Annotated in this window: 58 protein-coding genes and 2 pseudogenes (1 of these 60 running past the window's edge); 28 read left to right on the forward strand and 32 right to left on the reverse strand. The window is 69.0% G+C overall.

What is annotated here, in order from left to right; translation table 11 throughout:
• From ACFORO_RS25525 to ACFORO_RS25535, 3 genes and pseudogenes are all read right to left on the reverse strand, one after another.
• Positions 1-311, reverse strand: a pseudogene (locus tag ACFORO_RS25525) (IS5/IS1182 family transposase); the annotation flags it as partial.
• 210 nt (positions 312-521) lie between these two features.
• Positions 522-2,057, reverse strand: coding sequence for a glycerol-3-phosphate dehydrogenase/oxidase (locus tag ACFORO_RS25530; RefSeq protein WP_377868984.1), 1,536 nt, complete (start codon positions 2,055-2,057; stop codon positions 522-524).
• Complete coding sequence (locus tag ACFORO_RS25535) at positions 2,054-2,698, reverse strand: TetR/AcrR family transcriptional regulator (RefSeq protein WP_377868985.1); 645 nt, start codon at positions 2,696-2,698, stop codon at positions 2,054-2,056. Before ACFORO_RS25535 ends, ACFORO_RS25530 begins: the two co-directional genes overlap by 4 nt.
• A gap of 16 nt (positions 2,699-2,714) precedes the next feature.
• Between ACFORO_RS25535 and ACFORO_RS25540 the strand changes: the two genes are divergently transcribed.
• Positions 2,715-4,325, forward strand: coding sequence for an FAD-binding oxidoreductase (locus ACFORO_RS25540; RefSeq protein WP_377868986.1), 1,611 nt, complete (start codon positions 2,715-2,717; stop codon positions 4,323-4,325).
• 28 nt (positions 4,326-4,353) lie between these two features.
• Complete coding sequence (locus ACFORO_RS25545) at positions 4,354-5,085, forward strand: class I SAM-dependent methyltransferase (RefSeq protein ID WP_377868987.1); 732 nt, start codon at positions 4,354-4,356, stop codon at positions 5,083-5,085.
• A 27-nt stretch (positions 5,086-5,112) separates the two neighbouring features.
• Here the strand turns inward: ACFORO_RS25545 and ACFORO_RS25550 are convergent, their stop codons facing one another.
• The 7 genes from ACFORO_RS25550 to ACFORO_RS25580 form a co-directional block, all read right to left on the reverse strand.
• Positions 5,113-5,670: a gamma-glutamylcyclotransferase gene (locus tag ACFORO_RS25550; RefSeq protein ID WP_377896643.1), complete on the reverse strand. Its 558-nt coding sequence runs from the start codon at positions 5,668-5,670 to the stop codon at positions 5,113-5,115.
• Between the two features lie 65 nt (positions 5,671-5,735).
• The gene (locus tag ACFORO_RS25555) at positions 5,736-6,833 is read right to left on the reverse strand and encodes an S-(hydroxymethyl)mycothiol dehydrogenase (protein ID WP_377868989.1); all 1,098 of its coding nucleotides are present in this window, start codon (positions 6,831-6,833) and stop codon (positions 5,736-5,738) included.
• A 77-nt stretch (positions 6,834-6,910) separates the two neighbouring features.
• Positions 6,911-7,417 carry a DinB family protein gene (locus tag ACFORO_RS25560; RefSeq protein WP_377868990.1) on the reverse strand — a complete coding sequence of 169 codons (507 nt, stop codon included), beginning with the start codon at positions 7,415-7,417 and terminating at the stop codon, positions 6,911-6,913.
• A 44-nt stretch (positions 7,418-7,461) separates the two neighbouring features.
• Positions 7,462-8,721, reverse strand: coding sequence for a peptidase C39 family protein (locus tag ACFORO_RS25565; protein ID WP_377868991.1), 1,260 nt, complete (start codon positions 8,719-8,721; stop codon positions 7,462-7,464).
• A gap of 74 nt (positions 8,722-8,795) precedes the next feature.
• The gene (locus ACFORO_RS25570; protein ID WP_377868992.1) at positions 8,796-9,197 is read right to left on the reverse strand and encodes a PaaI family thioesterase; all 402 of its coding nucleotides are present in this window, start codon (positions 9,195-9,197) and stop codon (positions 8,796-8,798) included.
• A gap of 52 nt (positions 9,198-9,249) precedes the next feature.
• Complete coding sequence (locus ACFORO_RS25575; protein WP_377868993.1) at positions 9,250-10,965, reverse strand: TIGR03767 family metallophosphoesterase; 1,716 nt, start codon at positions 10,963-10,965, stop codon at positions 9,250-9,252.
• A gap of 232 nt (positions 10,966-11,197) precedes the next feature.
• Entirely contained in the window at positions 11,198-11,491 is a 294-nt protein-coding gene (locus ACFORO_RS25580) for a DUF1330 domain-containing protein (RefSeq protein WP_377869296.1), read from the reverse strand.
• Between the two features lie 51 nt (positions 11,492-11,542).
• Between ACFORO_RS25580 and ACFORO_RS25585 the strand changes: the two genes are divergently transcribed.
• Positions 11,543-12,004 carry a MarR family winged helix-turn-helix transcriptional regulator gene (locus ACFORO_RS25585; RefSeq protein ID WP_377868994.1) on the forward strand — a complete coding sequence of 154 codons (462 nt, stop codon included), beginning with the start codon at positions 11,543-11,545 and terminating at the stop codon, positions 12,002-12,004.
• Here the strand turns inward: ACFORO_RS25585 and ACFORO_RS25590 are convergent.
• The 5 genes from ACFORO_RS25590 to ACFORO_RS25610 form a co-directional block, all read right to left on the reverse strand.
• Positions 11,995-12,465: a DUF4190 domain-containing protein gene (locus ACFORO_RS25590; protein WP_377868995.1), complete on the reverse strand. Its 471-nt coding sequence runs from the start codon at positions 12,463-12,465 to the stop codon at positions 11,995-11,997. The two genes, ACFORO_RS25585 and ACFORO_RS25590, sit on opposite strands and share 10 nt — an antisense overlap.
• A 91-nt stretch (positions 12,466-12,556) precedes the next feature.
• The gene (locus ACFORO_RS25595) at positions 12,557-13,375 is read right to left on the reverse strand and encodes a carbohydrate ABC transporter permease (RefSeq protein ID WP_377868996.1); all 819 of its coding nucleotides are present in this window, start codon (positions 13,373-13,375) and stop codon (positions 12,557-12,559) included.
• The gene (locus ACFORO_RS25600) at positions 13,372-14,283 is read right to left on the reverse strand and encodes a carbohydrate ABC transporter permease (RefSeq protein WP_354743134.1); all 912 of its coding nucleotides are present in this window, start codon (positions 14,281-14,283) and stop codon (positions 13,372-13,374) included. Before ACFORO_RS25600 ends, ACFORO_RS25595 begins: the two co-directional genes overlap by 4 nt.
• The gene (locus ACFORO_RS25605; RefSeq protein WP_377868997.1) at positions 14,280-15,584 is read right to left on the reverse strand and encodes an ABC transporter substrate-binding protein; all 1,305 of its coding nucleotides are present in this window, start codon (positions 15,582-15,584) and stop codon (positions 14,280-14,282) included. Before ACFORO_RS25605 ends, ACFORO_RS25600 begins: the two co-directional genes overlap by 4 nt.
• A gap of 99 nt (positions 15,585-15,683) precedes the next feature.
• Complete coding sequence (locus tag ACFORO_RS25610) at positions 15,684-17,312, reverse strand: long-chain fatty acid--CoA ligase (protein ID WP_377868998.1); 1,629 nt, start codon at positions 17,310-17,312, stop codon at positions 15,684-15,686.
• A gap of 462 nt (positions 17,313-17,774) precedes the next feature.
• On the opposite strand from ACFORO_RS25610, the gene mihF reads away from it, so the two are divergent.
• Entirely contained in the window at positions 17,775-18,086 is a 312-nt protein-coding gene (gene mihF, locus ACFORO_RS25615; RefSeq protein WP_020664542.1) for an integration host factor, actinobacterial type, read from the forward strand.
• A gap of 94 nt (positions 18,087-18,180) precedes the next feature.
• The gene (locus ACFORO_RS25620; protein ID WP_377868999.1) at positions 18,181-19,347 is read left to right on the forward strand and encodes an isochorismate synthase; all 1,167 of its coding nucleotides are present in this window, start codon (positions 18,181-18,183) and stop codon (positions 19,345-19,347) included.
• A 396-nt stretch (positions 19,348-19,743) separates the two neighbouring features.
• Here ACFORO_RS25620 and ACFORO_RS25625 read toward each other — a convergent pair whose 3' ends face one another.
• The 5 genes from ACFORO_RS25625 to ACFORO_RS25645 all read right to left on the reverse strand — a co-directional run bounded on the left by ACFORO_RS25625 (position 19,744) and on the right by ACFORO_RS25645 (position 23,855).
• A complete protein-coding gene (locus ACFORO_RS25625; protein ID WP_377869000.1) occupies positions 19,744-20,433 on the reverse strand; it encodes a 4'-phosphopantetheinyl transferase family protein in 690 nt (229 codons plus the stop codon).
• 129 nt (positions 20,434-20,562) lie between these two features.
• Complete coding sequence (locus ACFORO_RS25630; protein WP_037810987.1) at positions 20,563-20,889, reverse strand: hypothetical protein; 327 nt, start codon at positions 20,887-20,889, stop codon at positions 20,563-20,565.
• A gap of 46 nt (positions 20,890-20,935) precedes the next feature.
• The gene (locus ACFORO_RS25635) at positions 20,936-21,583 is read right to left on the reverse strand and encodes a TetR/AcrR family transcriptional regulator (RefSeq protein ID WP_377869001.1); all 648 of its coding nucleotides are present in this window, start codon (positions 21,581-21,583) and stop codon (positions 20,936-20,938) included.
• Entirely contained in the window at positions 21,580-23,115 is a 1,536-nt protein-coding gene (locus ACFORO_RS25640) for an ATP-dependent acyl-CoA ligase (RefSeq protein ID WP_377869002.1), read from the reverse strand. Before ACFORO_RS25640 ends, ACFORO_RS25635 begins: the two co-directional genes overlap by 4 nt.
• Positions 23,112-23,855, reverse strand: a complete 744-nt coding sequence (locus tag ACFORO_RS25645; RefSeq protein ID WP_377869004.1) for an enoyl-CoA hydratase/isomerase family protein — start codon at positions 23,853-23,855, stop codon at positions 23,112-23,114. Before ACFORO_RS25645 ends, ACFORO_RS25640 begins: the two co-directional genes overlap by 4 nt.
• 47 nt (positions 23,856-23,902) lie before the next feature.
• Here ACFORO_RS25645 and ACFORO_RS25650 point away from each other — a divergent pair, with 47 nt between their 5' ends.
• A complete protein-coding gene (locus ACFORO_RS25650; RefSeq protein WP_377869005.1) occupies positions 23,903-25,480 on the forward strand; it encodes an amidohydrolase in 1,578 nt (525 codons plus the stop codon).
• A gap of 7 nt (positions 25,481-25,487) precedes the next feature.
• Here the strand turns inward: ACFORO_RS25650 and ACFORO_RS25655 are convergent, their stop codons facing one another.
• A complete protein-coding gene (locus ACFORO_RS25655) occupies positions 25,488-25,802 on the reverse strand; it encodes a hypothetical protein (protein ID WP_377869006.1) in 315 nt (104 codons plus the stop codon).
• 57 nt (positions 25,803-25,859) lie between these two features.
• Between ACFORO_RS25655 and ACFORO_RS25660 the strand changes: the two genes are divergently transcribed.
• The 6 genes from ACFORO_RS25660 (at position 25,860) to ACFORO_RS25685 (ending at position 30,550) form a co-directional block, all read left to right on the forward strand.
• Positions 25,860-26,300, forward strand: a complete 441-nt coding sequence (locus ACFORO_RS25660) for a GNAT family N-acetyltransferase (RefSeq protein WP_354743155.1) — start codon at positions 25,860-25,862, stop codon at positions 26,298-26,300.
• A 103-nt stretch (positions 26,301-26,403) separates the two neighbouring features.
• Positions 26,404-27,087 carry a metal-dependent transcriptional regulator gene (locus tag ACFORO_RS25665; RefSeq protein ID WP_101437417.1) on the forward strand — a complete coding sequence of 228 codons (684 nt, stop codon included), beginning with the start codon at positions 26,404-26,406 and terminating at the stop codon, positions 27,085-27,087.
• A gap of 83 nt (positions 27,088-27,170) precedes the next feature.
• A complete protein-coding gene (locus ACFORO_RS25670) occupies positions 27,171-27,989 on the forward strand; it encodes an LLM class flavin-dependent oxidoreductase (RefSeq protein WP_377869007.1) in 819 nt (272 codons plus the stop codon).
• 72 nt (positions 27,990-28,061) lie between these two features.
• Entirely contained in the window at positions 28,062-28,412 is a 351-nt protein-coding gene (locus ACFORO_RS25675; RefSeq protein ID WP_116201118.1) for a transcriptional regulator, read from the forward strand.
• A gap of 282 nt (positions 28,413-28,694) precedes the next feature.
• Positions 28,695-29,750 carry an alcohol dehydrogenase catalytic domain-containing protein gene (locus tag ACFORO_RS25680; RefSeq protein WP_377869008.1) on the forward strand — a complete coding sequence of 352 codons (1,056 nt, stop codon included), beginning with the start codon at positions 28,695-28,697 and terminating at the stop codon, positions 29,748-29,750.
• 173 nt (positions 29,751-29,923) lie between these two features.
• Complete coding sequence (locus tag ACFORO_RS25685) at positions 29,924-30,550, forward strand: alpha-ketoglutarate-dependent dioxygenase AlkB family protein (protein WP_446681586.1); 627 nt, start codon at positions 29,924-29,926, stop codon at positions 30,548-30,550.
• On the opposite strand, the gene ACFORO_RS25690 is transcribed toward ACFORO_RS25685, so the two are convergent.
• The 5 genes from ACFORO_RS25690 to ACFORO_RS25710 are packed head-to-tail and all read right to left on the reverse strand — an operon-like array spanning position 30,519 to position 34,794.
• On the reverse strand, positions 30,519-31,394 hold the full coding sequence (locus ACFORO_RS25690; protein ID WP_354743163.1) for a 5-oxoprolinase subunit C family protein: 876 nt from the start codon (positions 31,392-31,394) through the stop codon (positions 30,519-30,521). The genes ACFORO_RS25685 and ACFORO_RS25690 overlap by 32 nt on opposite strands.
• Positions 31,391-31,996: a 5-oxoprolinase subunit B family protein gene (locus ACFORO_RS25695; protein ID WP_354743165.1), complete on the reverse strand. Its 606-nt coding sequence runs from the start codon at positions 31,994-31,996 to the stop codon at positions 31,391-31,393. The genes ACFORO_RS25690 and ACFORO_RS25695 overlap by 4 nt, the downstream gene beginning before the upstream one ends.
• A complete protein-coding gene (locus ACFORO_RS25700; protein ID WP_354743167.1) occupies positions 31,993-32,742 on the reverse strand; it encodes a LamB/YcsF family protein in 750 nt (249 codons plus the stop codon). The genes ACFORO_RS25695 and ACFORO_RS25700 overlap by 4 nt, the downstream gene beginning before the upstream one ends.
• Position 32,743: 1 nt before the next feature.
• The gene (locus ACFORO_RS25705; RefSeq protein ID WP_377869010.1) at positions 32,744-33,538 is read right to left on the reverse strand and encodes a putative hydro-lyase; all 795 of its coding nucleotides are present in this window, start codon (positions 33,536-33,538) and stop codon (positions 32,744-32,746) included.
• Entirely contained in the window at positions 33,535-34,794 is a 1,260-nt protein-coding gene (locus ACFORO_RS25710; protein WP_377869011.1) for an MFS transporter, read from the reverse strand. The genes ACFORO_RS25705 and ACFORO_RS25710 overlap by 4 nt, the downstream gene beginning before the upstream one ends.
• Positions 34,795-34,942: 148 nt before the next feature.
• Here ACFORO_RS25710 and ACFORO_RS25715 point away from each other — a divergent pair, with 148 nt between their 5' ends.
• A complete protein-coding gene (locus ACFORO_RS25715; protein ID WP_354743250.1) occupies positions 34,943-35,620 on the forward strand; it encodes a GntR family transcriptional regulator in 678 nt (225 codons plus the stop codon).
• Positions 35,621-35,908: 288 nt separating this feature from the next.
• Here ACFORO_RS25715 and ACFORO_RS25720 read toward each other — a convergent pair whose 3' ends face one another.
• Positions 35,909-37,126, reverse strand: a complete 1,218-nt coding sequence (locus tag ACFORO_RS25720; protein ID WP_377869012.1) for a family 16 glycosylhydrolase — start codon at positions 37,124-37,126, stop codon at positions 35,909-35,911.
• 387 nt (positions 37,127-37,513) lie between these two features.
• Here ACFORO_RS25720 and ACFORO_RS25725 point away from each other — a divergent pair, with 387 nt between their 5' ends.
• A complete protein-coding gene (locus ACFORO_RS25725; protein WP_377869297.1) occupies positions 37,514-38,143 on the forward strand; it encodes a DUF2306 domain-containing protein in 630 nt (209 codons plus the stop codon).
• A gap of 97 nt (positions 38,144-38,240) precedes the next feature.
• On the opposite strand, the gene ACFORO_RS25730 is transcribed toward ACFORO_RS25725, so the two are convergent.
• Positions 38,241-39,386 (reverse strand): acyl-CoA dehydrogenase family protein, encoded by a 1,146-nt coding sequence (locus ACFORO_RS25730; RefSeq protein ID WP_377869013.1) that lies wholly within the window; start codon positions 39,384-39,386, stop codon positions 38,241-38,243.
• The gene (locus ACFORO_RS25735) at positions 39,383-41,734 is read right to left on the reverse strand and encodes a bifunctional salicylyl-CoA 5-hydroxylase/oxidoreductase (protein WP_377869014.1); all 2,352 of its coding nucleotides are present in this window, start codon (positions 41,732-41,734) and stop codon (positions 39,383-39,385) included. The genes ACFORO_RS25730 and ACFORO_RS25735 overlap by 4 nt, the downstream gene beginning before the upstream one ends.
• A 67-nt stretch (positions 41,735-41,801) precedes the next feature.
• On the opposite strand from ACFORO_RS25735, the gene ACFORO_RS25740 reads away from it, so the two are divergent.
• Positions 41,802-42,194 carry a RidA family protein gene (locus tag ACFORO_RS25740; protein ID WP_354743178.1) on the forward strand — a complete coding sequence of 131 codons (393 nt, stop codon included), beginning with the start codon at positions 41,802-41,804 and terminating at the stop codon, positions 42,192-42,194.
• Here ACFORO_RS25740 and ACFORO_RS25745 read toward each other — a convergent pair.
• Positions 42,173-43,021 (reverse strand): PaaX family transcriptional regulator, encoded by an 849-nt coding sequence (locus ACFORO_RS25745; protein ID WP_377869015.1) that lies wholly within the window; start codon positions 43,019-43,021, stop codon positions 42,173-42,175. The two genes, ACFORO_RS25740 and ACFORO_RS25745, sit on opposite strands and share 22 nt — an antisense overlap.
• Positions 43,022-43,137: 116 nt before the next feature.
• Here ACFORO_RS25745 and ACFORO_RS25750 point away from each other — a divergent pair, with 116 nt between their 5' ends.
• Positions 43,138-43,809, forward strand: coding sequence for a GNAT family N-acetyltransferase (locus ACFORO_RS25750; protein WP_377869016.1), 672 nt, complete (start codon positions 43,138-43,140; stop codon positions 43,807-43,809).
• Between the two features lie 284 nt (positions 43,810-44,093).
• On the opposite strand, the gene ACFORO_RS25755 is transcribed toward ACFORO_RS25750, so the two are convergent.
• Complete coding sequence (locus tag ACFORO_RS25755) at positions 44,094-44,543, reverse strand: MarR family winged helix-turn-helix transcriptional regulator (protein ID WP_377869017.1); 450 nt, start codon at positions 44,541-44,543, stop codon at positions 44,094-44,096.
• 86 nt (positions 44,544-44,629) lie between these two features.
• Here ACFORO_RS25755 and ACFORO_RS25760 point away from each other — a divergent pair, with 86 nt between their 5' ends.
• Positions 44,630-45,034, forward strand: a complete 405-nt coding sequence (locus ACFORO_RS25760) for a nitroreductase family deazaflavin-dependent oxidoreductase (protein ID WP_354743186.1) — start codon at positions 44,630-44,632, stop codon at positions 45,032-45,034.
• A gap of 1 nt (position 45,035) precedes the next feature.
• Here the strand turns inward: ACFORO_RS25760 and ACFORO_RS25765 are convergent, their stop codons facing one another.
• A complete protein-coding gene (locus tag ACFORO_RS25765; RefSeq protein ID WP_377869018.1) occupies positions 45,036-46,178 on the reverse strand; it encodes an FAD-binding oxidoreductase in 1,143 nt (380 codons plus the stop codon).
• A 70-nt stretch (positions 46,179-46,248) separates the two neighbouring features.
• Between ACFORO_RS25765 and ACFORO_RS25770 the strand changes: the two genes are divergently transcribed.
• From ACFORO_RS25770 to ACFORO_RS25820, 11 genes and pseudogenes are all read left to right on the forward strand, one after another.
• Entirely contained in the window at positions 46,249-47,124 is an 876-nt protein-coding gene (locus ACFORO_RS25770; RefSeq protein WP_377869019.1) for a LysR family transcriptional regulator, read from the forward strand.
• A gap of 203 nt (positions 47,125-47,327) precedes the next feature.
• Positions 47,328-47,405: a tryptorubin family RiPP precursor gene (locus ACFORO_RS25775; RefSeq protein WP_350539724.1), complete on the forward strand. Its 78-nt coding sequence runs from the start codon at positions 47,328-47,330 to the stop codon at positions 47,403-47,405.
• A gap of 78 nt (positions 47,406-47,483) precedes the next feature.
• Entirely contained in the window at positions 47,484-48,527 is a 1,044-nt protein-coding gene (locus ACFORO_RS25780; protein ID WP_377869020.1) for a cytochrome P450, read from the forward strand.
• Positions 48,528-48,569: 42 nt separating this feature from the next.
• Positions 48,570-49,349 carry an oxygenase MpaB family protein gene (locus tag ACFORO_RS25785; RefSeq protein ID WP_377869021.1) on the forward strand — a complete coding sequence of 260 codons (780 nt, stop codon included), beginning with the start codon at positions 48,570-48,572 and terminating at the stop codon, positions 49,347-49,349.
• Between the two features lie 39 nt (positions 49,350-49,388).
• A pseudogene (gene ligD / locus ACFORO_RS25790) lies at positions 49,389-49,892 on the forward strand (non-homologous end-joining DNA ligase LigD); the annotation flags it as partial.
• Between the two features lie 334 nt (positions 49,893-50,226).
• Positions 50,227-50,385 (forward strand): hypothetical protein, encoded by a 159-nt coding sequence (locus ACFORO_RS25795; RefSeq protein ID WP_377869022.1) that lies wholly within the window; start codon positions 50,227-50,229, stop codon positions 50,383-50,385.
• 320 nt (positions 50,386-50,705) lie between these two features.
• Positions 50,706-50,867, forward strand: a complete 162-nt coding sequence (locus ACFORO_RS25800; RefSeq protein ID WP_377869023.1) for a hypothetical protein — start codon at positions 50,706-50,708, stop codon at positions 50,865-50,867.
• Positions 50,864-51,082, forward strand: a complete 219-nt coding sequence (locus tag ACFORO_RS25805; RefSeq protein WP_377869024.1) for a hypothetical protein — start codon at positions 50,864-50,866, stop codon at positions 51,080-51,082. Before ACFORO_RS25800 ends, ACFORO_RS25805 begins: the two co-directional genes overlap by 4 nt.
• 111 nt (positions 51,083-51,193) lie before the next feature.
• Positions 51,194-53,221, forward strand: a complete 2,028-nt coding sequence (locus tag ACFORO_RS25810) for an AAA family ATPase (protein WP_377869026.1) — start codon at positions 51,194-51,196, stop codon at positions 53,219-53,221.
• A 163-nt stretch (positions 53,222-53,384) separates the two neighbouring features.
• Entirely contained in the window at positions 53,385-53,591 is a 207-nt protein-coding gene (locus ACFORO_RS25815; protein ID WP_377869027.1) for a hypothetical protein, read from the forward strand.
• 84 nt (positions 53,592-53,675) lie between these two features.
• Positions 53,676-54,341, forward strand: partial view of a hypothetical protein gene (locus ACFORO_RS25820; protein ID WP_377869028.1) — the 5' portion only. It continues 141 nt past the right edge of the window; only the first 666 of its 807 coding nucleotides appear in the window; the start codon lies at positions 53,676-53,678; its stop codon lies beyond the right edge, outside the window.

A 54,341-nucleotide genomic window follows, 5' to 3' on the forward strand; every position in this document is an offset into this window, starting at 1 on the left:
ACGTGCGCGTCCCCCGCGGCCCGGCGCTGCTCCAGGACGTCGTGCAGGTCGGGGGCCTGGGCGGCGAGGGCGGTGATGGCTTCGTGCAGGTACCGGTAGGCCGTGGCGACGCCGATGCGGTGGTCGGCGGCCAGCCGGTGCACCGGGACGGCGTCGCGGAACCAGGCCAGCACCAGCACCGCCTGGCGATACGGGGTCAGCGCGCGTCGGCCGCGGCGGGTGCCGCGGGCGCGGCGTTCGGCGTGCAGGACGCGCGCGACGAACAGGGCAAGCTCGCGCGCCACGTCGAGCGTGGCACCATAGGCAATCACGTGGGGCCCCTGGGTTTTCTCGGACTTGATCTTCGCAAATCCAGTCCTACCAGCGGCCCCACGCCTCATCCCCCGGCGACACGCACCCCGCCCAGCCCTACTGAGAAAACCTCAATGTGGCATTGGGTGCATCTGACGCACCCAATGTGGCGTTCGGTGCATCTGACGCACCCAATGCCACATTGGGGCTGTACGGCCGGAAGGCAAGTTTCAGGACAGTCCGGCCAGCGTTTTCTCCACCAGTTCGGCTACCCGATCCCGGGCGGCTTCGGCGTCGGCGGGTACCAGGGACAGCCGGGTGCGGCGTTCGAGGACGTCCTCGGCAGTCGTCGCGCCCTCGTGCCGGACTGCCCACACCACCTCGGCCGCGGTGATTTCCGTCGACGCGCACAGCGGTTCCGCGAATTCCGGCTCCAGTTCGCCGAGCGCCGCCACACGGGGTGCTTCGGTGCCGTACTTGGCCACCAAGCGCGCCGGTGCGTCCACAAGCGACAGTCGGGAGCGCGGCGCGGCGCCGATCAGCGGCAGCTTCGACGTACGGGAAGGGCCAGCGGGCAATCCGGCGTGCGTCAAGGCGGCATCGACGGCGTCCTCGGCCATGCGGCGATACGTCGTCAGCTTCCCGCCGACCACGGTGAGCACGCCATCGGAACCGGTGATCACCGCGTGTTTCCGAGACAGATCGGCACTGCGCCCAGCGGAACCGGAGACGAGCGGGCGCAATCCGGCGTAAGAGCCGATCACATCGGCGGCGGTCAATGGGCGGTTCAGGACGGAAGAAGCTGTCGAAAGCAGGAAGTCCACATCGGACTCGGGCACGGAAGGGACATCGGGCACGCCGCCGGACACCGGCTCATCGGTGAGTCCTAAGTAGACCCGGCCGTCGAGTTGCGGAAGCAGGAAGACGAACCGGTTGGTCTCGCCGGGAACCGGAATGTTGACCGACGTGGCCCCGACCCGCACGGTGTCCGGTGCGAGCACCAGATGGGACCCGCGCGAAGGGCGCAGCTGCACGGAGTCAGTCAGCGTATCCGCCCAGACTCCGGTCGCGTTGATGACCTGGCGCGCGCGAAGCGTGTACGAAGTGGTCCCATCACTTACCCGCGCTTCGTTGCCGGACAAGGAAACCGCCGACAAACGCGTGAGAATCCGAGCCCCGAGCAATGCTGCGGTACGGGCGATGCTGACCACCAAACGCGCATCGTCAACCAAGGCACCGTCGTACGCCAGCAGGGCACCACGCAGCCCGTTAACAGCGAGTCCAGGGGACAATGCCAGCGCCTCAGCAGCGGGAATCCGGCGCGGTCCAGGAAGCACCGACGACGGCGTACGCGCGGCCCGTCGCAACCCGTCACCCGCCCGCAGGCCAGTGGCGATCAACGCCTGCTGCGCGGCGGAAGTACCGGGATAGAGCGGAAAAAGCTGCGGCATCGCGCGCGTGAGGTGCGGCGCGGTGCGGGTCATGAGAATCCCGCGCTCCACCGCACTCTCATGCGCGAGCCCGAGTTCGCCCTTGGCCAGGTACCGCAATCCGCCGTGCACGAGCTTGCTCGACCAGCGCGAAGTGCCGAACGCGAGATCGTGCGCCTCCACCAACGCGACGGAAAGCCCCCGCGCGGCCGCGTCGAGCGCGATGCCCGCGCCGGTGACGCCGCCGCCGACCACGAGCACATCGACTTGTTCGCCGTCGACCAAGCGGGACAGTTCGCGTTCGCGGCGGCGCGCGTTGAGGGATCCGGTGCTCATGGTTTCAACCCCGCTTCGATCAGGTGCCGGAATTCGGCGAGCAGCGCGTCCTCGCCCACGTCGGCGGTGGCCGGGCGCAGCGAGAACGCGAGCGACTGCACGACCAGCAGCACCGAGCGCGCCTGCGCGGCCACCTCGGCGGTACGCACCGATCCGTCTCGGTGCCCCTCCTCGAGCAGGCTTCGGAGCACGTGCTCGGCGAAGTGCTGCGTCGCGCCGAGCCGTTCCACGATGTACGGCAGCACCAGTTCGGCGTCGACGTCCAGCAGCGTCCGGAACAGCGGATCGGCCGACAGCGCGCCGACACTGGCCGCCGCCAGGTGCACGATGCGGTCGCGCGCGTGCGCCGTGTGGTCGCCGGACTCGTTCACCCGCTGCAGCAGACCGCTGAACTCGCGGGTCATCAGCGCGGCGAGGACACTGCGCACATCGGGGAACCGCCGGTACACCGTCATGCGGCTGACCTGCGCGGTTCGGGCGATCTCGGCGAGCGTCGTGCGCCGGACGCCGACTGCGAGCACGCACTGGCGCGCGGCGTCGAGGAGCTCGTCGTCGGCGACGCGAGCCGAGGTCGGGCGGCTGCGAGCGTCCGCGAGTGCGGAGGGGGTCGCTCCCGGTCGGGAGTGACGTTTGACGTCCATGTGTCACACTGTAGTCGTGAGCGATCTCATCAACCACCGCATCCGGCGTTCGTGGACCGAAGAGGGCTCGGCCTCGGCCGGTCTGCCCGATCGCGCGGTCCGGTGGCTTGGCCAGCGTATCGGCCAGGTCGGCCCGGATCGAGGCGGGAAAACCGGCGCGGTCAGCCCGGTCTCCGAGTCCGCGCTGACTGTGCCCGTCCGTACCGAATTCGAGGAACTTCTCGGCGCGGACCACGTGCTCCTCGATCCGCGGGAGCGCCTCGGCCGCGCTGGTGGTCTGTCCTATCTGGACCTCCTGCACGCCAGGGCGGGCGACGAGGTGCCGGTGCCGGACGCGGTGCTGCTGCCCGCGGACCCGGACCAGGTGCAGGCCGTGCTGGACATCTGCGTGCGGCACGACATCGGCGTGGTCCCGTTCGGCGGCGGCACGTCGGTGGTCGGCGGGGTCGCGGCGCTGCGCGGCGACAAGACCGCGGTGGTCGTGCTGGACCTGGTGCGGCTCGACGAACTGGTGTCGGTGGACCCGACGTCGCGGATCGCCGTGCTGCAGGCCGGCGTGCGCGGTCCGGAGGCGGAACGGCTGCTCGCGGCGCACGGGTACACGCTCGGTCACGTGCCGCAGTCGTTCGAGCGCGCCACCATCGGCGGGTTCGCGGCTACCCGGTCGGCTGGGCAGGCGTCGTCCGGTTACGGCCGGTTCGAGGACATGGTCGCCGGGGTCCGGCTGGCCACGCCCAAGGGCGAGTGGCGGCTGGGTGTCGCGCCGGCGTCCGCGGCGGGTCCGGATCTGCGGCAGCTCGCGGTCGGCAGCGAGGGCACGCTCGGCGTGATCACCGAGGTCGCGCTGCGGGTGCGGCCGTTGCCGGAGCAGCGGCATTACGAGGGCTGGATCGTCGACGGCTGGGAGGCCGGCGCGGCGGCGGTGCGGAAGCTCGCGCAGGACCACGGTTTGGCAGACGTCACGCGGCTGTCTGATGTGGACGAGACGAATGTGTCGTTCTCGCTCAACGCCGGGCTGAAGACCACTGCGCTGAAGGCATATCTCAAAGCACGCGGGATCAAGAACCCTTGTCTGCTGATTGTCGGCTGGGAAGGAGACGTCGCTCGACGCCGTCGGCGGACGTCGGCGATGTTGCGCTGTTCCGGTGCCTTGCGGATCGGCAAGGTGCTCGGCGAATCGTGGCGGCACGGCCGGTTCAACGGACCGCGACAGCGCGACGCGTTGCTGGATCTCGGCGTCTGCGTGGAAACCCTGGAGACCGCGGCCTATTGGTCCAATTTGGACGAACTGCACGACGCGGTGCGCGCGGCTTTGGTGGCCTCGCTGGGCCGCGCGATCGTGATGTGCCACGTCTCGCACGCCTACGAAACCGGTGCGTCGCTGTACTTCACGGTGCTGACGTCGCGGGACGACACCGATCCGGTCGGACAGTGGCAGCGCGCGAAAGCGGCGGCGTGCGAGGCGATCACCGGTATCGGAACGATCAGCCACCACCACGCGGTCGGCGTCGACCACGCGCCGTACCTGGAGGCGGAGATCGGCCGGATCGGACTGGACGTGCTGCGCGCGGCCAAGTCCGCAGTGGACCCGACCGGGATCCTGAACCCCGGAAAACTGCTCGGCTGAACGCGCCCGCGCGGGCAGACTGGCGCGGGTGAGCGATGCAGTGGGTTCCTTTCCGCAATACGAAGTGTTCGCCGACGAATTCCTCGACCACGCGCAAAACGGGTTCTACAACGCGCACTACGACCGCCCGGCCTGCCTGGAATTACTGGGCGACGTCGCCGGGCAGCACGTCCTCGACGCCGCGTGCGGTCCCGGCCTCTACGCCGAGGAACTGACCGCACGCGGCGCGCGAGTGACCGGGTTCGACCTCAGCCCGCGCATGGTCGAACTGAGCCGCGAGCGAGTGCCGACAGGCGAGTTCCGCGTCCAGGACCTGGCCGAACCGCTGGCCTGGCTGCCGGACGCGTCGGTGGATCAGGTGCTGTTCGCCCTCGCGCTGGAGTACGTGGACGACCGGGTCGGCGCGCTGCGCGAGTTCCGCCGGGTGCTGCGGCCAGGCGGTGCGCTGGTGTTGTCGAGGCAGCATCCGACCGGCGACTGGCTCCGGCACGGCGGCAACTACTTCGACGTCCGGGTGATCGAGGAGGTCTGGAGCCGCGGCTGGAAGGTGCGGTACTGGCTGGCTCCGCTGGAACGCACCTGCGAGGAGTTGCGCGAGGCCGGATTCCTGATCGAGCAACTGCGCGAGGGACGCCCGCCCGAGGCCGCAGCCGCGGTTGATCCCGAACGCCACGCCCGGCTTGCGCAGGAACCGCTGGGCTTCCTGACCGTGCGCGCGATCCCGGACCCGCGCCGTGAAGGGCCCCTTGAGGGAATCTGATTCCCTCAAGGAGTCCTTCACGGACAGTCAGCTGAAGGCTTGCTCCGGCGGCAGGACGGTGCAGGCGAGGCCGTGTCCTGCCGCCGGTTCGCCCACGAGTGCCGCGGCTTCGGCCTGGGCCACCTCGCACATCCGGACCGGCGAACCGTTGATCAGCAACGGAAACCGGACCGGCGCGGCCCCGACGTAAGCGTGCACGCCAGAAAGCAGCACGCCGTCCAGCCGGATGTCGGCGTTGTCCAGCGTCGCCAGGTCGTACCGATTCCCGCGACCCTCGCAGACATCCAGCACGGCCAACTGCTCCGGCGTCGCGAACCAGACGAAGTGGTCCTCCGTCACGCCCGGCAGCGCGGTGAGCGTTGCCGGGCGCTGGCCGTCGCGTTCGCGCAGCCCGGCGGCCCACACCGCGGCGAGCCCGGTGCACCGGGCGCGAGCCGCGACGACCGGTCCGGTCAGGCCGAGTTCGGTGCGCAGCCAGGTGATCTTCGACGGGCACGCGTTCGACCCGTACGCGAGCACCGGCGTGCGCGAACGCCACCCCGGCGGCGCGGTGTCCAGGGCATGGCCAGCGCCGTCGAGGTGCACGTACGAGCAGTCCGGCCGCGTGCCCGGGTACGGGTCGGCCGGATAGTCCGCGTCGGCGAAAAGAATCAGAACTCCACCACGCTGCGCAGCACGTCGCCGTGGTGCATTCGCTCGAAAGCCTGCTCCACGCCGTCGACGCCGATCCGCTCCGTGACGAACTTGTCCAGCGGCAACCGGCCCTGCAGGTACAGGTCGACGAGCATCGGGAAGTCCCGCGACGGCAGGCAATCGCCGTACCACGACGACTTCAGCGAACCGCCGCGCGAGAAGAAGTCGATCAGCGGCAGGTCGTTCAGCTTCATGTCCGGCGTGGGCACGCCGACCAGCACGACGGTGCCGGCGAGGTCGCGTCCGTAGAACGCCTGGCGCCAGGTCTCCGGACGGCCGACCGCGTCGATCACGACGTCCGGGCCGAACGAGTTCGTCGCGTCCTGCATCGCGGCGACCACGTCGTCCTCGCTCAAGCCTCGGCTGTTGACCGTGTGCGTGGCCCCGAAGTCCTTGGCCCACTGCAGTTTCCGGTCGTCAGTGTCGATCGCGACGATCGTGGTGGCCCCGGCCAGTCGCGCACCCGCGATGGCCGCGTCGCCGACGCCGCCGCAGCCGATCACCGCGACCGAATCGCCACGCCCGACCGCACCGGTGTTGATCGCCGCGCCGAGCCCGGCCATCACGCCGCAGCCCAGCAACCCGGCGACGGCGGGTTCAGCGCGCTCGTCGACCTTGGTGCACTGTCCACTGTGGACGAGCGTCTTCTCGAGGAAGGCCCCGACGCCCAGCGCGGGCGACAGTTTCGTGCCGTCGGTGAGGGTCATCGGCTGCTCGGCGTTGAAGGTCGAGAAGCAGTACCAGGGCTTGCCGCGCTTGCACGCCCGGCAGGTGCCGCAGACCGCGCGCCAGTTGAGGATCACGTAGTCGCCAGGCGCGAGATCGGTGACGCCCGCGCCGACCTTGTCCACCCGTCCCGCGGCCTCGTGCCCGAGGAGGAACGGGAACTCGTCGTTGATCCCGCCCTCGCGATAGTGCAGGTCGGTGTGGCACACCCCGCAGGCCTGCACCGACACGACGGCCTCGCCCGGTCCCGGATCCGGCACCACCACCGTCTCGAGCGTGACCGGCTCACCCTTGGCCCGCGACACGACTCCCTGGACCTCGTACGGCATATGCACAACCCTTCGACGGCGTTTCAGGGGCAGCTAATCACGGATCATGCGCATGTCGCCATAGCCCGGATCGGTCGCTACTCGCCGGTCGCCCCGTCCGCCAGCTCGCGCACCACGTCCAGCTGCCCCACATGCCGCGCGTACTCCTGAAGCAGGTGAAACAGGATCCAGCTCAACGCGGGCGGCTGCGCCGGAGGCGTGAAGCGGCCGGTGCCGCGGGCGATGTCCTCGAGCCGCGCGCCGGACACGATCGCACGAGAGGACTCGCACTCTTCCCGGAAGAGCGCCCGAACCGACTCCGCCGATTCGTCCGCGCCGACCGCCCACTTTCTGGTCTCGGGGTCCTCGTCGCCCCAGACCGGATCCACGTCCTCGCCCAGGAATCCCCAGCGCAGCCACCGCCGTTCCACGAACGCGAGGTGCTTGAGCAGCTCGAGCGGGGTCCAGCCCGACGGGAGCCTGCTGGTGCGCAGCTCGTCGTCGGACAGGCCGTCGAGCTTGCGCAGCAGCGTCGCCCGGTAGTAGTCGAGGTAGGCGAGCAGCAGCTCGCGCGGGTCGGTCAAAGTGTCCGAGGGTTCGCTCACGGACGGGAATGTAGCCCCGAAACGGCAGGGCGGACCAGCGCGTTTTACGGCGTGATCAGGTAAACGATGCCGCCCGGCCCGCCGGCCACCGCGCCGCTGTCGGTGTGCCGTTTCGTGCGCTGCCAGATCTTCTCGAACTGGTCGCGCTTGTACACCGTGCGCACGCGGCCGTCGGAGCTGGACGCCGGGTCGTTCGCGATCACATCGCCCGCCTGGGTGAAGCCGACGACGACCATCAGGTGCCCGGCCGTGCCGTAGCCCGCGCCGTCGAGTTCACTGGCCAGGAACGACTGCGAGGTGATCACCGGGATGCCGCGCGCGATGTAGCCCTCGAGTTCGTTGAGGTCGTGCAGCCGCGTGATGTGCCCGCGCAACCCGAGCGAAGCGGCGTACGCGGTGTTGAACGGCCAGTTGCCGGTGCCGTCGTACGCGTAGTCGAAGGTGTTGCGAGCGGCGTAGACGACCGAACGGTCCTGGTAGTCCGCCGGGATCCAGTCCATCTGCTGCGCGGACGGCTTGCGACCCCAGTACTCGGCGACCATCTCGGTCGACGTCGGGCTGCACCAGGCCTCGCCGCCACCGCCGTATTGCGGGAACTGTCCTTTGTGGATGTTCTGGGCGAACGGCGGCACCTTCAGCTCGATCCCGCGCGCCCGGCCGGGTTTGGTGGTCTGCACGTCGAACCGGTCCGGAACGTTCGAGGTCATCGCGCCGAGCGAGGACAGCGTCGGCGTAGTGGGCGAACCCTGCTCGCGGTACAGCGTCACGCGCAGCTGGTACGAGCGCAGCGTGACGCCCGCCTTCGTGGCGAGCGTGTCGACGTCGACCGAGGCGTTGGCGTCGCTCTGCCCGTCGACACTGGTGCGGTGGATGTCGGCGTCCCCGCTGGCCCAGCGGCCCATGGTGTACCAGGTGGTTTCGGCTCCGGCCGAAGTCCGGCCGCGCGCCTGCACCTCCAGCCACGTCTTCGCCGGGGTGCGCGCGTTCCACGACGCGATCAGCTGCGTCGCGTCGAAGCCCTGCCGGTACTTCGGCGACGTCCAGGTGCCGTAGTCGTAGGTGCGCGTGGTGCCGAGACCGGGTTCGGTGTGCGCGACGCTGCCCGCCGGATGCGTGATCCGCAGGCCGCCGTAGCCGAAGCCGAGCCCGTCGAGCCGGCCCGCGAAGAACGAGCCGGACGACCATTCGTGGTAGTCGATGGCCTCGTCGTTACGCGCCTGCCGCGGTTCCGCGGCGGCGACCTGGGTCGCACCAGCCGTGAGCATGACGATGGACAGTAACGTGCACAATCCGCGAACCCGCATTCCGGCTCCGTCCCCAGACCCCAGTGGTAGCCAAAGATTTTCGCCTTCCGGAGCGGGTAAGTAAAGAGCCGCCGCTACAACACTGCTTGCGTCTGGGTGATTTTCGCGGCCAGCTTGCCGTCGTCGTCATGGATTTCGGTCTCGACGACCACGACCCGGCGCCCGGCGTGCAGTGGTCTGGACGACGCGGTGGCGTACCCCGAACGGACGCCGCGCAGGAAGTTCGTCTTCGACTCCAGCGTCGTCGTGCCCTGCGCGCCCTCGGGAAGGTTGAGGAACGCGCAGACGGCCCCGGTCGAATCGGCCAGCGCCATCAGGGTGCCGCCGTGCAGCACGCCGCCGAGCGTGCACAGCGATTCGTCCCACGCGATCCGGCTGCGGACCAGGTCGGGGCCGTGCTCCAGCACCTCGATGCCGAGCCGTTCGCTGAACGGCATCGTCTTGTGGAACAGCTCCGTGCCTTCGACGTCGGTCATGCCGAGCAGTCAACCGCAGCCGGATGCGTGGCGTCGATTACCTCGCGGGTAATCAGCTGAGCGGGTTGGTGAGCAGCAGTTCGGTGTTGCGGTCGCCCGCCTCGCCGACGTGGCTGAGGTTGGCGTGGATGTCGTTGTAGGAGAACTCGCGGTACATCGAGGCGAGCGCGTCGGGCGTGCGGGCGGAGTAGTCCACGGCGTACGGGGCGTCGGCCTCGATGAGCGTGGTGAACACCGAGAGCGTGCCGTCGTGGTTGTCGGCCAGCTCGATCACCCGCGCGTGCTGCGGGAAGTCGATGTGGCTGGCGGTGTTGATCTCCCAGAAGCTCTGCGCCGGGGTTTTGCCGACGTGCGGGGTGATCTTGTTGAGGTGCGTGTGCCCGTTGACCCAGGCCACGACGTTCGGGAAGCGCTGCAGCATCGCGACGAACGTGTCGCCGTTGAGCCGCGGGTCCAGCAGGTGGCGCGCGTCGGGCAGGAGGTTGCCCATGGTGCCGCTGGTGTGGTGGCTGAAGAGGACGAACAGCTCGTCGGTGACGGAGTGCGTGACCTCGCGGCCGAAGAAGTCGTAGTACGTCGAGCTGTTGCGCTTGAGCGTCGACTCGACCCAGTTGAACTGCGCGAGCCCGATCGACCCGTCGGCGAACCCGCCCTGAGTAGTGGTGTCGAGGCTGATGCCGGTGACCCCAGGCGCGATCCGGAACGTGTAGTAGACGTTGCGCCCGTCGGAGTTGGCATCGGTGAAGCCGTGCCCGACCGGCCCCGGCCCGGTGTTCTTCGCGGCGAGATGCGCCTTGACGAACTCCGAAGTGCTGAACGGCCGCCGCCGCGGATCCGGCGTGACCTCGCGAACGGTGCCGCCGCCGAACAGTTCGCCAAGAGGCACACTCTGGCCCTGCTGGATCGCGGTGCCGAGCTTGCGCGCGCTGCTCTCGTCCTTGCCGATGACCTTGTATTTGCCGGTGTACCAGGCCTCGATGCCCGGAATGCCCTCCGGCAGCGTGCCGACGACGCTGTCGTCGTGATTGCCGAACGTGCAGTACCACGGCAGGTTCAGCCCAGGTGCGGTGAACGACGAGATCCCGGCTTCGAGCAGTCCGGGGATCTGCGGAAAACCCTTCTTGGTGTAGTCGTCGGCGAGCCGCGTGCCCGGGTTCCAGAATTCCGGGTTGCCCGACGCCTGGACGCCCTCGTAGCGGTTCGGGTCGCCGGAATTGGGCGTGATCGCGCCGCCGTTGAGCGTCGTGAGGAACCAGTCGAGCTCGAGCAGTTCGTGGTTGTCGGTGTTGTCGCCGGTGGTCATGACGAAGTCGAACTGCCGCCCCGTGAACGGCCCCGCGCGCAGGCTGTTGACCCGCTTGACGAGCGCACTGGTCGCGACCGTGCCGAGCGTTTCCTGCGGCCGATGCGCGGACCCGATGAACGGATGCAGGTACTCGAACCGGGCAGGCGATTCGGTGTCGGTGATGTGCAGGTCAGTGAACTGCACGAACGCGCCGAGCGCGGTCCGCCGATCGTCGCGCCCGGCCTTGGCCTCGACGAGATCCGCTCGCACGGCGACCGGCCAGCCGGGCCCGGCGGAAAGCCGCGAGTACCCAGTCGGCGCGCCGGAAGCGGCCTGGTCCAGCGTCGTCCCGCCGGTCCGGACGGCCCGCTGGCTGGTCCGCTTCAAGGCCCGGTCCAGTGCGTTGGCCGTCGGGGTGCACAGCAGCAACCCCACCCCGGCCACGCCCGCCGTGGTGAACGCCCGCCTGGTCAGTTCCGCCATGTTCCGCTCCCCGCCTCTCGCCCGTGCCCCAGCACGCTCCCGGATGTCCATGACCGCCCGGTGAACGAGACCAGAGCAGAACGCGAAGGTCTCTCACATTTGCCGTGACAATGCGGGTGACTCTGTCACACGGGGGAGAGGGGTGCTACCGCCGAACGGAGGGGTGGTCACGGCACCGGACATCCCTGCGGACTCCCGGAATCCGGTGCCGAGACCGTTGCGGCGTTGTCGGTCAGTCGATGCCTTCGACGATGCGGAAGTCGCGCTCGACGCCGTCGGCGAGGACCGCCAGCGCCTCCTGGTAAGCCTCGCTCTCGTAGGCCGCGACGGCCTGTTCGAAGCTGTCGAACTCGATCAGAACGGCGCGTTCCGCGATTCCGGCCTCGCGGGTGGCGACCCGGCCGTCACTGGACAGGAGCCGCCCACCTCCGGCTCGAACGGCCGGACCGGCCAGCTTGTTGTAGGCGGCCAGCTTCTCGGGGTCGGAAATGACGCGGTAGATGCTGGCCCAGTAGCCCTTGGCCATGGAAACCTCCGGATGCATAGAACATTTATATAAATACTCTATGCTTCACGGATGAGCCGTCAAGACGACGACACTCAGGGCGCTTCCGCGGCGATCGGGTCGATCCTCTACGGGCTGGCCACCAGGGCCGCGAGACGGCTTCCGCGCGGGATCAGCATGACCTCCGCCGCCACCCTGGCCACCCTGCACCGGTGCGGCCCGCGGCGCATCACCGAACTGGCCGCGATCGAGGGCGTCACCCAGCCCGCGATGACCGCCCTGGTCCGGGCGATGGCGGAATCCGGTCTGGTCGAGCGGAAAGGCGACGCGGCCGACAAGCGGGTCACGCTGGTGCGGCTGACCGAGGCCGGCGCGTCGTACGTGCGGGCGCGGCACCAGGCGGGCATCGACGCGTACGCGCGGCTGATCGGCGAACTCGCCGCCGACGAGGTCGAGACTCTCGTGGCGGCGCTTCCCGCGTTGACGCGCCTGGCCGAGCTCGAACGCCAGGACCGGGAAGGGCCTCAGCAGTAGAACGCGCAGCTGGCCCCCACCGCGGACAACGACACGAAGAACCAGATCAAGAAAATCACCGCCGGGATCGCGGCCAGGATCCCGCACACCAGTCCGGCGATGCCCATGCCCTGCCCGGTCCACCCGGGTTTGCCGCCCTGCACCATGCCCGCCCAGGAGAGGCCGATCGCCGTGATCGCCGCGACCACGTCGAAGAACGGAACCCAGAAGAAGATCAACGCGACGATCCCGACGACCATCCCGGCCACCGCGAGCCCGCTGGTCTTGAGCGGGACAACGCCCGGATACGGAGCGGCATAAGGCGACCCGTACATCGGCGCCCCATAAGGCACCGGCGGCTGGCCGTATCCCGGCGCGGGCGTGGGCCCGGACGGATACCCGGGAGCCGGGACGGGCGCGGACGGATGCCCCTGCGCCGGGTCTTGGCCGGGATAGGGCTGCTGCTGATAAGGGTCCGTCATGGGTGCACTCCTGCTACGACTGTGGCGACGGTGAGTCGTCGGCGGCTAACGGCGAAACGTTACGCGCGGTCGCCGGTCGATGTGACGGTTTTCAGCCTTTCAACCCGGATTCGGTGACCCCGTGTACCAGATAGCGCTGGAGAAACGCGAAGAGCGCCACGATCGGCACGATCGACAGCACCGCGGCCAGGAACAGCAGGTTCAGCTGCGGGTTCTGCGCGGTCAGCAGTCCGGAGAGCGCGACCTGCACCGTCCACGAGTCCGGCGACTGCGCGATGATCAGCGGCCACAGGAACGCGTTCCAGCTGCCGATCACGGTGATCACCGCGATCGCGGCGAAGAAGCCGCGCGAATTGGGCACCACGATCTTGCGGAAGACGCCCCAGCGGGACAGGCCGTCGACGCGGCCGGCGTCTTCCAGTTCCTTCGGGAAGTCCAGGAAGTACTGCCGGAACAGGAAAACGCTGAACGCGCTGAACAGGCCCGGGATCACCAGGCCGCGGAAGTCCGAGAGCCAGCCGAGCGTCGACACGACCACGAAACTCGGCACGAACGTCACCGACGTCGGGATCATCAGCGTCGCCAGCACCGCGTAGAACACCGGCTTCGAATAGCGGTATGGCACCCGCGCCAGTCCGTAGCCGGCGAGCGAGCACACCGCCAGCAGGCCGACGGTTTGCAGGACCGCGACGACAACCGAGTTCAGGATGCTGCGCGCGAACGGCACGTCCTGCTGGTCGAACAGCTTCGTGAAATTCTCCCAGTGGATCTGCTTCGGCCACAGTGTCCAGTCCGGCGCGGTGATCTCCGCGCGCGACGCGAGACCGTTGCGCAGCAACAGATAGAACGGCAGCAGGAACAGGATCGCGGACACGCCGAGCGCCGTCCAGCGAAGCACCGCGCGGATCATGACGCGCTCCGATCGAACCGGAAAAGCTTGCCCTGCAGGAGTGTCACCGCGGCGATCAGCAGCGCCAGGATGATCGCGCCCGCGCTGCCGCGGCCCAGATCCTGGCCGCCGGAGCCGAGCGACGTGTAGTAGAGGTACACCAGCGGCGGCCGCGCGAACGGCGGGTAACCCCGGGAATCGCCCATGATGTTGTAAAACTCGTCGAACGCCTGATAGGCGTTGATCAGGTTCAGCAGCAGCACGGCCACCGACGTCGCGCGCAGCTGCGGCAGCGTGATGTGCCGGAAAACCTGCCAGCCCGGTTTCGCGCCGTCGAGCCACGCCGCCTCGTACAGATGCTGCGGAATCCGTTGCAGCGCGGCGAGGAACAGGATCATGTAGAAGCCGAGTTGCAGCCACAGCCGGGCGGTCACCAGCACGATCCAGTACAGCGGCGGGTGCACGGTGCCGGTCCACGCCACCGGGTCGACGCCGAAAACGCCGAGCACCGTGTTCGCGAGGCCGTAGCGGACGCCGGAGAACAGCGACGTCTTCCAGATCAGCGACGCCACCACGTACGAACACGCGAACGGCAGGAAGAACACCGAACGGAAGAACGCCTTCGCGAACCTCAGCTGGTTCACGCCGACCGCCAACGCCAGCGACAGCACGAACGTCAGCGGAACGATGAAGACGGCGAACACGCTGAACGTGCCGAGGCTTGAGACGAACGGGCCGTCGGAGAGCATGTGCGCGTAGTTGTCCAGGCCGACGAAGACGCTCGGGGTGACGGTGTTGCGCGCGTCGAAGAACGACAGGTACAGGCTCCACCCGATCGGCACGTAGGCGAAGATCGCCAGTCCGAGCAGGAACGGGCCCACGAACCCCCAGAACGCCAGCGTATCCCGGGCTTTCCGGGACAGCTTCATCCGAAGAGGCGTTTCAGCTCGGACTGCGCGACGGTGACCGCGGCCTTGGTCTGCGCCACCGGGTCCGCGCCCTCCTTGGCGATCTTCGCGACCGCGTCCGACAGCGCGGTGTTCGCGGTCTGTGTCCACACTGGACCGCCGATGAGGTGGCTGTTCTCCTTGACGAACTTCACCACGTCCGCGGCCGGGCCGGTTTGCAGCGTCTGCGCCTTGTCGATCAGGCTCTGCCGGGCGGGCACGTGGAAGCCGTAGCGGGTGGCGAATTCGAGCTGGCTGTCGGTCTGGTCGATCCACAGCCACTTCACGAACGCCTTGGCCTCGTTGACGTGCGCGCTCTTCGCGTTGACCATCGCGCCGTACGCGCCGACCGGAACTGAGGGCTTGCCGCTGTCGTCCAGCTTCGGGAACGGCAGGACGCCGAAGTCGTCGTTGAGCGCGTCGCGGACCTTCGGGACGTTCCACAGCCCGGTCCACTGCATCGCGCAGAGCCCGTCGACGAACGCGCCCGGGTCCGACCAGTCGGCGGGAGCGCCGAGCAGCAGGGAACCGTTGGTGTTCAGCGTGTGCAGCTTGCTGAACGCGGCGGCCGAGCGTGGATCGTCGAAGCCGACCTCGCGGTTGTTGTTCTTCAGATAGTCGAGCCCGGCCGACCACAGCAGCGGCCCGGTGAGCGTGCCGACGCCGCCGTCATTGCCCGCGAACAGGCCCTTCACGCCGTCCTTCGACAGCTTGCTCGCGGCGTCGATCAGCTCGTCCACGGTCTGCGGCGGCTGCACGCCGGCGGCCTGCAGCATGCTCTTGCGGTAGAAGAGCACCTGCGTGTCGGTGGCCTGCGGAATGCCGTAGACCTTGCCCTCCACCGTCTGCGCGGCGAGCACGGCGGGGCTGAAGTCGTTCTTGACCGGCCCGATGATGTCGTCCAGCGACACCACCTGGTTCTGCCGGACCCAGTCGATCTTCACCTGCGCCTCGAAGACGTCCGGCACCGGGCTGTTCTGCAGCGCGGTGACGATCTTCGAGTCGTAGTCGCCGGGGTTCCACACCACGTTGACCTTCGCGCCCGAGTAGCTGGCCGCGTAGTTCTTGACGGCTTCCTGCACGCCGTCCTCGCCGTATGCGTGGTACCACTGCTGCAGCGTGACCTTCGGGGCCTGCGACGTGGTCGACGCACCCGCCGACATCGCCGTGGACGGCGGCGGATCCCCCGGCCGCCCGGTATTCGACCCGCACGCCGCCGCGACCGCTCCCACCGCCGCCGTTCCCGCCAACGACAGGAACGCCCTCCTGCTTCGCTGCTGCATCCCCAGTTCTCCTCCGACGTGCTGGGAAGGACTCCTTGCGTGCAACAGATTCCCCCGCGTTGTCCTTCCCAGGCCGACAACTCGCCGGAGATTTACCGCTCAGAGGTGTGAGATGTCGAGCTTTCCCTCGGAGTAGGACGCGCGCAGCCGCTTCTTGTCGAACTTGCCGACACTCGTCTTGGGCACCTCCGCCACGAACGTCCAGTTCTCCGGCAGCTGCCACTTCGCGACCTTGTCCGACAGGTACTCGCGCAGTTCTTCGGCGCTGGTCTGCTGGCCTTCCTTGACCACGACGGCGACCAGCGGGCGTTCGTCCCACTTCTCGTCCGGGATGCCGACGACCGCCGCCTCGGCTACCGCCGGATGGCCCATCACCGCGTTCTCCAGGTCCACCGACGAGATCCACTCGCCGCCGGACTTGATCACGTCCTTCGCGCGGTCGGTCAGGGTCAGGAAGCCGTCCGGGCTGATCTTGCCGACGTCGCCGGTGCGCAGCCAGCCGTCGTGGAACTTCTCCGGGTCGATGTCCGATCCGCCGTGGTAGGCGCCGGCGATCCACGGACCGGAGACCTCCAGCTCGCCGACCGCCTCGTTGTCCCACGGCAGTTCCTCGCCGTCGTCGCCGATCAGCCGGGCCGCCACGGACGCCGGGAACCGGCCCTGGGTGTAGCGGTAGGCCCAGCGCTCCTCGCCGGTGGCGCTGGCGGGCGGACGCGCGACGCTGCCCAGCGGCGACGTCTCGGTCATGCCCCACGCGTGCAGGATCGGCACGTCGTAGCGCTCCTCGAAGGCGTGCATCAGCGACGGCGGCGCGGCCGATCCGCCGACGACCACCTCGCGCACGTGGCTGATGTCCTGCGGGTTCGCGTCCAGGTGCGCGAGCAGGCCCTGCCAGATCGTCGGCACCGCGGCCGCGAACGTCGGTTTCTCCGCGGCCAGCAGCGCCGCGATCGGGGCCGGCTGCAGGAACCGGTCCGGCATCAGCAGCGAGGAGCCGACCATCATCGCCGCGTACGGCAGGCCCCACGACATCGCGTGGAACATCGGCACGATCGCCAGCGCCAGGTCTTCCTGGGCGAGCCGCATGCTGTCGGTCATGCAGACCTGCATCGAGTGCAGCCAGATCGACCGGTGCGAGTAGACGACGCCCTTCGGGTCACCCGTGGTGCCGGACGTGTAACACATCGCGGCCGCGGCCCGCTCGTCGATCTCCGGCCAGTCGAACTCGTCGGACTGCCCGGCCAGGAGCTCGTCGTAGGAGTGCACGGTGACGCCCTCGGGCGCGGTGAGCGCGGACGCGTCGCCGTTGGCCACGATCACGTGCTTGACCGTCTTCATCCCGGGCAGGTTGCTCGCCAGCAGGGGAACGAGCGTGCCGTCGACGATGACGACGTGGTCCTCGGCGTGGTTCGCGACGAAAACCAGCTGTTCGGGGAACAGCCGGATGTTCAGCGTGTGCAGCACCGCGCCCATGGCGGGCACTGCCAGGTAGGCGGCGAGGTGCTCGGCGTTGTTCCACATGAACGTGCCGACCCGCTGGTCGCCGGTGACGCCGAGGCCGCGCAGCGCGTTCGCCAGCCGGGCGGCGTGCTTGCCGAGCTCCGCGTACGTCTCCCGGCGGGCTTCTGAACCGGTCCAGGTGACGACTTCGCTCTTCGCGTGCACCTTCGTGCCGTGGCGCAGCAGCTTCGCGAGCGACAGCTGTCCGTCCTGCATCGTGCTCAACATGGGTGACTCCCGTGGTGCTGGTTCGCCGGTGAACTGGGGGTGCGCCCGACTCTAATGCGCATCCGCCGGATCAGGCACGAACAAGTTCGGTAACGGCTTGCCGGGCCTCTCCCGCCATCGGGTGGCGGCCCTGGCCGTTCATGATCCACTTCTGTCGCGCTTTCTGTTGCGGGACAAGAAAATGCGTTGTGTTAACTGTGTGGAAATACACTCCCGTTCGGGTGAGGTAATGGGGGTGGAAATGAGCCCTTCGAGGCCGTTTTCACAGGTCGCGAGGGGTCCCCTCGCGCAGGTCCGCCGGGCTCGTCGACGGGTGATAAGTGCGTGTCGGTTGCGCGTACTGCGGGCACGTGGCGTTTACTGGGGCCGTGGTAAGTGACGGCTGGCCAGCGCTTGCAGCTGCAAGCATCGGCTGAGACCGTCGGCCGCGAAAGCGGAGACCTGAGAGGAAAGGACATTACGTTGGCTCTGCCCACGTTGACTCCGGAGCAGCGCGCCGAGGCCCTCGCCAAGGCGGCAGAGGCTCGTAAGGCGCGTTCGGAGCTGCTCGCTTCGATCAAGTCCGGCAAGGAGAGCATCGAGTCGGTGCTCAAGCGGGCCAAGGAGAACAAGACCGTCGGCAAGACGAAGGTCACGCAGCTTCTCAAGGCGGTGCCCGGACTGGGCGCGGTCAAGGTCGCCGCGCTGCTCGAGCAGGCGGGGATCGACCCCGACCGCCGGGCCGCTGGCCTGGGCGAACGGCAGCGCGAAGCGCTGATCGACGCGCTCAAGTAACGCTGATCCGGCGGCCGCGGGGAAGGTGTGCGCGAAGGTGTTGCACCGGCGACACTTTCCCCGCGGCGCTCCCGGATCCTGAGACGCTGGTGGAGTGACGACCAGTACCGCGCCGGCGACCCCGGCGCAGACCACCGTCCGCTACCAGCGCGGCGACTTCTTGTTCGCGACCGCCCGGCGTGCCCTGCTCGCCCGCGGTGCGCTCGGGGCTGTCACCGACGCCGACCCGCGCCGCCTCGCCCGCTCGGCAGCCGCTGAGCTGGAGCGTTCCGGCGTGCCGCTCGCCGTCGGGGTGCTCCCGTTCGACACCGGACCCGGCGCTTCCTCGCCGGGGCACCTCGTGCTGCCCCGGACGGTGCATCGCGCCCAGTCCGCCGCCGAGACCCCGCCCGCTCCGCCCGCCGCCGACCTGCCCGCTCCCGCGGCCACCCGGCGGCTTCCGTCCGCGGACGGCCACCGCGAGAACGTGCGGGCGGCCGTCGCCGCACTGCGCGACCGTGACCTGCGCAAAGCCGTGCTCGCCCGCGCGCTCGAGCTGGAATTCGACGCACCGATCCCGGTCGAGGGAATCGTGCGCAACCTCGCGCGCGGCAACCCGCGCCACTTCACCTACGCCGCCGAACTGCCTGGTGGCCGCACTCTCGTCGGGGCCACCCCTGAGCTGCTGCTTTCCCGGACCGGCGACTCCGTGTTCACGAACCCGCACGCCGGGTCGATGCCGCGTTCGGCGGACCCGGAGACCGACCGGGCCAACGGCGAAGCCCTCCTCGCGTCCGCGAAGGACCGCGAGGAGCACGACCTGGTGATCGACTACGTCGTCGAGTCGCTGCGGCCGTTCTGCCGGAAACTCGACGTCCCAGCCGGTCCGGAGCTGGTCTCCACGCCCGCGATCTGGCACCTGCGGACGTCCATCACCGGCGAGCTGGCGGACCGCTCGGTGACCGCCCTCGACCTCGCCGCCGCGATGCATCCGACGCCGGCGGTCTGCGGCACCCCGACCGTCGCCGCGCGCGACCTGGTGCAGGAGCTGGAGCCGTTCGACCGCGGGTACTACGCGGGCGCGGTCGGCTGGGTGGACGCGGCGGGCGACGGGGAGTGGGCCGTCGCGATCCGGTGCGCCGAGGTGGCCGAGAAGTCGATGCGGCTCTACGCGGGCGGCGGCATCGTGCCCGCCTCGGACCCGGACACCGAGTACCGGGAGACGATCGCGAAATTCCGCACGCTGCTCGGCGCGATGGGGCTGGACGACAGCGCCTCGTGAGGCTTTACGCCGGTTAGCGCGGACGCCATGCTGGCTGCCTGCGGTGGGGAGCGCCCCAATGCCACATTGGGTGCGTGGGATGCACCGAATGTGGCGTTGGGTGCGTGGGATGCACCCAATGTGGCGTTGGGTGCGTGGGATGCACCGAATGTGGCGTTGGGTGCGTTGAGCGCACCCAAGGGGGTTTTCTCGGTAGTGAGGGTGGCGTTGGCGCCGGGAGTGCTTCGCGCCGCGCTGGCGAGCATCGCGACAGCGCTCCCGACGCACCCCGCGCTACTGAGAAAAACCTCAATGTGGCATCGGGGTGCGCAAGACCGCACAACCCGAACCCGCAGAGCGCCGCGGCCCCAGAATGCTGAGCCTGCGCCCTCGCTTGGCGAGTCTTCCGCGCGACCTTTACGGCACCCAGTGCTCCTCGGTGACGCTCAGGCTGTCCGCGGTCAACGCCGCCACCGCCGCCCGATGCCCGTCGGCCGCCTTGAGGTCGGCGAGCCGGGTCCGCGCCGGGTCGAGCGCTTCGTCGCCGGACGCCACCAACTCGGCGGGAGCGTCGTAGCGGGAGAACGTGATGCTCTGCAGCGGGATCTTCAGCCCCTTGCCGGTGGCCTTCATCACCGCTTCCTTGCGCGTCCAGTAGATGAAGAACGCCGCCGAACGCGCCTCGTCCGACAGGCCCGCGACGGCTTCCCGCTCGGCCGGGCTCAGCGCGTACTCCACGAGCGAGGCGTCCGCCTTGCGGCTGGCGGTTTCGACGTCGAGGCCGACTGGCACCCCGTCGGCGACCGCGAGACCGATCAGATTGCCCGAATGCGAGATCGACAGCACGAGGTCCGAACCCGGCACGCGCGGACGGCCGTGCGGTTTGCCGCAGTCGTCGCAGGTCGCGTCGAAGCGCACGGACTCCGTCGCGCCGCCGAGCCGTTCCGCGACGAGCGTCTTCGCGAGCACCCGGCCGGTCAGGAAGCGGCGCTGGTCGATTTCGAGCCGGTACGCGTCGTAGCGGCCGTGCTCCAGTTCGTCCAGCAGCTTCAGGTAGCGGTCCTCCGCGGGCAGCGGTTCGGACCAGCGCACCACGATTTCGGTCACCGGCAATACCCTCCCTCGTCCGCCTCCGATCTTGCCCGGGTGCGCCGAGGTTTGTCATGCCCCTACCCGCGAACGCGGCGAAGGCCCCCTCGGAGTCCGAGAGGGCCTTCGCGGCGGAGATGACGAGTGCTAAGACTTGTTCTTGTCGCGCATCGCGATCGGGACCCCGGCTAGGTCCTCCTCATTGCACAGCAATTTCACGTCGTAGTAGGGCGAACCCTGTCGCTCGTCGTAGTCTAGGTGGATCGCGAGGACGTCGAGCGGTTCTCCCAGCCACTCCTGCGCTTGGCGCAGCCATACTGCACAGCGCTCGAGCGCGCTGGGCAGGTCGTCGTCACGAAACTCGACTGGCCGATACGGGACGTCCTGGACCTGATCGCGCGGGTTTGAGGGTGCGGGCAGGCCAGGCGAGAGACCCGAGTCGTCCAGTTCGAGTTGGATCGTTTGCTCAGTCACCCTTCGAGCGTCCCCCACGTTCGCCGTCTGAGCAAGGCGTATGGCGCTAAAAGCCCTCTTGGACAGGCAAGTCCCACACCTGGGCGACCACTTCGAGGCATTGCCGGAGGTCGTGGGCACGCACCGCGACCGGATGCCCGAGCACCCGCAATCCCAGTTCCGCGTAGTGCGCGGCCAGGTCTTCGAGCTTGAGCGGGCCTTTCGGCGAATACCACCGGGCCACGCCGCTGCACATTTCCAGCAATGCGAGCCGGGTCACGGCCGGTTGTGCGGTGTGGAACACGTTTGCCGCGGCGCCGTCTTCGATCGCGTTCGCCCAGTACTGCTCGTATTCGTCCCGCAGTGCGACGACCCGGGCACGCGCCGGAGCCGACAGCGCGTCGACTTCGTTGTCCACCACCCGGGTTTCGCCGGGCTGCGCGGCGTGCGCGAGGACGTGCAGCGCGACCAGCGTGCGCATCCGGACCACCGGATCGTCGCTGCCCGCGGTGGCTTTCGCGACCGCGTCGATCAGGCGGCGCAGCGAGGCCGTCATGATCTCGACAAGAAGATCTTCCTTGGTGCCCATGTAGTGATAGAGCGTCGCCGAAGAAAGTTCGGCCTCCTGGGCCAGATCCCGAATGCCTGTGCCGTGGAAACCCTTGGTGGCGAACAGTTTCACGGCCGCTGCCCGTACTCGCTCGGCGCTGCTCACTGCCACTCCCCGGTGCTGCGGTCCCAGGATCCGGCACGGAGGTCGGCGACCTTGCGCAGCTCGCCCTTCGCGACGCGCTCCGACGGCGTGCGCGGAAGGTCGTTGGCGAACGTCCAGAACCTCGGCACCTTGAAGTACGCCAGCTGCCGCGCGCAGAACTCCGCCAGCTCCTCAGGCGACGGGCGGTTCTCGCCGCACACGACGTACGCCTTCACCTCCTCGCCGCGGAGCTCGTCCGGCACCGCGAGCACGGCCGCGAGCTGCACTTTCGGATGCTGCAGCAGCGCGCGCTCGACCTCGTCGGCGGAGATGTTCTCGCCGCTGCGGCGGATCATGTCCTTGGTGCGGCCGAGGTAGTAGACGCGGCCCTCGGCGTCCATCCGCGCCAGGTCGCCGGTGTGGAACCAGCCGCCGGCGAAGGCCCGCGCGGTCGCTTCGGGGTCCTCGTGGTAGCCGTGCATCAGCCCGATGCCGCGGATCAGGAGCTCGCCGGTTTCCCCGCGTGGCAACGGTTTCCCGTTCTCGTCGGCGATCATCGCCTCGCGGTCGCGGGTCGGCCGCCCGATGCAGCCGGTGCCGACCGCGGCGTCGTGATCGGCCTCGGAGACCCGGATGTCGCCGCCGGTCTCGGTCATCCCGAACGCCTCGTACCACGGCACGCCCCAGCGCTCCTCCAGCTGAGCGTGCAGGTCCGGCGGGATCGCCGACGCGCTGATCGCGCGGACGCGGTGGTTCCGGTCGTCCGGGTGCGGCGGCTGGCGCAGCAGCAGTGTCGGCATCAGGCCGAGGCAGTAGAACCAGGTGACCTCGTGCTCGCGGACCTTCGCCCAGAACGTGGAGGGATGGAAGCGGTCCAGCACGACGAGCGTCGCTCCGGCGGCGAGCGCGAGTGCGACGTTCCACTGTGGATCAATGTAGTGGAACGGTTGTGCGGTAAGCAGAACGTCGTCTTCGCCGACGGCGGGGAAGTCGGTGGCGAGGCCGATCGCGAGCGTGGTCCAGTACCGGTGCGGCAGCACGCAGCCCTTCGGCGCGCCGGTGGTGCCGGACGTGTACTGGATGTTCACCGGCTGTTCGGCTACCACCGATTCAGGTTCGCACCGCCTTTCCGACTGCAGCGCGTCCGGCGTGAGGACGCGTTCCACGGCCGTTTCCGGCGCGATTTTCTCCAGCAGTTCCACGAACTCCTCGGCGGCTACCGCGAGCCGCGCGCCGGAGTGGCGCAGGACGTGCGCGCCGTCGAATTCGCGGTAGTTGATGTTCACCGGGACCAGAACTGCGCCGAGTTTGGCGAGCGCGAGCCAGAGGAGCGGGAATTCCGGCTCATTGCGGAGCATCACCGCGACGCGATCGCCTGCCTGGACGCCTTGGTCCCGGAGCGCTTTCGCCAGGCGTCCGCTGCGGTCGTCGACCTCGGCGAAGGTGAACCGGGTATCGGTGCTGTCGAAGATCCACGCGGTGCGCTCCGGCCAGAGCTGCGCGGCGCGCGTGACCAGCGCGACCAGGGTGTCGACGTTCTGCAGCGGCGTCACGCCCGGCTCCGGAACGCTTCGGTCGACTCGCGGACCGCGGCCGAGTGCTCGGTGATCAGGGCGTGGGTGACCTCGAGTTCCAGCGCGGAGTCGAAGGCGTGGTCGATCCCGGCGTCCAGCGCGCGCTTCGCCATCGTGGCGGCCTCCGGCGGGTGATGCGCGATCTTCTCCGCCCAGCCGAGCGCCAGCGGCATCAGCTCGTCCGCCGGTACAGCGGCGTTGACGAGGCCGAGGTCGTGCGCGCGACGGCCGTCGAACCGGTCGCCGAGCAGCAGCAGTTCCTTGGCCTTGACCGGCCCGACCAGCAGCGGGAGCAGCCTCGACGCGGCACCGGTGACGCTCAGCCCCAGCGAGACCTCGGGGAACGCGAACACCGCGTCCTCGGCGGCCAGGATCAGGTCGCAGCCCAGCGCGAACTCCGCGCCCGCGCCGATCGCGTACCCGTGCACGGCGGCGATCACCGGCTGACGCAGCGCACGCAGTCGTCGCGTCACGTCCTGGAGCCGCTCCAGCCTCGCCCGGGAGTCACCCTCGGGGGTGGGTTCCTTCAGGTCGTGCCCGGCGCAGAAGGCGCGGCCGTTGCCGGAGAGCAGGACGACGCGGGCGTCGCTCTGCGCGACTTCCTCCAGCGCGGTCAGGAAGTCGTCCACCAGCACGGGCGCGACGGCGTTCAGCCGCTCGGGCCGGTTCAGCCGGATCTGCGCGATGCCGCCCTCGACGGCCAGGTCAACGGTGCTCATGGGAGGGAGCCTAGACGTTCGATCGATCGATCGATAGTGTCGAAGGCATGCAGGTTGACGCGGTGTACGAGAACGCCAGGCTGGTCACCGGCGACACCGCGCTGGCGGTGCTGCACGGCCGGATCGTTGCGCTCGGCGACGACGCGCGCGAGCTGTCCGCCCGCCGCCGGGTGGATCTCGGCGGGGGTTTCGTCGCGCCCGGGTTCCACGACGCGCACAACCACATGGCCTGGTTCGGCATGGGCCTGGACGACGTGCCGCTCAGTGATTGCCGCAGCGTCGACGAGGTGTACGCGGCCGTGGCGCGGCGCGCGGCCGAGCTGCCCGCCGGGAGCTGGGTCGTCGGCAGCGGCTACGACCAGAACAAACTCGCCGGCGGCGAACACCCCGACCGGCACGGCCTGGATCGCGCCGCGCCCGGCAAGCTGGTGCGGCTCAAGCACACGTCCGGCCACATGACGCTGGTGAACTCCGCGGTACTGGACCTGCTGGACCTCGCGAACGTGCCCGTCGGCGGCGACGTGGTCCGCTCCGCCGACGGCTTGCCGACTGGTCTGCTGCGCGAGCAGGCGCAGTTGCTGCTGCGTCCGCTGACGTACCCGACGCCGCTCGAATCGGTGGTCCGGGGCCTCGACCGGGCGAGCCGGCAGTACCTGTCCGAGGGCATCACGAGCGTCCAGGAAGCCGGAATCGGCGGCGGCCTGGTCGGCGAGACACCGGCCGAGCTGGCCGCGTACCAGCTCGCGCGCGAACGCGGCGTTCTGCGAGTGCGGAGCACGGTGATGGTCGCCGCGAGCGTCCTGCACGACCTGCCCGACGGCGCCGGCTTCGGCCTGGACCTTGGCCTGCGCACCGGACTGGGCGACGAGTGGCTGCGCGTCGGCCCGATGAAGCTCTTCGCCGACGGCTCGCTGATCGGCCGCACCTGCGCGATGCACGAGCCGTTCGACGGCGAACCGGACAACCGCGGCTACTTCCAGGTGCCCGAGGACGAGCTGACGCGCACCATCCGCCGGGCCCACGACGCCGGCTGGCAAATCGCGACCCACGCCATCGGCGACCGGGCCGTCACCGTGGTCCTCGACGCCTACGAAGCCGCCCTCGCCGCCACTCCGCGCGCCGACCACCGGCACCGCATCGAACACTGCGCCGTGCTCCCGCCCGCGGAGCTGACCCGCCTGGCCTCGCTGGGCCTGATCGCGTCCCCGCAGGGCCGGTTCGTGAACGAACTGGGCGACGGCATGCGCGCGGCCCTCGGCGAATCGCGGGTGCCGTGGTGCTACCGCCTCCGCAGCGTCCTGGACGCCGGATGCGTGCTGCCCGCCAGCTCAGACCGCCCCGTCGTCGACGGCGCCCCGCTGCTGGGCCTCGCCGACATGGTCCACCGCCGGACGTCCACCGGCGCACCGTTCTCGGTCGAGGAGGCGCTGACCCCGGCGGAGGCCCTGCGCGCCTACACGTACGGCTCTGCCTATGCCACCTTCGCGGAGGGCTACCTCGGCACACTGGAACCGGGGAAGCTCGCGGATTTCGTGGTGCTGTCCGCGGATCCACTGTCCACTGTGGAGGACGCGAAGGTGCTCGGCACGGCGGTGGGCGGCGAGCTTCTTTACGAGGCCTCGTGATGCTGTTTCACTTGGCTGCGAACGCCATCGCCTCCCGGGCTATCGTGCTCCACTTCAGTGGAGCCTCCGGATCCATCGAAAACCACTCCTTCATCGGGATGCCTTTGTTCGCGTCGAACCGCACGCCGTGGCCGCGGTTCACCAGCTCGTCCACCCGGGGCTTCGGCAGCTTCACCACGAGGCGGCCGCGGACGAACATCGCGAAAATCCGTCCGTGCACCTTGAGCGCGTGCGAGCCGAAGCCGCGGCCGATCCGGGGCGGCGCGACCCCCGGGCAGTGCTGCAGCTCGTCGACCAGGTCTTCGAACCGCTCTGCTGTCATTCCCGCACGGTAACCGAGACCACCGACAAAACCGTCAGAACCAGAAAGGGGCGCCCGATGCCCGTTCGCGACGCTGTCTTCGAGGACGTCGAGGAGATCTGCGGCCTCATCGAGGAACACGCGGTCTACGAGGACAAACACGACCTCAAACTCGACCGCGCCGAGATGAGCGGTCACCTCTTCGGGCCGGAGCCGAAGGCGTGGGTGCTGATCTGCACGCCGCCGGGACGCCCGGACCTCGTTGCCGGGTTCGCCTTCTGCAGCTGGAATTTCTCCACGTGGGAGGGCCGTCCGGGGATCTGGCTCGACGACCTGTTCATCCGTCCGGAGCACCGTCGGCACGGACTCGGCCGAGAGCTGCTCGACGCGTTGCGCGCCCGCACGACGGGGCGGGTCGAGTGGGACATGCAGGCGGGCAATGCCAAGGCGGAGGCGTTCTACGCGCAGCTCGGCGCGGAGCCGGTGCCGGGGTGGGTTCGCTACCGCTGGCGGCCGTGACTCCGCTGGCGGCGGGCGCCACCGGCCGGGCGGCCGTGCCGGACACCCGTTGGCGGCCCTGACCGGCCGACCTCGGGAGACCGGGCCCCGTATCGTATGCGGCATGGGAGATGGTTCCGTCCGGAGGTCGTCGTCGGTCGAGGACTACGTGCGGGTGATCTACGGGCTGGTCGAACGGGGCGAGGCGGTCACCAACGCGTCGCTGGCCGGGCGGCTTGAGGTGAGCCCGTCGTCGGCGTCGGGCATGGTCACGAAGCTTTCGCAGCTCGGCCTGGTCGCGCACGTGCCCTACCGCGGCATCGAGCTGACCTCCGAGGGGCGCCAGCTCGCCCGGTCGGTGCTGCGCAGGCACCGGCTGATCGAGACGTACCTGGTCTCCGAACTCGGCTACACCTGGGACGAGGTCCACGCCGAGGCCGACGCGCTGGAGCACGCTGTCTCCGATCGGCTCGTCGAGCGCATCGCGGCCAAGCTCGGCAACCCCGTGCGCGATCCGCACGGCGATCCGATCCCGGCCCCGGACGGCAGCGTCGAGGAGCTTCCGATGCGCATTCTGGACGACCTGCCGCCCGGTGCGGTCGGCGAGATCGTCCGGGTGTGGGACACCGATCCGGACCTGCTGCGCTACCTCACCGAGCACGCGATCGGCCTCGGCGAGCGGATCGAGGTGGTCGAGCGGCAGCCGTTCGGCGGGCCGATGGTGGTGAAGGTCGGGCAGCCGCCGGACGCCGCCACGCACGCCATCGGCAAGGAGATCGCGCAGGCGTTGTCGGTGACCCTGCGCTGACGCACCGTGCGCTCGGGAGCGTATGCGCGAGTGTCGCCGCCGAACGGATGTGCCGCGAAGGCCCCAAGCCGACGATAAGCGGCATGACCACTACTAAACCCTTCCGCTTCGGGATCGTCACCGGATACGCGCCGGATCTGCCGTCCTGGACCGCGCAGGCTCGCCGGATCGAGGACCTCGGGTTCGACGTCATGTTCGCGACCGATCCGGTCGGCGGGCTCGACCCGTTGACGCTCGTTCCGGCCGCCGCCGCTGTCACCGGCAAGCTCACCCTCGGCACCTTCGTGCTCGCCGATCCGTTCCGTGCCGCGCGGAACCTCGGTTGGCAGGCCGATTCACTGCATCAGGCGACTGGCGGCCGCTTCCTGCTGGGTCTGGGGATCGGTCATCCCGGCGCGGGCAAGCACGCGGAAACGCTCGGGCGCGAGTTCGTTTCGCCGGGGGAACGCATCGCCCGGTTGGCGGACACCATTGAGGTGCTTTCGCAGCGCCCCGACCGGCCGCCGCTATTGCTCGCGGGTTCCGGGCCCAAAATGCTCGCGCTCGCCGCGCGCACCGCCGACGTCGTGACGTTTTCCTGGGGACCGCGCACGACCGAGGAACAGGCTGACTCCATTGTGGACACTTTTCGCTCGTTCGCGGGAGACCGGGATGTCGAATTGGCGGTGAACCTGAGCGCGATCGGGGACAAGCCTTCACCGTGGCTCGCCCGCTACACCGGGGTTGACGTGCCGCAACTGGTCGAGGAGAAAGCTGTCACCGTGCTGCCGGAAAACCCCGACACCGCCGGGGAAATGCTTCTCCGCTGGCGGGAGCGGTGGGGGATTTCCTGTGTCACGGTCAATTCCGGCTATGCGGAACCGTTCGCCGCGATTGCCCAGGCACTCTCCGCACAAGGGTGACAGCTCTTCCGATCATGCGTTATCCGGCCTACGCTCCGAGGTTTCCCAGCGACGTGGTTCGGAGCGTGTGCGATGACCGGTCAGCGAACACCGACGATCGACCGGGGGAGTACAACAGGGCGAGATCTCGGGCAATTGCTCGAAACCGGCCCGTTTGCCGAAGCGCTGCGCGCGGCCATCCGGGCCCGCGGGCTCGGACTCGAACGCATCAGATACCGGCTGCGGGGAAGGGGAACCACGGTCAGTCTCGCGACATTGAGCCATTGGCAATCCGGACGCTGCCGCCCGGAACGCCCGGAATCCTTGCGGGCGTTGCGAAATCTCGAGCAGATCCTCGGCGTCCCGGACGGGTCGCTGCGCAGGCTGCTCGGCCCGCCGCGTCCGCGCGGCCAGTTCCATCAGCCGGGCCAGCAGCTCTCCTGAGCGCGCCCGGCCGCGACGGACGACGAGTGCGCCGACGTATCCCGACGTTTGCGCACTCCTCGCCCGCCGCGTTCGCCCGGACTGTCCTGGGCTGCGCCTCACGGACCTCCACGGTGCCGGACCGTGCCTGCCGGCCGGGAGCACCCCAATGTGGCGTTGGGTGCGTGAGATGCACCCAATGTGGCGTTCGGTGCGTGAGATGCACCCAATGCCACATTGGGGGCACGCAAGCCCGGTGAGCTGAAGCCGGTGGCTCGTCGGGCGGCTTCTACGATCAGGACCATGCGTGCGGTTGTGATCGAAGAGTTCGGCGTGCTCCCCGAAGTGCGGGAAGTACCGGATCCGGTGACCCCGGACGGCGGGGTCGTCATCGCCGTCGAAGCGACCGGGGTGTGCCGCAGCGACTGGCACACCTGGCAGGGCCACGACGAGGCCGTCCGGTTGCCGCACGTGGCCGGGCACGAACTCGCCGGGCGGATCGTTGAGGTGGGCAAGGGCGTCACGGGCTGGGCGAAGGGCGACCGGGTGACGGTCCCGTTCGTGTGCGCGTGCGGCGTTTGCGCGCAGTGTGCCAAGGGCGACCAGCAGATCTGCGACGACGAGTTCCAGCCCGGCGCGACCCACTGGGGTTCGTTCGCCGAGCTGGTCGCCATCGAGCACGCGCAGACGAACCTGGTCGCGTTGCCGGACTCGATGTCGCCGGCGGCAGCTGCGGCGCTCGGTTGCCGCTTCGGGACGGCTTTCCGCGCGGTGTTGCGCCAGGGCGGCGTACGCGCGGGACAGTGGGTGTCTGTGTACGGCTGTGGCGGCGTAGGCGTCTCCGCGGTCCTCCTGGCGGCCGCTGCGGGCGCGAAGGTGGTGGCGGTTGACGTCTCGCCGCAGGCGCGCGCGTTGGCGGAGCGTTCTGGCGCCGTGCTGAGCGTCGATGCCAGTGCGTTCGACGGGCCAGAAGCGCTGGCTGCGTACGTCCGCGAGCGCACCGAAGGCGGTACGCACGTGTCGCTGGACTGTCTCGGCTCCCCGGTCACCTGTGCGGCTTCGGTGGGCAGCTTGCGCAAGCGCGGACGGCACGTCCAGGCCGGGTTGATGCCGCCCAGTCAGGGGGTGCCGCCGATTCCGATGCATCGGGTGGTCGGCGGAGAGCTGGAGATCGTCGGGATCCACGGGCTGCAGGCCCACGAGTACCCGGAGCTGCTCGGGGTGGTCGAGCGGTCCGGGATTGACCTGGACGGGTTGATCGGCACGCGGATCGGGCTGGACGGAGTGCCGGGCGCGCTCGCTGCGATGAGTGATCCGGTGCCTGCCCGGGCCGGGGTGACTGTCGTCGGGTTCGGGTGACGAATGGTGACCGGCGAACACCCTGGGTGGCGAGTCCGAGTTGTAGCTGACGAAAACCTGGCGGGTCCCGCGGTGGTGTGCGATTCTCCGAAGCTTGGCGGCAAGTGGCGAGGGGAACCCGCCGCAGGAGCGCCCGTCCGGGTGACTCCTGCGGCCACCGGCCCCGGAGCGGCGTGATGGAGCTGCTGCCGCGTCCCCGCAGGGAAATCGCACCGGGAGCGGTGCACGTCCCGGATTGGCTTTCCGCGCAAGAACAACGCGACCTCGTCACGACCTGCCGCGGCTGGCGCGGTTACCGGTCGACCCGGCTGCCGAGCGGCGGGGTGATGTCGGTGCGCACGGTCTGTCTCGGCTGGCAGTGGCTGCCGTACCGCTATGACCGGCTGCGCGAGGACGGTTCGCCGGTGGAGCCGTTCCCGGACTGGCTGGCCGACCTCGGCCGCCGCGCGCTCGCCGACGCCTACGACCGGCCGGCCGACGATTACCAGCCTGACGTCGCGCTCGTGAACTACTACGACGCCACCGCGAAAATGGGCATGCACCAGGACAAAGACGAGCGTTCGACGGAGCCGGTGGTCTCGCTGAGCCTCGGCGACACGTGCGTGTTCCGCTTCGGCAACACCGAGAGCCGAAACCGGCCGTACACCGATGTCGAACTGCGCTCGGGCGACCTGTTCGTATTCGGCGGCCCGGCTCGGCTGGCGTTCCACGGGGTGCCGAAAACGTTGCCCGGCACGGCGGATCCGGATCTTGGCCTGACCGGGCGGCTCAATCTGACGCTGCGGGTGTCGGGGATGTGAACCGGACCCGTTGACCCGGTCGGAGCTGGGCGGCGAGGTCCAGGTCGTCCTCGTCGACGACGGCGGCGACGGGGTAGCCGCCGGTCACCGGGTGGTCGGCGAGGAACAGGATCGGCACCCCGGAAGGCGGTACCTGGAGTGCGCCGGGGACGGCGGCTTCCGGGGCCAGTTCGCCGACTCGGGCGCGGGTGAGCGCGGGGCCGTCCAAACGGACGCCGACGCGGTCGAGGTCGCTGGTCACGGTGTAGGTGCCAGTGAGCAAAGTGGACAGTGCGGACGCGGTGAACCAGTCCAGTCGCGGGCCGGGTTCCAGGCGCAGTACGGGTTCTGCGGCAAGTTGGCGAAGCGGCGCGAGATCGACGTACGGGGCGTGATGCACGACGGAGCCGACCGGCAGCGACATTCCGGCCGCGAGGACGGGCGGGCCGAGTTTGCCCAGGGTGTCGGTGGCTCGCGCGCCGAGCACCGGCGGGACGTCCAGGCCGCCGCGTACCGCGAGGTAGCTGCGCAGGCCTAGCGAAGGGACGCCGAGTTCGAGTTCGTCTCCGGGGCGCAGCACGATCGGCGCACCGACGGCGGCGGCCCGTCCACCGGCGCGGATCGGTACCTGAGCGCCGGTGACCGCGACGGTCGTGTGCTCGGAAACCCGCAGCCGCAGGCCGCCGAGGGTGACCTCAAGTGCCGCATGGGTTTCGGGGTTTCCGACCAGCCGGTTCGCCAGTTTCAGCGAGCCCCGGTCAGCCGCGCCGGAGCGGCCGACGCCGACTGCCGCGTACCCGGGCCGTCCGAGGTCTTGCACGGTCGCGAACGGGCCGGGCGCGAGGATTTCGATTTTCCCGGTCACCGAATCGCCTCGAACCGCACTTGGGTGCCTGGGACCAGCAGGTTCGGCTGCTCGCGGTCGACGTTCCACACCTGCGCGTCGCTGTGGCCGAGCAGGTGCCAGCCGCCCGGCGACGGGTGCGGGTAGATCGCGCTGTACTCGCCGGCGATTGCCACCGCACCCGCGGGCACGCGCGTGCGCGGCGTGCTCCGGCGCGGCAGGTGCAACGCCGGGTCGAGGCCGGTCAGGTAGGCGAAACCGGGAGCGAAGCCGCAGAAAGCCGCGACGTAGGTGCCTGCCGAATGCCGTTGCACGACTTCGGAAACGGACATGCCGGTGGCTTCGGCGACATCCGCCAGGTCAGCGCCGTCGTAGCGCACGGGCAGGGTGACGGTGGCCGCCGAGCGCGAAGAGACGTCCACTGTGGACAGCGAAGCGAGCGAACGAGTCAACGCGGCGGAATCGGTGCGGGCAGGGTCGAAACGGACCAGCAGGGTGCGTGCGGCGGGAACAAGCTCGACGACGCCCTCGGGTTCGGCGGCTTCGCAGGCCGCCTGGAACCCGAGCACGTCGTCGACCTCCACTAGCAACGCGGAACGGCCGTAGCGCAAAACAGTGCTCACACGAACGACCTCAGCACCACGCCGGATTCGGTGAGCAGCTCGCGAATCCGGCGAGCCAGCGAAACCGCGCCGGGCGTATCTCCGTGCACGCAAAGGGAATCCGCCCGCAAAGTCAGCTTGCCGCCGTCAACGTCGACGACCTCGCCGGTGGTCGCCATGGTGAGCGCCCGCGCGGCGACTTCGTCGGCGTCGTGCAGTACCGCGCCCGGCAGCTTGCGCGACACCAGCCGTCCTTCAGGCGTGTACGCACGGTCAGCGAACGCTTCTGCGTACGCAGGCACGCCTGCCGCTTGAGCCGCGCGCAGCATTTCGGAGTCCGGAGGACACAGCAGCGCTAGATCGGAGTGATACCGCCGTACGCCTTCGACAAGCGCAGCTGCCTGCTCCGGATCGACAGCTGCCGTGTTGTACAGCGCGCCATGCGCCTTCACGTAACGCACGCAGCTGTGCGCCGCGCGCGCGAAGGCGTCGAGAGCGCCGATTTGGTACAGCACTTCGTCTGCAAGGTCTTCCGGCGCGATGTCGAGCGCGCGACGGCCGAAGCCGGCCAAATCGCGGTAGCCGACGTGCGCGCCGATGGCGACGCCGCGTTCGGCTGCGCGTTCGCACACCCGGCGCATCACGCTCGCGTCGCCCGCGTGGAAGCCGCACGCGATGTTCGCGCTGGTCACGATGTCGAGCATGGCTTCGTCGTCGCCCATGGTCCAGGCGCCGAAGCCTTCGCCGAGGTCGCTGTTGAGGTCCATGTCATCCCACCTGGTAGTCGCGATCGGGCCGGTCGGTCAAGAACATGTAACCGGGGGCGTGCGTGACGGCGAACGGCGGCCGGGACGCCATCAGCGCCGCCTGCGGGGTGACGCCGCAGGCCCAGAACACCGGCACGTCACCGGGTGCGGCGTCGACCGGATCGCCGAAATCCGGCCGGGCGAGATCGGTGATGCCCAGCTCAGCGGGGTCGCCGACGTGCACTGGAGCGCCGTGCACCGCGGGCATCGCGGCGGTGATCGCCGCGGCGTCCTCGACCTGGGTTTCCGGAATCTGCCGCATCGACACCACCATTGGGCCGCTCAGCCGTCCGGCCGGTTCGCACTGCCGGTTCGTCACGTACATCGCGACGTTGCGGCCCTGCTCAGCGTGCCGCAGCGGGATGCCCGCGGCTCGCAGCAACGTCTCGAAACTGAAGCTGCAGCCGATGGAGAACGCGACCAGGTCACTGCGCCACACCCCGGTGGCATCGGTGATTTCGCTGGTCAGCACGCCGTTGTGCCAGACGCGGTAGCGCGGCAGGTCGGTGCGCAGGTCCGCGCCGGGCGCGAGCCGCGTGGTCGGGTCGCCGGGCTCGCTGACGTCGAGCACCGGGCACGGCCGCGGGTTGCGGGCACAGAACTCGCGGACGTCGTCGGCCCAGTCCGCCGGTACCGCGATCAGGTTGGTTTGTGCGTAACCGTCGGCCCAGCCAGTGGTCGGGCGTTCGGTACCGGTGCGGAAGAGCGCGCGAGCTTCGGCCGGAGTGAGCGTCGACGGGTCGTAGGCGGTGGTCATACCTCCACCAGTTCCTTGCCTCGCGTTTCCGGCAGCCCGAGCAGCGCTACCGCCGCGATCGCGTAGCCGACCGCGCCGAGGACGATCGCGCCGCCCGCACCGAGAAAGCCCACCACCGCGGGGAAAGCGGCACCGACCGCGCGGCCGAAGTTGTAGGTGAAGCCCTGTCCGGTGGCACGCAGCTCGGTCGGGTACAGCTCGGCGAGGTACGCGCCGAAGCCGCTGAAGATCGCTGAAGTCGAGAAGCCGAGCGGGAAACTGATCAGCAGCATCAGGCCGTTCGCGCCGTAGGGCAGCTGCACGAACAGCACGATCAGCAGCGCGGAAACGACGGAGAACAGCAGGAACGTCTTCTTCCGGCCGAGCAGGTCGGTGAGGTAGCCGCCGCAGATGTAGCCGATGAACGCGCCCGGGATCAGCAGCGCGAAGTAGCCGCCGGTGTTGACCACGGACAGGCCACGGCTGCTCTGCAGGTACTTCGGCATCCAGGTGAACAGCGTGTAGTAGCCGCCCTGGACGCCGGTCGCGAGGAGCGCGGCGAACACCGTGGTACGCAAGAGATTCGGCCGGAAAATCCCGGCGAGCGAGCCTTTGACCTTGGCCGAAACCCGCCGTGCGGCTGCCTCCGGCGCGTCCTCCACACTGCGCCGGACCCACAGCACGAGCAGCGCCGGAATGACGCCGACCCAGAACAGCACGCGCCACGCGATGTCCTGGTCGAGCACGCTGAACAGCACCGTGTAGACGATCACCAGCAGGCCCCAGCCCACCGCCCACGCGCTCTGCACGAACGCCACCGTGCGGCCGCGGTACTGGGCCGAGCAGTACTCGGCGACCAGCGCGGCGCCGACCGCCCACTCGCCGCCGAACCCGAGCCCCTGCAGGCCGCGGAAGATCAGCAGCGTTTCGAAGTTGGGCGCGAATCCGCACAGCACCGTGAAGATCGTGTACATCGCGATGGTCAGCTGCAGGGTGCGGACGCGGCCGATGCGGTCGGCGAGCACGCCGGCCCCGACGCCGCCGATCGCGGACACGACCAGCGTGACGGTGCTGAGCAGGCCCGCTTCGCCGGACGTGATGCCGAAGTAAGCGGTGATCGCGGCCAGGCCGAAGGGCAGGGTCTGGTAGTCGAACGAATCGAGGCCGTAGCCGCCGAAGGCGCCGAGGAAGGCGCGGCGGCCCTTGTGGCCGAGCGAGCGATACCAGCCGAACGGGCGGGCCGCGTTCGCGGTGCCGTCGGCGACGTTGACGTTCATGGGGCACCTCACAAGGGGGACGAACTCATGGTGGCACGAGTCACATGGCCGCTACCGTACGGATCGTTCAACAATTCCACAAGTCCCTCATTTTATTGTTCACCGCCCGCTGGCTACGCTGGGCGACGTGGTCACCGACGGAGAGCCCATGGGCCTGGAAGCGGATCGCGGCCTGCTCGGCCGGACGAGCACTGCGGAGCGGGTCGCCGGCGTGCTGCGCACGCGTGTTTCCGAGGGGTACTTCCTGCCCGGGGTACGGCTTTCGGAGCAGGACATCGGCAGCGCGCTCGGGGTCTCGCGCAACACGCTCCGTGAGGCCTTCCGGTTGCTGACCCACGAACGGCTGCTGGTGCACGAGCTGAACCGCGGGGTGTTCGTGCGGGTGCCGAGCGTCGAAGACGTGCGCGACATCTACCGGGTCCGCAAGATCATCGAATGCGCGGCGGTCCGCGACGTGACCGAGAAGCCGGCGGCGTACGCGAAGATCGCCAGCACCGTCGCGGACGGCGATCGCGCGGCGAAGCAGGCCCAGTGGCAAGACCTGGGCACCGCGAACATCCGTTTCCACGCGGAACTGGCGGCGCTCACCGGCAGCGAACGGATCGTCGAGCTGATGCAGGCGCTCGCCGCGGAGCTGCGGCTGGTGTTCCACGTGATGGCCGATCCGCGCCGCTTTCACGAGCGGTATCTGCCGCGGAACCACGAAATCCTGGACGTGCTCGCGACCGGCGACGGGATCCGTACGGCGGAGATGCTCGCCGGCTACCTCGACGACGCGGAAGCGCAGCTGGTCGAGGCCTACGCGGAGCTCGCCGGCACCCGCTGAGACGTTCGGCCGAAACCGGCCGGTTTGCCCGGGAAGGCAGCGAGGATGGCCGTTCGGCCCCTCCTGTCAGGCGGAAGGCGCCACGGCGTGCGCGGTCTGGCTACGGTCGGCAGTGGGCCGCGTGAGAGCGCCGCCCCGGGCGTCGGGACCCCCAGCCGACGCGCGGAGGACGGCCCACGGCCGGGCGGTTGACCTTGGTTCCCGCCCGGCCCGCGCGGTGTCCGCGGCGGGCCGTGGCCACCGGGGGGAGGTCACGGCCCGCCGTCCCTCTTCGTCCACAGTGGACGGCTACTGGTTCACCGACCATTTCTGGTTGACGTTCCCGGTGCACGTCCACAGCTGCAGTTTCGTGCCGTTGGCCGAGCTGACCCCCGCCGCGTCGAGGCATTTGTTCGCGTGCGGGTTGACGATGTCGTGCGCCGCGGTCACGACCCACTGCTGCGCGTTGCTGGTGTTGCAGTCGTACATCTGGACCGGCGTGCCGTCGTCGGTGCCGGAGTACTTGACGTCCATGCACTTGCCGAGCGCGCGAATGGTCCCGTCGCCGCCGATGGTCCAGTTCTGCGCGGCGTTCCCGTTGCAGTCGGTGATCTGCAGCTGGGTGAAGTTCGCCGGATTGGCCCAGGGGACGTCGACGCACTTGCCGCCGATGCCGATGATCCGGCCGCTGGACCCGCCGTCGCTGCTCGTGTTGACGTGCACGTAGTCGACGACCAGTTGCTGCGGGAATTGCGTGTTCCCGTCCGGATCTCCTGGCCAGTCGCCGCCGACCGCGAGGTTCAGGATCAGGTAGAAGGGATGGTCGAAGACCCAGCGGTTGCCGTTCAGATCGGCCGGGGTGCGGGTCTGGTACGCGTTGCCGTCGACCGACCAGACGATCTTGTTCGGCGACCAGTCGACCGCGTAGGTGTGGAAATCGTCGGCGAAGACAGGGCCGTTGTAGGCCGCGCCGATGCCGCCCGCGCCGGAGTAGCCGGGGCCGTGGATGGTGCCGTGCACGGTGTTCGGCTCGCGGCCGATGTTCTCCATGACGTCGATTTCGCCGTCGCCCGGCCAGTTTCCGCCGCCCAGCACCCAGAACGCGGGCCACATGCCCTGGCCGCGCGGGATCTTCATCCGGGTTTCGACGTGCCCGTACGCCTGGCTGAACTTGCCGGCGGTGTTGAGGCGGGCGGAGGTGTACTGGCAGGTGCCGTACCAGCAGGTGTGGCCGGAGTTTTCGCGTTTGGCGGTGATGACCAGGTGGCCTTGGCCGTCGAGGGCGCCATTGGCGGCACCGGCGGTGTACCACTGGCGTTCGTGGTTGTTTCCGTTGTTGTCGCCGGTTTCGTAGGTCCATTTCGACGCGTCGGCGGCGGCTCCGGCCGGGCCGTTGAAATCGTCGGTGAAGCTTTCGGCGGCGGCCGCGGTGGGAGGGGCGAGGACCGCTGGGGCGGTTTGGAGGCCGAGCGCCAGGAGCGCGGCCGCGGCGAAGGCGGCGGGGACGCGTCTGAGGAATCTGGGCATGCGTGGTCACCTCGGTTTCGGGGAGGAACCTTGAACGAGGGAGTGCTTTGTTGTGGCGGGCAACAAAGTAGGAAGAGTATGCCTGGTCTGGACCTCTGCGGCAATGGCCGGTGAATCGGAGTGCGCGAAGGGTGCCCTCGCGGACAGTTCGAGGGTCACCTGACCGAGGGTAAGGCTGCCCCTACCGCGCTGACGCCAGTCGGCACCATGGTTCGTCCGGGGTACCCGTCCTACGTTCGGAAGTGCCAGCCGAGAACGGACGAGAAGAGAGAGGCCGACATGACGGCGGGGACGGATCTTCGACCACCGCGGACCACGTCCGCAGCGGAGCGAACGGTGCGGGTCGAGCCGGGGAAGCACTGGTGGCGGAGATCATGGGCGACACCGTTGGGGCCGCTGGGGCTCGTGGTGGTCGCGTTCCTGGCTTATTCGCTGCCGCCGTATCTGGCCTTCGATCCGGCGCGGTCGCGAGTCCCGTCGACGTTCCCCGCGCACTACTTGTTCCTGGTGGGGCACGTGGTGTTCGGGTCGATCGCGATGGTCACCGCGGTGCTGCAGATCTGGCCGTGGATCCGGCGGAAGCACCCGGTGCTGCACCGCCTCTCCGGCCGCGCGTACGTGTTCGCGGGAGTGCTGCCGTCCGGGTTGCTGGCGCTGACGATCGGCGCGGCGACCCCGTTCGGGCCGGTGACGCGGGCCAGTGACGTGCTGCTCGCGGTGCTGTGGCTCGGTACGACCTGGGCGGGTTACCGCGCCGCTCGCGAACGCCGGTTCGGCGATCACCGGCGCTGGATGATCCGCAGTTTCGCGCTGACGATGTCGATCATTCTCAACCGGCTCATCGGCCCGATCGCGGCGATCTTCCTGGAACCGCAGATCGCCACGACGTTCGGCGGCAGCGAGATCGCGTTCGGGCAGTCGATCGCGGCGCTCGGGGCGTGGGTGAGCTGGACCGTCGCGCTGATCGCGGCGCAGTTGTGGCTCGACCGGAAACCGAAGCGCCGCGCGAGTGTTTAGCCCTGGCTGAATAGTTTGATCTCCGCGCCGCCTGCTTGTTAGAACACCAGCAGGCGGCGCGGATGCATTCGGTGCGAGGGGTACACCGAATGACGGCTCATCCGCGCCGCCGCAGGGACCGCGCGATGATCGTCCGCTGGATCTCCGACGCGCCTTCGTAAATGCGCGGCGCTCGGACCTCTCGATACAAATGCTCCAGCAAATGCCCTCGCCGCAACGCTCGTGCGCCGTGCAATTGCACCGCTTGATCCACGACGTATTGCGCGGTCTCGGTCGCGAACAACTTCGCCATTGCCGCGCGACCGGCCAGGTCCTGCTCGCCCGCGTCGTAAGCCGCTGCGGCGGCGTAGACCAGCAGACGGCCAGCTTCCGTTCGCGTCGCCATTTCGGCCAGCGTGTGCGCCACAGTTTGCTGCTTCACCAACGGGCCGCCGAATGCTTCGCGCGAAGCTGTGTACTCCACTGTCGCGTCGAGGGCGGCTTGGGCCATGCCGACGGCGAAGGCGCCGACGCTAGGGCGGAACAGGTCCAAAGTGCGCATTGCTACGGCGAATCCGCGGTTTTCCTCGCCGAGCAGTTCGTCGCGATTTACCCGGACGCCATCGAAGACCACGGTGCCGATCGGGTGCGGACTCACCAAATCCAGGTGCTCGCCACTGAGGCCGGTGCGGTCGCCGGGGACGACGAAAGCGCTGACGCCGCGTGAACCGGCGTCGGGAGTGGTGCGGGCGAAGACCGTGTAGAAGTCGGCTTCGGGCGCGTTCGAGATCCACATCTTCGTGCCGGTGAGTCGCCAGCCGTCACCGTCTGGTTCGGCGGCCAGTTGCAGGGCGGCGGCGTCGGATCCGGCGTCCGGTTCGGTCAGCGCGAAGGCGGCGACGGCGTCACCGGCGGCGACGGCGGGGAGCCAGCGCCGGACCTGTTCGTCCAAACCGGACTGGAGTACCGGGTAGCTGCCCAAGCCCTGCAACGCCAAGGCGGTCTCGGCTTCGGTGCTTTGCGTGGCGAGGGCTTCCCGCAGCAGACACAGATCGGTGGCAGCGGCTTGCCGGGTCGGCTGTCCACTTTCGACACCGGGGAACAGCCGGGCGAGCAGGCCGTGCGATCCCATTGCCTTCAGCAACGGTCGGTTTACCGCGCCTTCGGCACCGGCGGCGGCCAGTTCGACCAGTTGTTCGGCGGCGATCTTCCGGACGGAAGCGGCGTAGGCGGTCTGTTCCGGGGTGAAAGCGAAGGCGTTCATCGGGCGTCCTCCGGTCGCCAGCGGGCATGGGCGGTTTGGTGGCCGCCGGTGCGGACCAGGTCGAGTCGTGGCTCTGGCCCGTCGGTGCGGCCGGTCTGCGGTGGGCGTTTGCCCGCCGCCCACTGTTTCGGCCACGCCACCGGATACTCCTGCGCGGCAGCCGCGTGCAGAGTCCATTGTGGATTGAACAGGTGGGTGCGGCCGAGTGCGCACAGGTCGGCGCGTCCCGCGAGGATGAGCGAGTTCACGTCGTCGTAAGAGGAAATCGCGCCGACGGCGATCACCGCGGTGCCGTAGCGACGGCCGACCTCGTTGCGGATTCGGTCCGCGTATGGCGTTTGGTAGCTGCGGCCGAACTTCGGCTGCTCTTCGCTGACCACCTGACCGGTCGATACGTCGATCGCGGCCGCACCGTGTTCGGCGAACGCCTGCGCGATGGCCACGGCTTCGTCGGAGTCATTGCCGCCCTCGAACCAGTCGGTGGCGGAGATCCGGACGGTCAGCGGACGGTCGGCCGGCCACACGGCGCGGACCGCGTCGAAGACCTCCAATGGGAAGCGCAGCCGGTTTTCCGGGGAGCCGCCGTAGGAATCGGTGCGCTGGTTGGTCAGCGGGGACAGGAAGGACGAGAGCAGATAGCCGTGCGCGCAGTGCAGTTCCAGCAGATCGAACCCGGCGCGCGCGGCGGCTTCGGCCGCAGCAACGAACTGATCCCGGATCTCGCCCAGTTCGGCGACGCTCAGCTCGCGCGGCGTCTGGTTATTCGGCGAATACGGCAGCGCGGACGGTGCGCAGACTTCCCAGTTGCCTTCCGGCAGCGGGTCGTCAATGCCGTCCCACATCAGTTTCGTGGAGCCCTTGCGACCGGAATGTCCCAGCTGCAACCCGATCTTCGCCGGGGTTTCGCGGTGCACGAACTCGACGATCCGCTTCCACGCGGTTTCCTGCTCGGCGGTGTAAAGCCCGGGACAACCCGGCGTGATCCGGCCTTCGGCGGACACGCAGATCATCTCGGTCATCACCATCCCGGCCCCGCCGAGTGCCTTGCTTCCCAGGTGTACCAGGTGGAATTCGCCGGGCACGCCGTCGACCGAGGAGTACATGTCCATCGGCGACACGACGATCCGGTTCGGCAATTCCAGCGAACCGATCCGCACCGGCTGGAACATCGGCGGCGCGACGGAAGCGCCGAGCGAATCGGCGAACCACTGATCCAGCGAGGCGGCGAATTCCCGGTCGCGCAGCTTCAGGTTGTCATAGGTGACGCGACGGCTGCGGGTAAGCAGGTTGAACGCGAACTGCTCCGGTTCCTGATGCGTGTACTGCGCCAGATTCTCGAACCACTCCAGGCTCGCCTGCGCCGCCCGCTGCGTAGAATTGACGACCGGCCGACGCTCTTCTTCGTACGCCGCAAGGGCTTCCGGAACGCTCGGCTGCTCGTGCAGACACGCGGCGAGCGCGAGCGCGTCCTCCATGGCGAGCTTCGTGCCGGAACCGATCGAGAAATGCGCGGTGTGCGCCGCATCGCCGAGCAACACGACATTGTCGTGGACCCAGCTTTCGCAGCGGACCGTGCCAAAGGTGGCCCACTTGGAGTTGTTGGCCAGCAACTGATGCCCGTCGAAAATGTCACCGCACAGTTCGCGGATCAGCTCGATCGACCTCTCGTCGCTTTCGCCCGGACCGAGTCCGGTGGCGGCGATCGGGCCGAACGCCCGCTGCCACACGTCTTCGTGCATCTCCAGGATGAACGTGCTGCCGTCGCGGCCGTACGGATAGCCGTGGACCTGCATGATTCCGTGCGGAGTTTCGAGCACGTAGAACTTGAACGCGTCGAAGACAAGGTCGGTGCCGAGCCAGATGTAACGGCACTGCCGGGTCTCGACGCTCGGCCGGAACGAATCGGCGAACGCCGTGCGCACCGCGGAATTCACGCCGTCCGCGGCGACCACGAGATCGGAAGAAGCGGCCAGCTCGGCCGGATCCGGCGCGGTACTGCGGAATCGGACATCAATGCCCATTTCCCGGCACCGCTGCTGCAGGATCGCGAGCAGCCGTTTGCGGCTCATCGCGGCGAATCCGTGCCCGCCCGAAGTCGACACGGTGTCGCGGTAGTGCACGTCGATGTCGTCCCAGCGCGCGAACTCCCGGCTCATCGCCTCGTGCACGGCCGCGTCGGCGTGCTCGATGCCGCCGAGCGTCTCGTCGGAGAAGACGACGCCGAAGCCGAACGTGTCGTCCGGCGCGTTGCGCTCCCAGACCGTGATCTCGTGGTCCGGGCCGAGTTGTTTCGCGAGCACGGCGAAGTAGAGGCCCGCTGGCCCGCCGCCGACTACTGAGATCCGCACGTCGCTCAGGGTATGTCGTGTGAAGTACGGTCGTCAAGAAGACGATAGATGGGTTACGCTCCCCAGCATGGAGCGGATCAATCCCCCCGAGCTGGGCAAGCCGTCGGGGTTCTCGCACGCGGTGGCGGCACAGGGCCGGTTGGTGTTCCTCGCCGGGCAGACCGCGCTGGACTCCGGCAACCGGATCGTCGGCGAAGGCGTCGTGGAGCAGTTCGAGCGCGCACTCGGCAACCTGCTGACCGCGTTGCGCGCGGCTGGCGGCGAACCCGCGGACCTGTGCAGCCTGACCGTCTACATCGTCGACATGGACGACTACAAGGCCAACGCGCGCGAGATCGGCCGCGTGTGGAAGCGGCTGGTGGGCGCGGATTACCCGGCGATGGCGGGCATCGGCGTGAACCGGCTGTGGGACGTCGAGGCGCTGGTGGAAGTGCAGGGCTACGCGGTGGTCAACCGCTGAAGGTGCGTGCGCGCGGCTTCCTCGAGCCGGTCGTGCAGCGTGAAGAACAACTCCGCGGCACGGATGCCTGACCAGCCCTCGGGCAGCAATTCCGCGGGCAGGCACGGGTCTAGGTACGGCATCCGCCGCCAGCCGGTGAGCACGCGCAGGTAATCGGCGAACGCTTCGTCCGCGGGCGTGCTGCGGCGGCGCTGCCACCGGCGCAGCGCGGGTTCGTGCTCTTCGAGGAACGCCGTGTACAGCTCGTCCAACTGGTCCAGGTCCCACCACTCGCGCACCTTCTCGCGCGGGTCGCCGAAGGCGAGGTGCTCGGCGCGGAACACGTCGGCGTACTCGGCGAGCCCGAGGCGCTCCAGCGTGCCGACAGTGGCCTCGTACAGGTGCGCCGGCGCGATCCAGACGCCTGAGGACGCGGTGCCGAAGCCCAGCCGGGACAGTTGAGTGCGCAGCACGTGCCGCTTGTGCCGTTCGGCTTCCGGCACCGAGAACACCGCGAGCAGCCAGCCGTCGGCGAGCTTCGCGCGGTCGCGGCGGAAGATCCGTTCGTCGCCCTCGCGGAGCAAATCCAGTGCCGTACCGGACAATTCGTACCCGGCGGATCCGTCGCGGCGCACGGCTTCGAGCACCCCGCGCCGTTTGAGCCGGGAAATCGACGACCGCACCGCGGGCTCGTCGACCCCGACCGCGGCGAGCAGATCGATCAGCGAGGCGACCGAAAGCCATTCGCCGCCGGTCAGATGGTGCACGCCGTAGACCGACACAATGAGGTGCCGGGGCTGGGCCGCGCGCCCGCCGTCGGCATCGGCTGCTTCCGGTACGGCCGTCACCCGGTCACCATACAGTGCCGATGGTCGCCAATCCGGCGACAGCGGCGGAGACAGGTTTCTCCGAGCGCGTCGGCCGCGGACCGGCTCAAGAGGCGAGGGGTAGCATTTCCGGCGCGATGGCGTTTGTGAGCAATGCACCTTTGGCGAGCCGGCTGACCCGCCGCGGACGGCTGATGGCGAAACGCACCTGCGACCGCCGGGGGCACGCCTTCGCGTTCGGCCGGTTCCTTTTCCGCACCCCCACCGCGTGGGAGTACGCGGCGGCGGTCGCGGGCGGCAGCGATCCGGCCGCGCAGCGCTGGCTCGGCTGGCTGGCCGACTCCGTGGTGGCCGAACCGATGCGCGGCGAGGCGCTGCGCGTCGTCCCGGGCACCGGACCGGACTGGACCACGCCGGACCCGCATTCGGTGGACGTCGTCGCGATCGATCTCGCGGCGGGCCGCTGCGCCGGGCTCGTGAGCGTGCACGCGGGCGAGGACGGCGGCCCGGAAACCGGCGGCTATCTCGCGCCGGAGTATCGCGGACAGGGGTTCGGTCGCGACCTGTTCGCCGCCGGTCTCGTGCTGGCGCACGAACATCTCGGGCTTTCGCGGGTGCGCGCGGGCGCGGAGGTCGGCAACGTCGCGAGCGGCCGTTCGCTGGAAGCCGCCGGATTGCGCCGGGTGCCGGGGCCGCCGCGCTACACGCTGCCGGACGGGCGGGCCTGCGAGGCGTGGTGGTACCAGCACGACGCGGCGTGGCCTCGGGCGTGCGCGGGTCCGCAGGCGAAGTGGCTAGTCGCCTCGTGAGTGGCGATGTCTGTTCTCACCGGGATCGCCACTCGCGAGCCGTTCGGTAGCCGCGGGCTTTCTTCGTTCCCGTTGACTGTCCGTGAGGGGAACCCTGAGGGACTCTGAGTCCCTCAGGGTTCCCCTCACGGACGTGCCCGCAGGGCGGGACGCGGCCAGGCGAGGAGGGGAAGGTGTCGCGTTCCTTGTTATAGCGGCCGCTACCGAGAAAACCCCGATGCGGCATTCGGGCAGCGGGGTCCGTAGGCAGCCGGAACACTGTGCGCCCTAACCGGCACCGCCACTCACGAGCCGTACTGCTCGAAGGTCTTCAGCGTCCTGATCACCATGGCCCGCTCGCCCGGACTCAACGGCCGCAACGCTTCCTCCCAAGCCTTCGCGCCGCGCGCGAGCCACGCGTCGACGGCCGGGCGTTTGTCCTCGTGGATGCTCACGATGGTGCGCCGCCGGTCATTCGGGTCCTCGGTGCGCTCCAGGACGCCTTGCCGCGAGAGGTCGCCGACCATCAGACTCGCTGTGGTGGGCGCGATTTCGAGCCGCCCGGCGAGCTCGTTGACCGTCATCGGGCCGTCGAATAACAGGTAGGCCAGGAGCGACAGATGTCGCGGCGCGAGCGCGACGTCGTCGAGTTCCGGAGGCGGCGGCGTCCGCTTCGCGCGCCCGACGATGCGGGGCATGAGAAGCAGCAGTTCGCGGACCCCGTCGTCCAGGGTCGGGCCGGGCTCGGTGACCATGTCGCGACAGTACCTGCGCGTGTGTTGACAGCCCGATTCGCGCGATCCTAGGTTTGTTGTTACATCATCAACAGGGGAGTTCTCCGATGTCGGACTGGAACCAGCAGATCATCGACGAGTTCCGCGCGAACGCGGGCAAGGTCGGCGGCATGTTCGAGGGCAAGAACATGGTGCTGATCACGCACACCGGTGCGAAGAGCGGCAAGCAGCGGGTGAGCCCGCTGGTGTACACCACCGACGGCGACCGGATCGTAGTCGTCGCGTCCAAGGGCGGCGCGGACACCAACCCGGACTGGTACCACAACCTCGTCGCCAACCCGTCCGTCACGGTCGAGATCGGCACCGACAAGTTCCCGGCGACCGCGAAGCTCGTGGAAGACCGCGCCGAGCGCGACCGGCTGTACGCCGGAATGGTGGCGCACGCGGAGGGCTTCGCGGACTACGAGAAGAAGACCGAGCGCGTGATCCCGGTCTTCGTTCTCGAACGCTGACTCAGCTCAGCGGCTGTCCGTAGACGAAGCTCCGCAGCCGCCCGGTCGACATCGGGTCCAGCGGAGCGAACAGCTTGGCGTGCGCGGCCTGAATGGTCGCCGCGTCCGGCTCGATCACCGACAGCGCGCGCACGGTGTAGCGCGAATCGGCGGTGAAGTCCGGCGCTGTCGAGCGCTGGTACGCGCCGCCGAGCAGGTCGATGATCAGCACAGTCGGGACGGGTGCGCCCGGGCCGGCGTGGTCGAGCACGGTGCTCAGCACGTCGTCCCGGAGCGTCGGCAGCACCCGGTTGTCGCCGAGGTACGAGTGCGGGTTCGGCGGTTCCGCGGCGATCTTGCCGGAGTCGGTGAACGGCATCGTGGTGAGCGTTTCCTGCAGCGGGCCCAGCGCGCGCAGCGGCGCGACGAGTTCGTCGCCGCCGGAACCGAGATAGGCCACGCGGATGTGCGCGATGTGTTTGCCCCGCAACGGTTCCGGCACCATCGGCAGATCCGGGTACGGCAGCATCGCGACCGAGGTGCCGACGGTGTCCGGCAGGTCGGCGGTCCAGTCGCGCCAGGTGCGCAGGACGTCCGGGATCTTGGCGGTGTCGAAGTACAGTCCGCCGCCGTACAGCGTGGTCACCGGGACGAGGTCGAACTCCAGCGCGGTCACGATCCCGGCGTCGATCGGCCCGGTCGTGGGAGTGCCGTCGGGCCGGACGATCTCGGCGGAGCGGACGCGGTCCGAGGCCAGGCCGAAGTGCCGGCCGAGGAGACCGAAACCGCCGCCGAGGGTGTAGCCGACCACGCCGACGCCCGGAGCCGAACCGCTCAGCGGCGCGAGCCCGTGTTCCGCGGCGGCGGTGATGACGCTGCCCCAGGTGGTTCCGGCTTCGACGCGCGCCACGGCGCGGTCCGGGTCGACGGTCACGCCGGTCATCCGCCGCGTCGAGATCAGCACGCCCTCGGCCGGCGCCCGCAGGCCGTGTCCGGTCGCCTGCACGGAAACCGGCAGGTCGCGTTCGGCCGCGAGCCGGACCGCAGCGGCGACGTCGTCCGCGCTGGTGGCGGCGACGACCAGCTGTGGGGTGGAGGTGATGCCGGTCTGGAATCCGGCGACCTCTTCGCGGTAACCGGCCTGGTCTGGGGTGAACGTCTGCATGCCTTCAGCGTGCTGGCAGTTCGGCGATAAGTCCAAGAGATACTAGTTCCGACAGCTAGAATTACTGGTTATGGAACTGCATCAGCTCGAGTACTTCGTCGCGGTCGCTGAGGAAGCGAACTTCACCCGTGCGGCGGCCCGGATGCACGTGGCGCAGCCCGGGGTCAGCGCGCAGATCCGGCGGCTGGAGCGCGAGCTGGGGCAGCCGTTGTTCGATCGGTCCGGCCGCACAGTACGGCTCACCGGGGTCGGCGAGGCCGCTTTGCCGCACGCCCGGGCCGCGCTGGCGGCGGTCGCGGCGGTGCGCGAGACGGTCGCGGAGCACGAGGGTCTGGTGCGAGGCCAGGTGGCGATGGGGATGGTGACTTCCCTCGGACCGGTGGAGCTGCCGGAGTTCCTGGCCGAGTTCGCCGAGCGGTACCCCGGAGTGGAAATCACGCTCAGTGAAGCGAATTCCGACCTGATGGTCGACGCGCTGCGCGAAGGACGGCTGGACGCCGCGGTGATCGGCCTGGCCGACGGCGTGCCCGCTGGGCTCACCACGCAGATCGTGCTCGACGAGGAACTCGTCGCCGTCACTTCGCTGCGGGACGAGTTCGCAGACCGTGCCTCGATCACCTTGGCGGAGCTGGCCGAACGCTCGTTGATTTGCCTGCCGAAGGGAACCGGGATGCGCGGTGTGCTGGATCGCGGCTTCGCGGCGGCCGGGCTGCGTTCGCGGGTGACGATCGAGGCGAGCGACCCGAACGTGCTGGCCAAGCTCGGGATGCGCGGTCTCGGGGTGGCGCTGGTCCCGTTGTCGCTGGCGCGCTACTACGCCGAGGAGTTGCACACCCTGCGGCTGCGACCGGAGTTGCGGGGGCAACTGGCGTTGGCGTGGCGGTCCGACGGTCCGGCTGGGCCCGCGGCCCGTGCGCTCATCGAGTTCGCCCAGTCGGTGCTTTAGCGGGTCGCGAAGGATACCGACGCCTCCGCGTATTCGCCAAGAAATTTGGACCGGAATTCCCGAACCGTCGACCTGGCGCTCCCGAACAGAACCAGCCGAGTGGGCCGTTCAGGTTGTCTTGGCGCTCATTCCCGGGAATTCGTCGTACTGTCGGCAGCGGCCGCGAGTGCGGTCGAACTTTCCGAGAAGACGGAGGCATTTCCGTGAAGCTTGTTCGTCTCGTGCGCAAGGCCCTCCCGAGCAAGAGCCTGAAGTCTTACGCCTGGTACGGCTGGATCTGACGGTCTCATCAGGGCGGCGCCGGCCGGTTCCGGAATTCCCGGTTCCGGTTGGTGTCGCCGCTCACGAGGAGTTGTTCGGTGACCATTCCCGCTGAACGGAACAAAGTGCGGCAAGTGGTATTCGCGCCGCGGATTCAGGAACTGTTCGACCGTTATCGGGGGAAATCCTTCTTTCGGCTGGAACCGGACACAGTCGGCGTCGCCGGGGCCGAGTTGATGGACGCGCTGCTGCGCAGCCGGCCGGCGAACGCCGAGGAGCGGCCGACGTTCAAGCCGGTGCGCGGGCGGGTCGTCACGCGGCCGGAATCGTCCGCGCTGATGCGGGCGGTCGGCGCGGACGTGCGGGCCGCGCTCAAGAAGCCGCTCGGCGACGCCAGCCTCGCCGGAACCTGGCCCGCCGTGCCGCACAACTACCTGCGTGACCTGGTCTTCGGCCGCGAACAGCGCCGGTTCCGGGTCCTCGTCGACCGCCGGCTGGAGCTCACGCCGAAGATCACCTGGGCCGCGGTCGCCACCGGCGCCGCGCTCTGGGGACGGCCCGCGCCCGAGGTCGCGCTGTCCGCGTTGGCGCGGATGGTGCTGGAAGCGGACACCTTCGAGCAGCGCCGCTTCGCGATGTACCTCTACCGGCGTGTGGCCGGGCCGATCTGCTTCACCGTCGCCGCGCTGGTCACGAACGCCTTGTGGCTCAGTTCGCCGCTCGACGACGATGTGCCGACCGAGTACGTGCTCAACGAGGCGCTCCGTCTCCTGCCGCCGTCGTGGAACATCCTGCGCGTGCGTTCGCCGGAGTTCGCCGAGGTGGACGCTCGGATCGGCCCGGGAGACGACGTCCTGCTGCTGCCGCTGCTCAGCCACCGCGACCCCGAACTGTGGGACGCGCCCGACGAGTTCCGGCCGAGCCGCTGGGCCGCGCTGGACCCGGACAACCACCCCGGTTATCTCCCGTTCGGGCACAGCAACGAACGCTGCTGGGGACGGCACATGGTGCTTCCGCTGGCGGCGCACGTGCTCGACCTGGTCCGGCGCGACGGGCTCGTCGTTGATCCGGCGCAGACGCGGGCCCGCGTGCACCTGGACGGCTTGCTGGAGGTGTCGGACGTGCGGGTCGTGCGGGCCTGACAACTCTTGACAACGTGTCAACGGAGGCGTTCCCCTGGACGGATGCTCCAGGACGGCATGCTCGGCGTCAGCCTGCTCGCGGGCGGCGCGAACGTGATCATGCAGCTGGGCCGGCCGGAGGTCGGCTACGGCGTGCTGGAAAGCCGCGTCGATTCGGGGAATCTCTTCAAGCATCCGCTGAAACGCACGCGCACCACGGTCACCTACCTCGCGGTCGCCGTGCTGGGCACGGACGCTGACCGGGCGGCGTACCGGCGAGCGGTGAACGCGGTGCACGCGCAGGTGGTCTCGACCGAGGCGAGTCCGGTGCAGTACCGCGCTTTCGACCGGGAGTTTCAGCTGTGGGTCGCCGCCTGCCTGTGTCACGGCGTGGAGGACGTGCATCGTGCGTTTCTCGGCCGGCCCGCGCCGGAATCGTGGTACGCCGAGGCCGCGGTGCTGGGCACGACGCTGCAGGTGCGCTCGGAGGACTGGCCGGACGACTTCGCCGCGTATTGGGCGGACGGACTGGCCCAAGTGGACATCGACGACCGGATGCGGGAGTACCTCACGGCCATCGCGAATCTGGAATTCCTGCCGCGGCCGGTGTCTCTCCTCTTCGGACGGTTCCACCGGTTCATCACGACCGGGTTCCTGCCGGAGGTCTTCCGCGAGCAGATGCGGCTGCCGTGGTCGGCCGCGGATCAGCGCCGGTTCGATCGGCTGACGCGCGGGATCGGCCGAATGGTCGAACGGCTTCCGTTGCGGGTGCGGCGTTTCCCGTACGACGCTTGCCTCGCCGACTTCCGGCGGCGGCTGCGGAAAGGAAAACCGCTCGTCTAAGTGGTTGACCGGGTTGCGGTGGTGGGCAAAAGTTGATGCATGAGCAAAGCGGATGAGGTGCGCGAAGGGGTTTCCCTGACCAACCTCGACCAGGAGCTGTTCGTCGACGCCGGGGTGACGAAGCGCGACCTCGTCGACTACTTCGACGCCGTCTCGGACCGGTTGCTGCCGGTGCTGCGCGACCGTCCGCTGTCGGTGATGCGGGTGCTGCGCGGGCAGGACGCGTTCATGCAGAAGAACCTGCCGAAGTACACGCCGGAGTGGGTGCCGCGGGCGAAACTGTGGGCGGAGAGTTCACAACGGACAGTCACCTACGGCCTGTGCAACGACCGCCGGACGCTGCTGTGGTTCGGCAATCAGCGTGCGGTCGAGTTGCATCCCGCATTGACGAGAGTGGAGCCGGTCGGCCAGACCGATCTGATCATGGACCTCGACCCGCCCGACGGTGCGGACTTCAGCGTCGCGGTGGCAGCGGCCCGGCTGGTGCGGCAGGCCTTGGCCGACGTCGGGCTCGCCGGTGCGTTGAAGACCAGCGGGTCCAAAGCGCCACTCTGAACGGGTTCCGGGCCTCGGCTTGCCCTTTGACGTCGTGATTCGAGCCGCCTGAATGCGAGTATCTTTCCTCGTCTGAATCGGCGCTGAGCTGCCAGAATTTTATTACTTAGCCTGACGAAACATCCTACCCGCCTCTCGTGTGTTCTAGCTTCTGAGGACGCCGCTGGACCAGCCTGCGGCACACTGAGAGCGAGTATCGGGGATGTCGAGAGAATACGAAAACAAACACCTAGCCGACCTTGATCGCGGTCTGGGCGAGTTGGCCTCGGACTGCCTGGACCGGATGAGGCTCGTAGACGAAGCAAGCGAGACTCTCGGAGAGATGACCGAGGTCTATGGCGAAGGAGCGCTGTTCGAGATCGTAAATCAGGCGGGGATCGGAAGGGAAACGCTCGAAAAGTACAACGGTCTAGAGCGTCTGCACGATATGCTGTCCGCGTTGGAAATCGCACACAAAGTAAACAAGACTGCAGCGGTGTGACGCACTCCCATGATGAAAGCAAGCGCACATTACCTGTCCCGTCGCATGATTCACTAGTCCCAGACAGATCGACCGACGGTACAAGACCCGTGAGGGGCAGCCGAGCCACGGCACCCCGGATGGAAGCGGATTAGCAGCGGTGGTGCCGCTGCCCCGACCCTGATTGACAGAATCAGAGGCGTTCGGCCAGGTCCGGCCTTGTGGGATCTGGCCGCTCGTAAAAACGGGATCCGGGACGAGAAACACGGGCTAGAGGCGCGCTCCCTCGCGGGCGACGTGTCAGCGGTTCCAACCGGCCGCGTACCCAGGTGACCACCCAGATGGTGGCACTTGTGTGCGCGGCCGGTCTGCGCCAGCTCAAGGAGCGCGCAGTGCCGAACTCGACCGACCCGAACCCTCAAACCGAGATGACGACCGCGGAGTACCGCGAGCTGCTGACCCTGGTCTTCGGCCGGGCCGAAGACGAGGAGGCGGCGCGATGACGAACCAGAAACAGCCCTGTGGGCGCGAAGGATGCACCCGACCCAAAGTCGCGAAAGACCTCTGCCGGACGCACTATGCGCGGGCCCGGCAGCAAGCGCGGCAAGAAGCCGACCCCGCATTCGTGGCGCGGCTGCTGGAGCGCCACGCCAAGCTCACCGCAAAACTGCAGCGACTGGGCGCGCTCCCGGTCCCGGACAAGCCGATGGACGGCTGATTTCCCCGTCCCACCGAAGAAACACCGTCCATCGAGCGTGAAAGGGCCCCGAACGTGCCCAGGAAAAACGGTAACACGCGGCGCGCTACAGCAAGCGCGCAAGAATGCGGGTTGGACTACATCCTGTCGCTGCTGGAAATCGAGCGAGGCGACGGCGACCAGTGGTATGCGAAATGCCCGGCGCACGCCGACAACAAAGCTTCGCTGTCGGTTACGCGCCGGGACGACAACCGCGGCAAGAGCCGGGTCTATCTGGACTGCAAGGCCGGGTGCGAATTCGGAAAGATCATCTACGAGCTGGAAGTATCGACTCGGCAGATGTTCGAGCCGATCGACCCGGAGAAGAAAGCCGCGCCGAGCCGCGCCCAGCGCACCGAGCGGTCAGCGAAGCCCGAGAAGAAACGTGCGGCGAGCCGGGGCAAGGAGATCGCCCGGTACGTCTACCACGGTCCGAAAGGAGAGTATCGGTACGCGCAGATCCGGTTCGAGCCCAAGGACTTCCGCACCGAGCCGTCGGGTGTGCCGGACGGCGATCGCGTCCCGTACCGCCTTCCCCAGCTGCTGAAGGGGATCGCCGAGGGCTGCCGGGTCTGGATCGTCGAAGGCGAAAAGGACGTGCACGCGCTGGAAGCGCTGGGCGAGGTAGCCACCTGCAACAGCGGCGGCGGCGACAACTGGCGCTCTCGTTACGGCTACGGGCGATGGTTCAAGGACGCTCGCGAGATCCACGTTGTGCGCGACCGCGACGAGACCGGCACGAAGTTCGTCAACGCGGTGACCGCCGACCTGCTGCAGGCCGGGGTGCCGAGCGACCGGATCCGTGCGTGGCAGTCGCGGACCGAGCAGGACCACCACGACGTATCGGACCACCTCGGAGCAGGCTGGACTCTGGACCCCAGCAAGAAAAACCCCGACACCACCGGCCTGGTGCCGTTCGACTGGGACGCCGCCGCGCAGCAGGAACGCGACCAGCGGATCGCCGGCCGGGTCGCCGAGCTGCGCGACGAGGAGGAAGCCCGCGCACGGCACCAGACCCAGCTAGCCGCTTCGATGGTCCCGCCCACCGCCGTCCCGAAGCGGCGGACCGAGCTGGTGCGGCGTTCGCACGAATACCTGATCAAGAAATGCATCCCGAAGCGCGGCACGGGCGAGCTGTTCGGAGCGTCCGGTTCGTACAAGACGTTCGTGCTGATCGACGCGATGATGCACATCGCGGGCGGTCTGGAGGACTGGCACGGGTTCCGGGTCCGCCGGGGCCGGGTCCTGTACATCGCTGCCGAGGGCGGCGGCGGTTTCCGGACCCGCATGGACGTCTGGCTGTACGAGCACGGCTGGTTCGCCCCGGACAAAGCGGCCGAGCTGAAAGCGCTGGACGACCACGTCCTGATCGTTGACGAGCCGTTCCCGATCCTGGCGGCGCACGAGCTGGTGCAGCGGCTGCCGGAAGGCTGGACCCCCGACCTGATCGTCTACGACACCCGCTCGAACGTCACGGCCGGGCTGGAGGAGAACTCCTCCACCGACATGAAGCAGGTCTCGGAAGCCATGCGGCGGCTGTCGGCCGAGCAGGACGCCACGGTGATGACGGTGCACCACACCGGGACCTCGGAGGAAGCCGCCGACCGCGGACGGGGCAGCCAGGTGATCAAGGATCTGGGCGACTTCGCGCTGCAGGCCGAGGGCGACCAGGACGAAGGGCTGCGCTCCACCGTCTTCGTGCGCAAGTTCAAGGAAGGCGAGCGCCACGAGTTCGGCGTGCGGCTGGTCCCGGTGCACCTGCACGACGAGGACGGGCCATTGTTTGACGACGACGGCGACCCCGTCACCTCCCTGGCCGTGACCGACGAACAGGTAGAGCCGGGCGCGGAGCCGAAGGTCCGGATGCGCCAGCAGCGCCAGCAGGTGACCCAGCGCTCGGCCGACGAGATGAAAGAGCAGCGCGAGGCCACCAACGCCGAGCTGGCCTACCGGCTGCAGCGGTTCGCCGAAGAGAACCCGGGCGTAGGCACCAACGCAGCCGCGGAGCACTTCGCGCTGAGCGCCCGCCGCACCCAGACCGTGCGGGACCTGGCGGTCGAGGAAGGACTGATCAAAATCGAGAACGGCCCCAACAACGCCAAGAAGATGTACGCCTTGTGACTGCTCAAGTGCTCCGTGTGTGGTGCTCCATCAAGTGCTCCGCAGGTGCTCCAAGTGCTCCGCGGGTGGTGCTCCACGGGGGTTTTAGGGGACCCCGTGGAGCACCACCGCGGCACGGGCCGCAGCACCACCGACCGAAAGACCGACGAGAGGGACCGCCGACATGACTCTGCAGGAAGCCCTGGACTGGCTGGCAAGGCCGGGCACCACGATCGTCGTCTGCGCCTGCGGCGATCGTGCACGGCTGACGTTCCGGTTTCCGCCGGACGAGTCCTACCCCGCAGTGTACGAAGTGGACAGTCGGGGCCGTGTGGTCCGCGAAGCCAGCGACAACCGGGAGATCTGCCCGCACTGGGACGCCGCCTCGTGAAGGCTGGCGGTTGCCGCGAATCCCTTGTCACATACACGAAACTGCTAGACTCGGTGGTCCGGTAGCGCCAGTCAGGAGGCAGCCGTGCAGCGCGAAAACCCCTTGTGCGAGACCGCCGGATGCGGGCGGCCGGTGCGCTATCCCAGCGACGTGGTGTGCTCTGGGTGTCTGGCTGCCCTGCTCGCGAACTTGCGAGCCCTGGGGGACATGTGGGACGACCTGGAGGACTCGGCGGTCCGGGGGACCAGTTGCGGAGGCGGCGGGCCGCGCACCCACCGGTCCAGCAGCCGGGAGCGTCCGTTGCCGTTCGACGAGTCGGCGGCGAGGCTGCGGGACGAGTCGGCGCGTGCGTTGGTGGCGTGGGCGTTCGAGGTTCAGCAGGAGTTCCCGCACCGGCGGTGGCCCGACCCTCGGGCGGCGGAAACGATCGCATGGCTCGCGTCGCTGCGGCAGCTGCTGGCGGAGTTCTCCCGTGCCGACGAGTTCGCCACAGTGGCCGCGGATCTGGTTGGGCGAGTGCGGGCAGCGGTAGGGCGGCGCGCCAGGGACCGCGTGCTGCTGGGGACCTGCGAGTGCGGGGCGGCGGTGTACGGCAACCCGCAGGCCCGGCTCGCGTACTGCACCCCGTGTGGCCGTCCCTATGACGTCGCTGGCACCCTGGCGGACCGCCGCGAGTTCGCATCCCGGGTCACCGGCACGGCGGCGGAACTGCTGGAGAACTGGCGGGCTTGGAGCGCGAAGCCGGTAAGC

The organism is Amycolatopsis halotolerans (assembly GCF_042647905.1).
Taxonomy (GTDB): Bacteria; Actinomycetota; Actinomycetes; order Mycobacteriales; family Pseudonocardiaceae; genus Amycolatopsis; species Amycolatopsis halotolerans.

Excerpts from the sequence above, each read along its gene's own strand:
- ACFORO_RS25530 (WP_377868984.1), bottom strand. The coding sequence starts at position 2,057 with ATGAGCACCGGATCCCTCAACGCGCGCCGCCGCGAACGCGAACTGTCC.
- ACFORO_RS25535 (WP_377868985.1), bottom strand. The coding sequence starts at position 2,698 with ATGGACGTCAAACGTCACTCCCGACCGGGAGCGACCCCCTCCGCACTC.
- ACFORO_RS25555 (WP_377868989.1), bottom strand. The coding sequence starts at position 6,833 with ATGCCGTACGAGGTCCAGGGAGTCGTGTCGCGGGCCAAGGGTGAGCCG.
- ACFORO_RS25565 (WP_377868991.1), bottom strand. The coding sequence starts at position 8,721 with ATGCGGGTTCGCGGATTGTGCACGTTACTGTCCATCGTCATGCTCACG.
- ACFORO_RS25570 (WP_377868992.1), bottom strand. The coding sequence starts at position 9,197 with ATGACCGACGTCGAAGGCACGGAGCTGTTCCACAAGACGATGCCGTTC.
- ACFORO_RS25575 (WP_377868993.1), bottom strand. The coding sequence starts at position 10,965 with ATGGCGGAACTGACCAGGCGGGCGTTCACCACGGCGGGCGTGGCCGGG.
- ACFORO_RS25580 (WP_377869296.1), bottom strand. The coding sequence starts at position 11,491 with ATGGCCAAGGGCTACTGGGCCAGCATCTACCGCGTCATTTCCGACCCC.
- ACFORO_RS25585 (WP_377868994.1), top strand. The coding sequence starts at position 11,543 with ATGAGCCGTCAAGACGACGACACTCAGGGCGCTTCCGCGGCGATCGGG.
- ACFORO_RS25590 (WP_377868995.1), bottom strand. The coding sequence starts at position 12,465 with ATGACGGACCCTTATCAGCAGCAGCCCTATCCCGGCCAAGACCCGGCG.
- ACFORO_RS25595 (WP_377868996.1), bottom strand. The coding sequence starts at position 13,375 with ATGATCCGCGCGGTGCTTCGCTGGACGGCGCTCGGCGTGTCCGCGATC.
- ACFORO_RS25600 (WP_354743134.1), bottom strand. The coding sequence starts at position 14,283 with ATGAAGCTGTCCCGGAAAGCCCGGGATACGCTGGCGTTCTGGGGGTTC.
- ACFORO_RS25605 (WP_377868997.1), bottom strand. The coding sequence starts at position 15,584 with ATGCAGCAGCGAAGCAGGAGGGCGTTCCTGTCGTTGGCGGGAACGGCG.
- ACFORO_RS25610 (WP_377868998.1), bottom strand. The coding sequence starts at position 17,312 with ATGTTGAGCACGATGCAGGACGGACAGCTGTCGCTCGCGAAGCTGCTG.
- ACFORO_RS25645 (WP_377869004.1), bottom strand. The coding sequence starts at position 23,855 with ATGAGCACCGTTGACCTGGCCGTCGAGGGCGGCATCGCGCAGATCCGG.
- ACFORO_RS25650 (WP_377869005.1), top strand. The coding sequence starts at position 23,903 with ATGCAGGTTGACGCGGTGTACGAGAACGCCAGGCTGGTCACCGGCGAC.
- ACFORO_RS25655 (WP_377869006.1), bottom strand. The coding sequence starts at position 25,802 with ATGACAGCAGAGCGGTTCGAAGACCTGGTCGACGAGCTGCAGCACTGC.
- ACFORO_RS25660 (WP_354743155.1), top strand. The coding sequence starts at position 25,860 with ATGCCCGTTCGCGACGCTGTCTTCGAGGACGTCGAGGAGATCTGCGGC.
- ACFORO_RS25665 (WP_101437417.1), top strand. The coding sequence starts at position 26,404 with ATGGGAGATGGTTCCGTCCGGAGGTCGTCGTCGGTCGAGGACTACGTG.
- ACFORO_RS25670 (WP_377869007.1), top strand. The coding sequence starts at position 27,171 with ATGACCACTACTAAACCCTTCCGCTTCGGGATCGTCACCGGATACGCG.
- ACFORO_RS25675 (WP_116201118.1), top strand. The coding sequence starts at position 28,062 with ATGACCGGTCAGCGAACACCGACGATCGACCGGGGGAGTACAACAGGG.
- ACFORO_RS25680 (WP_377869008.1), top strand. The coding sequence starts at position 28,695 with ATGCGTGCGGTTGTGATCGAAGAGTTCGGCGTGCTCCCCGAAGTGCGG.
- ACFORO_RS25700 (WP_354743167.1), bottom strand. The coding sequence starts at position 32,742 with ATGGACCTCAACAGCGACCTCGGCGAAGGCTTCGGCGCCTGGACCATG.
- ACFORO_RS25705 (WP_377869010.1), bottom strand. The coding sequence starts at position 33,538 with ATGACCACCGCCTACGACCCGTCGACGCTCACTCCGGCCGAAGCTCGC.
- ACFORO_RS25710 (WP_377869011.1), bottom strand. The coding sequence starts at position 34,794 with ATGAACGTCAACGTCGCCGACGGCACCGCGAACGCGGCCCGCCCGTTC.
- ACFORO_RS25715 (WP_354743250.1), top strand. The coding sequence starts at position 34,943 with ATGGGCCTGGAAGCGGATCGCGGCCTGCTCGGCCGGACGAGCACTGCG.
- ACFORO_RS25720 (WP_377869012.1), bottom strand. The coding sequence starts at position 37,126 with ATGCCCAGATTCCTCAGACGCGTCCCCGCCGCCTTCGCCGCGGCCGCG.
- ACFORO_RS25730 (WP_377869013.1), bottom strand. The coding sequence starts at position 39,386 with ATGAACGCCTTCGCTTTCACCCCGGAACAGACCGCCTACGCCGCTTCC.
- ACFORO_RS25740 (WP_354743178.1), top strand. The coding sequence starts at position 41,802 with ATGGAGCGGATCAATCCCCCCGAGCTGGGCAAGCCGTCGGGGTTCTCG.
- ACFORO_RS25750 (WP_377869016.1), top strand. The coding sequence starts at position 43,138 with ATGGCGTTTGTGAGCAATGCACCTTTGGCGAGCCGGCTGACCCGCCGC.
- ACFORO_RS25755 (WP_377869017.1), bottom strand. The coding sequence starts at position 44,543 with ATGGTCACCGAGCCCGGCCCGACCCTGGACGACGGGGTCCGCGAACTG.
- ACFORO_RS25760 (WP_354743186.1), top strand. The coding sequence starts at position 44,630 with ATGTCGGACTGGAACCAGCAGATCATCGACGAGTTCCGCGCGAACGCG.
- ACFORO_RS25765 (WP_377869018.1), bottom strand. The coding sequence starts at position 46,178 with ATGCAGACGTTCACCCCAGACCAGGCCGGTTACCGCGAAGAGGTCGCC.
- ACFORO_RS25770 (WP_377869019.1), top strand. The coding sequence starts at position 46,249 with ATGGAACTGCATCAGCTCGAGTACTTCGTCGCGGTCGCTGAGGAAGCG.
- ACFORO_RS25785 (WP_377869021.1), top strand. The coding sequence starts at position 48,570 with ATGCTCCAGGACGGCATGCTCGGCGTCAGCCTGCTCGCGGGCGGCGCG.
- ACFORO_RS25795 (WP_377869022.1), top strand. The coding sequence starts at position 50,227 with ATGACCGAGGTCTATGGCGAAGGAGCGCTGTTCGAGATCGTAAATCAG.
- ACFORO_RS25800 (WP_377869023.1), top strand. The coding sequence starts at position 50,706 with ATGGTGGCACTTGTGTGCGCGGCCGGTCTGCGCCAGCTCAAGGAGCGC.
- ACFORO_RS25805 (WP_377869024.1), top strand. The coding sequence starts at position 50,864 with ATGACGAACCAGAAACAGCCCTGTGGGCGCGAAGGATGCACCCGACCC.
- ACFORO_RS25815 (WP_377869027.1), top strand. The coding sequence starts at position 53,385 with ATGACTCTGCAGGAAGCCCTGGACTGGCTGGCAAGGCCGGGCACCACG.